Genomic DNA, 57671 nt, shown 5'->3' on the forward strand with positions numbered 1-57671 from the left:
GAACGGTTGGGGCTGCGCCGCCTCGCGGAGACCGTCGCCATCGCACAGGTCGATCCGGCGACGATGATCGGGGCGCTGCGCGATGCGGGGTTGTCCGCCATCGCCGAGGACCCGTTGGGCGCGGCGCTGGATCTGCGGCCCGAGCGGTTCCGGGTACCCGAGGCTCCGCGCCGCCCCGCCGCCCCGACGCGTGCCGACGACGGCCGGATCAGCCAGGCGCTGCAGTCCATCCAGGCCGGGGATCGTGCCGCCGACACCGGCGGAGGCACCCGCATCGACATGGACGACGATCCCGCCACGGGGGCGGCCGCCCAGGCGCTGCTCCACCGTGCCGCGCGGTCGGGCCTGGACGTGACCATCGGTTTCGTCGACCGCAACGGCCGCGCCGGTCGTCGCCGGGTCCGCCCGGTGACGGTGTCGGGCGGGCAGGTCGACGCCGTGGACCCGGCGACGGGACAGGTGCTGCGTTTTCTGCTGCACCGTGTGACGGAAGTCGTCCTCGACGCGTGACCCGAACGGGGTCATAATGGGGTTTTGGCGCGTTTCGGCCCGCGCGGCCGTCGGCGCGCACTCCGACCGAGCATCCCCCAACCGGAAGCAGTGGTGATTCCCCGTGTCCTTCGGCGACGGTCCCCTCATCGTCCAGTCCGATAAGACGGTCCTCCTCGAGATCGACCACGACGACGCCGATGCCGCCCGCGCGGCGCTGGCGCCCTTCGCCGAGTTGGAGCGGGCCCCGGAACACATCCACACCTACCGCATCACGCCGTTGGCGCTGTGGAACGCGCGTGCGGCGGGCCATGACGCGGAGCAGGTCGTCGATGTTCTGGAGAAGTATTCGCGGTTCCCGGTGCCGCAGGCGCTGCTCATCGACGTCGCGGAGACGATGGACCGCTACGGTCGTCTGACGTTGTCGAAGCACCCGGCCCATGGCCTGGTGCTGGAGTCGTCGGATCCGGCGGTGTTGGCGGAGATCACGCGCCACAAGAAGATCCGTCCGATGCTCGGCGTGGAGATCGACGCGGACACGTGGACGGTGCACCCCTCCGAGCGCGGCCGCATCAAGCAGGAGCTGCTCAAGGTCGGATGGCCGGCGGGCGACACGGCGGGCTACGTCGACGGCGAGGCCCACGACATCGAGTGGGTGGGCGAGCACGTGGACTGGGATCTGCGCGATTACCAGCGGCATGCGGCCGATTCCTTCCGTGAGGGCGGCTCGGGCGTCGTCGTGTTGCCGTGCGGTGCCGGCAAGACCATCGTCGGTGCGGCCGCGATGGTGGATGCCAAGCGCACGACGTTGATTCTGGTGACCAACACCGTCGCGGGGCGTCAGTGGCGCGATGAGCTGCTGCGCCGCACGTCGCTGACGGAGGATGAGATCGGCGAGTACTCGGGCGAGCGCAAGGAGATCCGCCCGGTGACGATCGCGACGTATCAGGTGGTCACCCGCAAGACGAAGGGCGAGTTCCGTGCCCTGGAATTGTTCGATTCGCGCGATTGGGGCCTGATCATCTACGACGAGGTGCATCTGTTGCCGGCGCCGGTGTTCCGCATGAGCGCGGATCTGCAGTCGCGCCGTCGCCTCGGGCTGACGGCGACGTTGGTCCGCGAGGACGGGCGCGAGGGCGACGTGTTCAGTTTGATCGGCCCGAAGCGTTACGACGCCCCGTGGAAGGACATCGAGGCCCAGGGGTGGATCGCGCCGGCGGAGTGCATCGAGGTCCGCGTGACCCTCACGGAGTCGGAGCGGATGGTGTACGCGACCGCGGAGGCGGCCGATCGTTACCGGCTGGCGGCCACCTCACCGACGAAGATTCCGGTCGTCGAGAAGCTGCTGGAAAGCCATCCCGGTGAGCCGGCCCTGGTCATCGGCGCCTACCTGGATCAGCTCGAGGAGTTGGGGCGGGCCCTCGACGCGCCGGTCATCGACGGCAAGACGTCGAACAAGCGGAGGGAGGAGCTTTTCGACGCTTTCCGCGCCGGGGAGCTGACCACCCTCGTCGTGTCGAAGGTGGCGAATTTCTCCATCGACCTGTCCGAGGCGGCCGTCGCCGTGCAGGTGTCGGGCACGTTCGGGTCGCGGCAGGAGGAGGCGCAGCGCCTGGGTCGTCTGTTGCGTCCGAAGTCCGATGGCGGCGGTGCGATCTTCTATTCCGTCGTCGCCCGCGACACCCTCGACACCGAGTACGCCGCCCACCGGCAGCGTTTCCTCGCCGAGCAGGGGTACGCCTACCGCATCGTCGACGCGGACGAACTGCTCGGCCCTTCCCTGCCCGGCGATACCCTGTAATCGACGTAGTCGTCGTAATCGTCGCGGCACCGGTTGCCGCGGCGGGCCCGAATATCCCGCCCCGAACCCCCGGAGAGGAACATCCGATGAGCTTCGACTTCACCGTCGACGAAGCCCACAACGCCGCCAACAACGAATACTTCCGCGACGGCAAGCGCCTGCGCCTGTCCGCCGCGATCATGGCCGTGCTGCTGTGGGTCGGCGGCGGGCTGGCGCTGTGGATGCTGGGCGCGTCCGGGGTCGGGCTGTTCCTGGGCATCCTGTCCATCACCTTCGGCACCATGTGCGCGTGGGTGGCGGTGACCCTGCCCGGCACGACCGGCACGCCGCAGGACCTGTACGATACGTGGCCGTTGGCCCCGGCCATGATCGCCGAAGTCGACCCGCGCACCATGACGCTCATGGCGCTGGTGGACACCGCCTCCGAGGAAGGCGCCGAGCCCCGCCGTGCCCTGGTGTTGCGCACCGTGTCGAAGGTGTCGGGCACTCCCCGCACCGTCGGAGCGCGCGTGCCCTCGGTGGCCGTGGGCGGCAAGCACCGCCGCGGCCGCGATCATTGGGACCAGATCACGCCGGTGCCCATCGCCTGGGCGACGCCGTCGTCGCGCATCCGACGCGACGCCGAACGTTCCATCCCCGAAGGCGACTGGCAGTTGTTGCGCGACAACCTCGACCGCGTCGCCGACGTCCGCGCCACCAAGTTCGACCTGCTGGTGCTCTGACCGCGGGACTCTGACCGCGGGACTTCGGAACTCGGCGCCCCTGGAGTTCAGCGGCGTCGGACCTCAGCGACGCCAGAATTCAGCGGCCCCAGGACTCCTCGTTGGCGCGGTCGACCGCATCCTTGTCGTATTCGCCCGCCGCATCCGCCGGCACCTCGCGCCGCGTACAGGTCGCGTCGAGAATGTGTCGGGCCAGATCCGTGATGCGCACCCGCTGCACCGACGGCTGCGCCACGGTGTGGGTGGCCAGATACTCGTCGAGCACCGCCGTCCCGCCTGCTTCCGTCACCTTCGCCACGAGTTCCGGGCCGCCGGCGACGGTCGTGTCCTCCGTGCCCGTCTGGACGTAGACGGTGTCCAGGAAGGACACGTCGCCCAGCGCCGGGGACACCGACGGATCGGTCGCGTCCTCGGTGCCGAAGACCGCGCGCAGCATCGTCGCGGCCCGGCCGCGCAGATCCAGGGACGGCGCCGTCAACGCCACCGACGACAGCGGCGGGCTCTGCTCCCCCGCCTTCCCGGCCCCCTCGGCGAGCATTCTCGCGGCGATGACGCAGGCGTGGGCCCCGGAGGACCGGCCCCACAGGACGATCTTCGACGCGTCGATCGGGACGTCGCAAAGCAATCGATCCCGCTGCCCCGCCGGTGCCGCAGCCTGCTCCGCCACCCACCGCACGACGGCGACGAGATCTTCCGCCGCAGCCGGCATCGGGTGTTCGGGGGCCAGACGCACGTCGACGTCGACGACCACCGCCCCGGAGCGCTGGGCCAGCGCCGCGCAATCAGGGCCGAAGACGCCGTCGCGGGCGCTGCCGTCGCCCATCCACCAGGCACCGCCGTGCGCCGCGACGACCACGGCGCCCGTCGGATTCTTCGGGACGAAAACGCGCACCGGGATCTCCGCGGCCTCCCCCGAGACGGCCAGATCGTCAAACGACGCGTCGGCGCCGCCGTAGGCCACAAACGGAAGCGTGTGGTCGACGCCGGCGCCGAGAACGAGCATCGATGCGTGGACGATGTGGTCCGGCAGCCGCGCGGCCCTGTCGTTCGCCGAGGCTCGAGCGGCGGCTACCTCGTCGGCGGAGCCCTCCCACGGAACGGTGGCCGTCGTCGAATAGGCGGGGACGTGCTCCTCCAGGTACTCCACCAACTGGCGGAGCTTGCCGGCGTCGGTGGTCACGGGCGTGAAGCCCTCGGCGGCGGCATCGTAGTCGGGCCGGGCATCGAAGCCGGAAATGGGTTCGCTCATGCCGCATATTGTGCCAGAGGACATGCGCGACGGGTGCGTCACCGTTTCCGCTTAACCGATTACCGGCCGGAACAAAGCTGAAACACTATTCTTGATAGAATATGTCCAACGAACTAAGAATATCAGCGAAAGACTCTTCAGTAGACACTACCCGCGCTTCTTCATGCAAGAACAAAGCTACCTTAAAATTATTCGCCATATCAAAACACAAGAGGTCACCCTCGTCTTCTGCAAAAGCGAACATCTTTAAGACATCATCCTCTTCGAGGACCAGACCACTATCGGCTCGCATCTGCCCGCCCCTCGCTTTGATGGCCTCCAAATAGGAACCAAGAACATTGAACCAAGGCCTTTCGCTCACACCTTGAATATCCACGCTCTTCGCAAGGAAATCAACCCCGGGAAAAGCCCAGTCGTCACGAGTGAGCACATCGCTTCTTGAGTCCAGTTCCGCCCGAACCCAACGATTGAAGCCACTCAGAAAACCGACATACTCTTCCGGAAGCTCCAACTGATACTCTTCCAGGATCTTTTCAACTTTACGCGCGTTATCCACGCTTCCACCTCCCCTCGACCGGTTGCCTTCGCATTTCGGCGCACATTAACAGGGTTACATGCCTCCAGAAACCCAGTCGGATTTGAGACGATGCAAGCACCAACCCGGCCCATAGGACCTAAGCGGAAAAGTAGCATAGCTTAGTCTTGATCGCAGCGGCGGGCAGCGAAGATCAGTCGCCCCCACACCAACCCCCCACAGGCAATCAGCCGGAACCGCGCCCCACACACAAAAAAGACGGGCCCCGCCGGCCCGCCCACACGCAAGCGCCCCCAGAAATGCGTGAAGCGTGGTCCCCGCCAACCCCCACACAGGGAATCAGCGGAAACCACGCTCCACGCAAACAAGTTATTGGCCGGCGGTGACCTACTCTCCCACACCCTCCCAGGTGCAGTACCATCGGCGCAGGTGGGCTTAGCTTCCGGGTTCGGAATGGGACCGGGCGTGACCCCACCGCTATAACCACCGACACGATCTACGGGAACACACCAACCACACACACCAACCACCACACACAGGTGGCCGGCAAGGGTCGGGGGTGCTGTCCCAGACGCTGGATAGTGGACGCGAACCAAAACTCTTGGTCCTTCTCGTTACGTAGAAAATGTCAACCGCACACCCCACAAAGAGATGCGTGTGTTGTTGTTTGGTCTATTAGTACCGGTCACCTCAACACGTCACCATGCTCACAGTTCCGGCCTATCAACCCCGTCATCTACAGGGGACCTCAAACGAAACCTGATCTTGGAACAGGCTTCCCGCTTAGATGCTTTCAGCGGTTATCCCTTCCGTACGTAGCCAACCAGCAATGCTCCTGGCGAAACAACTGGCACACCAGAGGTACGTCCGTCCCGGTCCTCTCGTACTAGGGACAGCCTTCCTCAAGTTTCTACGCGCGCGGCGGATAGAGACCGAACTGTCTCACGACGTTCTAAACCCAGCTCGCGTGCCGCTTTAATGGGCGAACAGCCCAACCCTTGGGACCTACTCCAGCCCCAGGATGCGACGAGCCGACATCGAGGTGCCAAACCATCCCGTCGATATGGACTCTTGGGGAAGATCAGCCTGTTATCCCCGGGGTACCTTTTATCCGTTGAGCGACACCGCTTCCACAAGCCGGTGCCGGATCACTAGTCCCTACTTTCGTACCTGCTCGACCTGTCAGTCTCACAGTCAAGCTCCCTTGTGCACTTACACTCAACACCTGATTGCCAACCAGGCTGAGGGAACCTTTGGGCGCCTCCGTTACTCTTTGGGAGGCAACCGCCCCAGTTAAACTACCCACCAGGCACTGTCCCCAACCCGGATCACGGGCCAAGGTTAGATATCCAATACGATCAGAGTGGTATTTCAACAACGACTCCACCCCAACTGGCGTTGAGGTTTCACAGTCTCCCACCTATCCTACACAAACCGAACCGAACACCAATACCAAGCTATAGTGAAGGTCCCGGGGTCTTTTCGTCCTGCCGCGCGTAACGAGCATCTTTACTCGTACTGCAATTTCGCCGGGTCTGTGGTTGAGACAGCAGGGAAGTCGTTACGCCATTCGTGCAGGTCGGAACTTACCCGACAAGGAATTTCGCTACCTTAGGATGGTTATAGTTACCACCGCCGTTTACTGGGGCTTAAATTCTCCGCTTCGACCCACAAAGGATCTAACAGGTCCTCTTAACCTTCCAGCACCGGGCAGGCGTCAGTCCGTATACATCGACTTACCCGTCTTCGCACGGACCTGTGTTTTTAGTAAACAGTCGCTTCCCTCTATTCTCTGCGGCCACGCAACGCCGTCCGCCGCAACGGGCATAGACATCACGCGGCCCCCCTTCTCCCGAAGTTACGGGGGCATTTTGCCGAGTTCCTTAACCACAGTTCACCCGATCGCCTTAGTATTCTCTACCTGACCACCTGTGTCGGTTTGGGGTACGGGCCGCACAACCACTCGCTAGAGGCTTTTCTCGGCAGCATAGGATCACCAACTTCCCCACAACGGGTACGCATCACGTCTCACCACCAACGCAGCCCGGATTTACCTGGACTGCCGGCTACACGCTTACACCACCATCCATCAGGTGGCACGGCTACCTTCCTGCGTCACCCCATCACTTGGCTACTACCAGATCAGGTCCCCTGCATCCACAACCAGACACCACCCGAAGGTGATGAAAGGACGCTTCAGGAGGGTTAGTATCACTGATTCACCATGGGCGCGATTGCGCGGGTACGGGAATATCAACCCGTTGTCCATCGACTACGCCTGTCGGCCTCGCCTTAGGTCCCGACTCACCCTGGGAGGATTAACCTGGCCCAGGAACCCTTGGTCATCCGGCGGAGGAGGTTTCCACTCCTCATTCGCTACTCATGCCTGCATTCTCACTCGCGTCCACTCCACCACAGGTCACCCCGCAGCTTCACAGCCGAACACGACGCTCCCCTACCCAGCAACACAAAGTCACTGCCGCGGCTTCGGCGGTATGCTTGAGCCCCACTACATTGTCGGCGCAGGACCACTCGACCAGTGAGCTATTACGCACTCTTTCAAGGATGGCTGCTTCTAAGCCAACCTCCTGGTTGTCTTCGCGATCCCACATCCTTTTCCACTTAGCATACCCTTAGGGGCCTTAGCCGGCGATCTGGGCTGTTTCCCTCTCGACTACGAAGCTTATCCCCCGCAGTCTCACTGCCGTGCTCTCACCTCACCGGCATTCGGAGTTTGGCTGATGTCGCTAAGATGATAGTCCCGCTAAACCAACCAGTAGCTCTACCTCCAGGAGGAAACACACGACGCTGCACCTAAATGCATTTCGGGGAGAACCAGCTATCACGGAGTTTGATTGGCCTTTCACCCCTACCCACAACTCATCCCCTCAGTTTTCAACCTAAGTGGGTTCGCGCCTCCACAGAGTCTTACCTCTGCTTCACACTGGCCATGGGTAGATCACCCCGCTTCGGGTCCAGGACACGCCACTGACAACACACTAGTTAGTATTCGCTTTCGCTACGGCTACCCCACACGGGTTAACCTCGCGACGTGCCGCTGACTCGCAGGCTCATTCTTCAAAAGGCACGCCATCACCCCACAAAAGGAGGCTCTGACGGATTGTAAGCACACGGTTTCAGGTACTATTTCACTCCCCTCCCGGGGTACTTTTCACCATTCCCTCACGGTACTATCCGCTATCGGTCACAGAAGGTATTCAGGCTTACCGGGTGGTCCCGGCAGATTCACAGCAGATTCCACGAGCCCGCTGCTACTCGGGGACAAACGCAACCAACAGACCATGGCTTTCACGTACCGGGCTCTCACCGTCTACGGCAGGCGATTCCACGCACTTTCCGCTAACCACAACCAATGCTGGCGCACAGCTGGCAGACCATGCACACGTAAACCCCACAACACCACACACGCAACCCCTGCCAGGTATCACACGCATGCGGTTTAGCCTCATCCGCGTTCGCTCGCCACTACTAACGGAATCACAATTGTTTTCTCTTCCTACGGGTACTGAGATGTTTCACTTCCCCGCGTAACCACCAACCAGACTATGAATTCATCTGACGGCGACCGCCCACAACGACGGCCAGGTTTCCCCATTCGGACACCCTCGGATCAACGCTTAGTTGGCAGCTCCCCGAGGCATTTCGCAGCCTCTCACGTCCTTCATCGGCCTCCTGATGCCAAGGCATCCACCGTGTGCCCTTACAACACAACACACAAACGACCAAACAGAATAAACTGTTATGGAACAAATCTACAGAAAAATCAAGATGCTCGCGTCCACTATCCAGTTCTCACACAACACCACCAGAAACCACACCAACCACACACCGTGGCCAGCAGGCAACCAGCGCCCAGAAGGAAAAACAAACCACCAACCCCACACACCAACCACCAGGTTGACGCACAAGGCAGCAGACGGTGTCTTCCCAGACACCCGACAGCGCACCGACATACCTGTAAACACTTCGTGTTAAAGACCGCACCATGCGGCCGGCAAGCGTCCACCCAAAAAATGCGGACCACCACCACCCCACAGGGGCACGCAGTGACCCGACTTGTTAAGAAAAAACTCCTTAGAAAGGAGGTGATCCAGCCGCACCTTCCGGTACGGCTACCTTGTTACGACTTCGTCCCAATCACCGATCCCACCTTCGACAGCTCCCCCCACAAAGGGTTGGGCCACTGGCTTCGGGTGTTACCGACTTTCATGACGTGACGGGCGGTGTGTACAAGGCCCGGGAACGTATTCACCGCAGCGTTGCTGATCTGCGATTACTAGCGACTCCGACTTCACGGGGTCGAGTTGCAGACCCCGATCCGAACTGAGACCGGCTTTAAGGGATTAGCTCCACCTCACGGTATCGCAACCCACTGTACCGACCATTGTAGCATGTGTGAAGCCCTGGACATAAGGGGCATGATGATTTGACGTCATCCCCACCTTCCTCCGAGTTGACCCCGGCAGTTTCTCACGAGTCCCCACCATCACGTGCTGGCAACATAAGACAAGGGTTGCGCTCGTTGCGGGACTTAACCCAACATCTCACGACACGAGCTGACGACAACCATGCACCACCTGTATACGAGCCACAAGGGAAACCACATCTCTGCGGCGATCCCGTATATGTCAAGCCCAGGTAAGGTTCTTCGCGTTGCATCGAATTAATCCACATGCTCCGCCGCTTGTGCGGGCCCCCGTCAATTCCTTTGAGTTTTAGCCTTGCGGCCGTACTCCCCAGGCGGGGCGCTTAATGCGTTAGCTACGGCACAGAAGTCGTGGAAGACCCCTACACCTAGCGCCCACCGTTTACGGCATGGACTACCAGGGTATCTAATCCTGTTCGCTACCCATGCTTTCGCTCCTCAGCGTCAGTTACTGCCCAGAGACCCGCCTTCGCCACCGGTGTTCCTCCTGATATCTGCGCATTTCACCGCTACACCAGGAATTCCAGTCTCCCCTACAGTACTCAAGTTATGCCCGTATCGCCTGCACGCCCGGAGTTAAGCCCCGGAATTTCACAGACGACGCGACAAACCACCTACGAGCTCTTTACGCCCAGTAATTCCGGACAACGCTCGCACCCTACGTATTACCGCGGCTGCTGGCACGTAGTTAGCCGGTGCTTCTTCTCCATCTACCGTCAGAAAACCTTCGTCGATGGTGAAAGGAGTTTACAACCCGAAGGCCGTCATCCCCCACGCGGCGTCGCTGCATCAGGCTTCCGCCCATTGTGCAATATTCCCCACTGCTGCCTCCCGTAGGAGTCTGGGCCGTGTCTCAGTCCCAATGTGGCCGTCCACCCTCTCAGGCCGGCTACCCGTCGCCGCCTTGGTAGGCCATTACCCCACCAACAAGCTGATAGGCCGCGGGCCCATCCCACACCGAAAAAACTTTCCACCACATCCTCACGATGCGGTCCTATCCGGTATTAGACCCAGTTTCCCAGGCTTATCCCGAAGTGCGGGGCAGGTCACCCACGTGTTACTCACCCGTTCGCCACTCGTGTACCCCAGCAAGCTGGGGCCTTACCGTTCGACTTGCATGTGTTAAGCACGCCGCCAGCGTTCGTCCTGAGCCAGGATCAAACTCTCCACAAAAGCTATTTCAGTGAAAAGCTCAAAACCGGCAAAAACAAACGACAAACCAACCACACTCGGCTGGCCTGGCATTCATATCCGAAAAAACAGTGCACCCACCCCGACAGGGTGAAGGAGCAGGCACACCAAACAGGTTGAAAAGAAAGAGCAACCAGAAACTCCTGGCACTCACCAAATCAACACAAAATAAAGTACATCGGCACACTATCGAGTTCTCAAAAAACACACGCACACCCACAACAACCAGGCACACCCAGCGCCGCAAGCAGCAAGAAGGAATCTTAAACCACCCGCCCCACCGAAGTCAAACTCGGCGCAACCAGAAGGTAAATTCCCCGCAAACACCCCGCCCGACCAGCACCCTTGCAGGCACCAACCCGGCGTCTCGCTTGCCCCGGTAACACTACACACGACCACCGCGGACACCAAAACCGCAGGCTAACCCCGCTATCCAGCTCATCACGGTCACGTGTTTACCGACCGTTCATCGCCGTCGTAAGCTCCTTGTGTGAGCACCTCCAACGTCGCGGCCAAGCCCGCAGTCCATCCAGTAGATCAGTATCCGGGGCATGCGAAAGCGCTGCTCCTCGGCTTCCAGCATGTACTCGCGGCGTACGCGGGCGCGGTCGCCGTGCCGCTTTTCGTCGGTTGGGCCCTCGTGGACGCCGGCAAGATGCAGCCGTCGGACATCCCGCACCTCATCGCCGCCGACCTTTTCGTCGCCGGCCTGGCCACCATCGTCCAGTCCGTGGGCATCTGGCGCTTCGGCGTGCGGCTGCCGTTGATTCAAGGGTGTACCTTCTCGGCGGCGATTCCGATGGTCACCATCGGTTCGCAGTACGGCGTGCCGGCCATCTACGGCTCGGTCATCGCCTCGGGCATCTTCATGATGCTCTTCGCCCCGCTCTTCGCATCTCTCCTCCGTTTCTTCCCTCCGCTGGTGACGGGCACGGTGCTCCTCATCATCGGTACGACGCTGATGCCGGTCGCGGCCGACTGGGTCGGCGGTGGCGCCGACCTCAAGGGCACGGACGCCTACGGCACTCCGCAGAATCTGGCCGTGGCCTTCGGCGTACTGGTGCTGATCATCTGCATCGACAGGTGGGGGCCTCCGTGGCTGTCGCGCATCGCGGTGTTGGTGGGCATGCTGGCGGGCCTCGTCGCGTGCATCCCGCTTGGCATGGTCGATTGGTCGACGACTGAGGATTCCCCGCTGTTCGGCTTGACGACGCCTTTCTACTTCGGTTTGCCCGAGTTCATTTTCGCGGCCATCTTCGCGATGTGCATCGTGTCCTTGGTGACCATGGTCGAAGCGACGGGCGACGTTCTCGCCATCGGTGAGATCACCGGCGTCAAGGTCGATGACCGACGCATCGCCGACACCTTGCGTGCCGACGGCGCCGCCACGGTCGTCGGCGGCATTTTCAATACGTTCCAATACACCGCGTTCGCACAGAACATCGGCGTCCTGTCGATCACCGGTGTCCGCTCCCGCTGGGTGACGGCCGTCGCCGGCGGCATGCTCGTCATCCTCGGTTTGATCCCGAAGACGGCCGCGCTCGTCGCCGCGATTCCCGCGCCCGTACTCGGTGGCGCGGGCATCGCACTGTTCGGCATGGTCGCCGCCTCCGGCGTCCGCACGTTGTCGAAGGTGAAGTTCACCGATACCAACGTCATCGTCGTCGGCGTGCCCCTGGCCCTGGCGTTGCTGCCGGCCGTCGCGCCGGATCTGTTCACGCAGCTTCCCGCATGGGCGCAGACGTTCATGGCCTCGGGCATCTGCATCGGCGCGGTCGCGGCGATCCTGCTGAACCTCGCGTTCAACACCGGTACGCGTGCACCGCACACCGCGAAGCCGAGCGCGCATGACTCGTTCCGCGGCGGCATCAACTCCGAGGACCACGACCATGACGGTTTCGGTGACGTCCCCGGAACCGGTGCAAATTCCTCCACGGGCAACGAGTAACCAGCGGTTCATGCCACGGGCCACGTCCAATGGACGTGGCCCGTTTTGTGGCTCTTCAGGATTTAGAGTGCGTTGATCTTGGTGTGCAGCTGTCCGGAGTGGATCAAGGATCGCAAGATGTAGTGCCCGAGGTTCTTGAACCCCAGAGCGATGCCGCGCAGATGCTCCAGGCGCCCGTTGATCGCCTCGACGGGCCCGTTGGACGCGCCGATATCGAAATACGCCAGCACGTCCTTCTGGCGCCGGTACAGCGTGTTTCCCAGCTGCTTAATCTCCTCTAACCCCTTCGGCATCGTCGATGAACGCAGCGTGCTGATCACCTTCTGCATCAGCTTCTTGCCCTCGGCTTTCTTCGGGTACTGATAGGCGGCGATGATCTGCTGATACACCGACCACGTCACCTCCAAAGCCACGTAGTCTTCGTCGGTGGCCCACAGTTGCTCGAGTCGCCGATGCTGTCGATCAGTGAGGAAGTCAATCCTGGTCAACAGGGTTTTCCGGTTCTTATACAACGGATCGTTTTTCTTGCCCCGCCGCCCGGTGGTCATCCGCTGCAGGCGCTGCCGGCACACGGTCAACTTGTCGGCGGCCAGGTGCACCACGTGAAAGGGATCCATCACCGCCTGCGCCCGCGGCAGGGCCTGTTTGGTGGCGGTGGCGTAGCCGGCAAACCCATCCATCGTGACAACCTCGACCCGGTCGCGAAAGCCCTGCCCACGCTGGCCGAGCCAATCGCTCAGTACCGCGGCGCTACGACCCGGGACCATGTCCAGCAACCGGGCCGGTCCGGCGCCGTCGATGACGGGGGTGATGTCGACGAGCACGGTGACGAACGAGTCCGGCTCACCGGCCCGGTGGGTGTGCTTCCACACGTGCTCGTCCACGCCCAGCACGCGTACCCCGGCAAGGTGGCCGGGGTCGTCATAGACCAGGTGCCGGCAGGCATCCAGGGCGAGGTCGTTGACCAGGTCCCAGCCCAAGCCCAGGGCTTTGGCGGTGGCGGAGATACTCATTTTGTCGATCGCCAACCGTTGCAGAATCCAGCGGGTCACCCGGCGAGTGACGGTGCGCCCGCGTTCGGCGCAGGCCAGTTCGCCCTGGTAGATCCGCTGGGTACAGGACTGATTCAGGCACAGGAACCGCGGCACGCGTACCTGCAACCTGGTGGGGAAGCCGACGACGGGAAGATCGGTCAGCCGGCGCACGACGTGATCACGCAGCCGGCCTGTGTGTCCGCAGCCCGGGCACTTGTCGCAGGAGTCGATGGGACGAGCACTGATGACCGTGAACTCGCCGGCATCCGCGGCATCGGTGATCGTTAATCCCAGCTCCGCGGTGCGGCAAATGGTGTCGGCGACGAGGTTGAACGTAGGCTGCATCGTAGGGTCCTGGTTCGGTCAGATGGTTGTGTGGTAACTCTCATCTTGTACCGGCCAGGGCCCCTACATGTTGTGCCACCCCGACATATCACTTCCCGCTAATTACGCACTCCAGATCCGGATGAGCCCGTTTTGTTGTCCCCTCCCGTGTGCTCCCCAGCGCTCGTCCGTGCGCCGGCACCAGTGTGTTCCCGTTGCCTCCTACGCAGCTGCTCTTTCCCTCAAGCAGCGCCTGCCCATCTCAAGCGCCGCCTGGGCTTCTGCACGATTCATGTGCGCGATTCATCCTCGCGGTCAATGCAGTTACATGCAGGTGAGCTAATCGTTACCCGGTACCGACAGCCGTCATGCGCGGACGCGGCGCCGCAGCATCGAGACGCCGGCGCCGGTCGCTCCCCGCTTGCCTCGGAGCCAGTCTGCAGTCAGCCTGAACGCCGCGCCGGCCCCACTCCTCGCCCCGGACACGGTGCGCATAGGACTCCGCAACGCCTCCCCCACACGCAAACGCCCTCTTGAGGCGCGTAAAGCGTGGTCCCCGCCAACCCCCAAAAAAGGACCGGCAGCAACCACACCCCACACAATAAAAAAAGAGGGAGTCTCCCCCGCCACCACCAACCCCACGGGGCAGGCGACAACGAAGGAAACTCCCTCACACAAGTTATTGGCCGGCAGTGACCTACTCTCCCACACCCTCCCAGGTGCAGTACCATCGGCGCAGGTGGGCTTAGCTTCCGGGTTCGGAATGGGACCGGGCGTGACCCCACCGCTATAACCACCGACACGATCTACGGGAACACACCAACCACACACACCAACCACCACACACAGGTGGCCGGCAAGGGTCGGGGGTGCTGTCCCAGACGCTGGATAGTGGACGCGAACCAAACCTGGTTCCTCATTACTCGCAGAATTGTCAACCGCACACCCCACAACAAAGGGGGGTGAGTGTGTTGTTGTTTGGTCTATTAGTACCGGTCACCTCAACACGTCACCATGCTTACAGTTCCGGCCTATCAACCCCGTCATCTACAGGGGACCTCAAACGAAACCTGATCTTGGAACAGGCTTCCCGCTTAGATGCTTTCAGCGGTTATCCCTTCCGTACGTAGCCAACCAGCAATGCTCCTGGCGAAACAACTGGCACACCAGAGGTACGTCCGTCCCGGTCCTCTCGTACTAGGGACAGCCTTCCTCAAGTTTCTACGCGCGCGGCGGATAGAGACCGAACTGTCTCACGACGTTCTAAACCCAGCTCGCGTGCCGCTTTAATGGGCGAACAGCCCAACCCTTGGGACCTACTCCAGCCCCAGGATGCGACGAGCCGACATCGAGGTGCCAAACCATCCCGTCGATATGGACTCTTGGGGAAGATCAGCCTGTTATCCCCGGGGTACCTTTTATCCGTTGAGCGACACCGCTTCCACAAGCCGGTGCCGGATCACTAGTCCCTACTTTCGTACCTGCTCGACCTGTCAGTCTCACAGTCAAGCTCCCTTGTGCACTTACACTCAACACCTGATTGCCAACCAGGCTGAGGGAACCTTTGGGCGCCTCCGTTACTCTTTGGGAGGCAACCGCCCCAGTTAAACTACCCACCAGGCACTGTCCCCAACCCGGATCACGGGCCAAGGTTAGATATCCAATACGATCAGAGTGGTATTTCAACAACGACTCCACCCCAACTGGCGTTGAGGTTTCACAGTCTCCCACCTATCCTACACAAACCGAACCGAACACCAATACCAAGCTATAGTGAAGGTCCCGGGGTCTTTTCGTCCTGCCGCGCGTAACGAGCATCTTTACTCGTACTGCAATTTCGCCGGGTCTGTGGTTGAGACAGCAGGGAAGTCGTTACGCCATTCGTGCAGGTCGGAACTTACCCGACAAGGAATTTCGCTACCTTAGGATGGTTATAGTTACCACCGCCGTTTACTGGGGCTTAAATTCTCCGCTTCGACCCACAAAGGATCTAACAGGTCCTCTTAACCTTCCAGCACCGGGCAGGCGTCAGTCCGTATACATCGACTTACCCGTCTTCGCACGGACCTGTGTTTTTAGTAAACAGTCGCTTCCCTCTATTCTCTGCGGCCACGCAACGCCGTCCGCCGCAACGGGCATAGACATCACGCGGCCCCCCTTCTCCCGAAGTTACGGGGGCATTTTGCCGAGTTCCTTAACCACAGTTCACCCGATCGCCTTAGTATTCTCTACCTGACCACCTGTGTCGGTTTGGGGTACGGGCCGCACAACCACTCGCTAGAGGCTTTTCTCGGCAGCATAGGATCACCAACTTCCCCACAACGGGTACGCATCACGTCTCACCACCAACGCAGCCCGGATTTACCTGGACTGCCGGCTACACGCTTACACCACCATCCATCAGGTGGCACGGCTACCTTCCTGCGTCACCCCATCACTTGGCTACTACCAGATCAGGTCCCCTGCATCCACAACCAGACACCACCCGAAGGTGATGAAAGGACGCTTCAGGAGGGTTAGTATCACTGATTCACCATGGGCGCGATTGCGCGGGTACGGGAATATCAACCCGTTGTCCATCGACTACGCCTGTCGGCCTCGCCTTAGGTCCCGACTCACCCTGGGAGGATTAACCTGGCCCAGGAACCCTTGGTCATCCGGCGGAGGAGGTTTCCACTCCTCATTCGCTACTCATGCCTGCATTCTCACTCGCGTCCACTCCACCACAGGTCACCCCGCAGCTTCACAGCCGAACACGACGCTCCCCTACCCAGCAACACAAAGTCACTGCCGCGGCTTCGGCGGTATGCTTGAGCCCCACTACATTGTCGGCGCAGGACCACTCGACCAGTGAGCTATTACGCACTCTTTCAAGGATGGCTGCTTCTAAGCCAACCTCCTGGTTGTCTTCGCGATCCCACATCCTTTTCCACTTAGCATACCCTTAGGGGCCTTAGCCGGCGATCTGGGCTGTTTCCCTCTCGACTACGAAGCTTATCCCCCGCAGTCTCACTGCCGTGCTCTCACCTCACCGGCATTCGGAGTTTGGCTGATGTCGCTAAGATGATAGTCCCGCTAAACCAACCAGTAGCTCTACCTCCAGGAGGAAACACACGACGCTGCACCTAAATGCATTTCGGGGAGAACCAGCTATCACGGAGTTTGATTGGCCTTTCACCCCTACCCACAACTCATCCCCTCAGTTTTCAACCTAAGTGGGTTCGCGCCTCCACAGAGTCTTACCTCTGCTTCACACTGGCCATGGGTAGATCACCCCGCTTCGGGTCCAGGACACGCCACTGACAACACACTAGTTAGTATTCGCTTTCGCTACGGCTACCCCACACGGGTTAACCTCGCGACGTGCCGCTGACTCGCAGGCTCATTCTTCAAAAGGCACGCCATCACCCCACAAAAGGAGGCTCTGACGGATTGTAAGCACACGGTTTCAGGTACTATTTCACTCCCCTCCCGGGGTACTTTTCACCATTCCCTCACGGTACTATCCGCTATCGGTCACAGAAGGTATTCAGGCTTACCGGGTGGTCCCGGCAGATTCACAGCAGATTCCACGAGCCCGCTGCTACTCGGGGACAAACGCAACCAACAGACCATGGCTTTCACGTACCGGGCTCTCACCGTCTACGGCAGGCGATTCCACGCACTTTCCGCTAACCACAACCAATGCTGGCGCACAGCTGGCAGACCATGCACACGTAAACCCCACAACACCACACACGCAACCCCTGCCAGGTATCACACGCATGCGGTTTAGCCTCATCCGCGTTCGCTCGCCACTACTAACGGAATCACAATTGTTTTCTCTTCCTACGGGTACTGAGATGTTTCACTTCCCCGCGTAACCACCAACCAGACTATGAATTCATCTGACGGCGACCGCCCACAACGACGGCCAGGTTTCCCCATTCGGACACCCTCGGATCAACGCTTAGTTGGCAGCTCCCCGAGGCATTTCGCAGCCTCTCACGTCCTTCATCGGCCTCCTGATGCCAAGGCATCCACCGTGTGCCCTTACAACACAACACACAAACGACCAAACAGAATAAACTGTTATGGAACAAATCTACAGAAAAATCAAGATGCTCGCGTCCACTATCCAGTTCTCACACAACACCACCAGAAACCCACACAACCACACAACTGCGGCCAGCAGGCAACCAGCGCCCCAAGGAAAACAAACCACCAACCCCACACACCAACCACCAGGTTGACGCACAAGGCAGCAGACGGTGTCTTCCCAGACACCCGACAGCGCACCGACATACCTTGCAAACACTTTGTGTCAAAGACGCACCATGCGGTACAAGCGTCCACCCAAAAACGCGACCCCACCAGCGTCCACAGGACAACCAGCACAAGGGCCGACTTAACAAAACAAACTCCTTAGAAAGGAGGTGATCCAGCCGCACCTTCCGGTACGGCTACCTTGTTACGACTTCGTCCCAATCACCGATCCCACCTTCGACAGCTCCCCCCACAAAGGGTTGGGCCACTGGCTTCGGGTGTTACCGACTTTCATGACGTGACGGGCGGTGTGTACAAGGCCCGGGAACGTATTCACCGCAGCGTTGCTGATCTGCGATTACTAGCGACTCCGACTTCACGGGGTCGAGTTGCAGACCCCGATCCGAACTGAGACCGGCTTTAAGGGATTAGCTCCACCTCACGGTATCGCAACCCACTGTACCGACCATTGTAGCATGTGTGAAGCCCTGGACATAAGGGGCATGATGATTTGACGTCATCCCCACCTTCCTCCGAGTTGACCCCGGCAGTTTCTCACGAGTCCCCACCATCACGTGCTGGCAACATAAGACAAGGGTTGCGCTCGTTGCGGGACTTAACCCAACATCTCACGACACGAGCTGACGACAACCATGCACCACCTGTATACGAGCCACAAGGGAAACCACATCTCTGCGGCGATCCCGTATATGTCAAGCCCAGGTAAGGTTCTTCGCGTTGCATCGAATTAATCCACATGCTCCGCCGCTTGTGCGGGCCCCCGTCAATTCCTTTGAGTTTTAGCCTTGCGGCCGTACTCCCCAGGCGGGGCGCTTAATGCGTTAGCTACGGCACAGAAGTCGTGGAAGACCCCTACACCTAGCGCCCACCGTTTACGGCATGGACTACCAGGGTATCTAATCCTGTTCGCTACCCATGCTTTCGCTCCTCAGCGTCAGTTACTGCCCAGAGACCCGCCTTCGCCACCGGTGTTCCTCCTGATATCTGCGCATTTCACCGCTACACCAGGAATTCCAGTCTCCCCTACAGTACTCAAGTTATGCCCGTATCGCCTGCACGCCCGGAGTTAAGCCCCGGAATTTCACAGACGACGCGACAAACCACCTACGAGCTCTTTACGCCCAGTAATTCCGGACAACGCTCGCACCCTACGTATTACCGCGGCTGCTGGCACGTAGTTAGCCGGTGCTTCTTCTCCATCTACCGTCAGAAAACCTTCGTCGATGGTGAAAGGAGTTTACAACCCGAAGGCCGTCATCCCCCACGCGGCGTCGCTGCATCAGGCTTCCGCCCATTGTGCAATATTCCCCACTGCTGCCTCCCGTAGGAGTCTGGGCCGTGTCTCAGTCCCAATGTGGCCGTCCACCCTCTCAGGCCGGCTACCCGTCGCCGCCTTGGTAGGCCATTACCCCACCAACAAGCTGATAGGCCGCGGGCCCATCCCACACCGAAAAAACTTTCCACCACATCCTCACGATGCGGTCCTATCCGGTATTAGACCCAGTTTCCCAGGCTTATCCCGAAGTGCGGGGCAGGTCACCCACGTGTTACTCACCCGTTCGCCACTCGTGTACCCCAGCAAGCTGGAGCCTTACCGTTCGACTTGCATGTGTTAAGCACGCCGCCAGCGTTCGTCCTGAGCCAGGATCAAACTCTCCACAAAAGCTATTTCAGTGAAAAGCTCAAAACCGGCAAAAACAAACGACAAACCAACCACACGGGCTGGCCTGGCATTCATATCCGAAAAAACAGTGCACCCACCCCGACAGGGTGAAGGAGCAGGCACACAAAAACAGGTTGAAAAGAAAGAGCAACCAGAAACTCCTGGCACTCACCAAATCAACACAAAATAAAGTACATCGGCACACTATCGAGTTCTCAAAAAACACACGCACACCCACAACAACCAGGCACACCCAGCGCCGCAAGCAGCAAGAGAAGAACTTACCACACCCGGAATCTGCCGCGCAAACGGCTCGAACCGGAATGTTTCTCGCTCTTCCCCCAGCCAGTGACCCGATCACCTTGCGGTGTCGGTCGCGCTGACCACCAGAACATTACACACGCCGCGCCGAACAAAGCAAAACGCCAGGTCACTCCGCAGTTCAGCGCTACCGCACGCGCTCGATGTCGGCGCCGAGCGAATTGAGCGTCTCCACGAACGTCGGGTAGCCGCGATCGATGTGATAGACGTCGTGGACCTCCGTGACGTCGCCGGGCTCGGTGCACAATCCCGCCAGCACCAATCCGGCGCCGGCGCGAATGTCCGACGACCACACGGGAGCCGAACTCAGACGCTCCTTGCCGCGGATCATCACGTGGTGGCCGTCGACGGTCGCGTCGGTGCCCAGGCGAATCATCTCGTCGACGAACCGGAAACGGGACTCGAAGACGTTCTCGGTGAGCACGCTGACGCCCTCGCTCACCGCCGCCAACGCAATGGCCATGGGCTGCAGGTCCGTGGGGAACCCCGGGAACGGCAGGGTCTGGTAATTCACGGCCTTCGCCCGGCCCTCCATGCGCACGCGGAATCCCGACCCGTAGGTCTCCACCTGCGCCCCGGCGTTCTTCAACTTCTCCAGGGCCAGATGCAGGTGAGCCGGGCTGATGCCGCCGACGGTGACGTCGCCGCCGGTCATCGCCGCCGCGTACGCCCACGTGCCGGCGACGATGCGGTCGCCGACGACCTCATGCTGCGTCGGGGTCAGCTTCTCCACCCCATCGACGGTGATGGTGTTCGAACCGGCGCCCTGGATGCGGGCGCCCATGGCCACGAGCATGTCGCACAGGTCGACGATCTCCGGCTCTCGCGCCGCGTTGTCCAGCACCGTGCGCCCCTTCGCGAGCACGGCGGCGGTGAGGATGTTCTCCGTGGCACCGACCGACGGGAAGTCCAACGAAATGTGCCCGCCGGTGAGCCCATCGGCCTCGGCCACGACGCACCCGTGGTTGATGTACGTCCGGGCGCCGAGCTTCTCCAGACCCGACTGATGCATGTCCAACGGCCGCGAACCGATGGCGTCACCGCCGGGCAGGGCGACGATGGCCTTGCGGCACCGCGCGGTCAGCGGGCCGAGCACGCACACAGACGCGCGGAACTGGCGCACCGCGTCGAAGTCCGCCTGCGGCGACAGCTCGGCTGGAGTGTCGATGCGCACGACGTCGCCCTCGCGCTCGACGGTGCACCCGAGCCCCTCGAGGACCTTCTGCATGAGCGGCACGTCGTCGATGGCCGGGCAGTTTGTCAGCACCGTGGTGCCCTCCGCCAACAGCGCCGCACCCATCAACTTGAGCACGGAGTTCTTCGCGCCGGACACGCGGACCTGTCCGCTCAGCCGCGCGCCGCCCTTGACCAGGAATCGTTCATTCGCCACGGCCCCCACGAAACCACACTTTCGCCGTCGCCGCCGCGACTTCCCCCGCGGCCGCCGCTCCTTCCCCCACCACCGCCGCAAGCGCCGCCTAGAGTGGGGCCATGTCCGTTCACCTGACCCGCATTTACACCCGCACGGGCGACGACGGCACCACGGGCCTGTCCGATTTCAGCCGCGTCCCCAAAGACGACCCGCGCCTGGAGGCGTACGCCGATTGCGACGAAGCCAACGCGGCCATCGGCCAGGTCCTGGCGCTCGGCGAACCGTCCGAGGACATCGCCGCGGTGCTGCGCCACATCCAAAACGACCTTTTCGACGCCGGCGCCGACTTGGCCACCCCGATCGAAGCCGACCCGGAGTACCCGCCGCTGCGCATCACGGAGGACTACGTCACCCAGCTGGAGCGGTGGTGCGATTCCTTCAACGAGGACCTGCCGTCGCTGAAGTCCTTCATCCTCCCGGGCGGCACGAAGGCCGGCGCGCTGCTGCATTCGGCGCGCGTCGTCGCCCGCCGGGCGGAGCGCAGGGCCTGGACCGCGGTGCGCGAATTCCCGGACACCACGTCGCCATGGCCGGCGAAATACCTCAACCGGCTGTCCGACCTGCTGTTTATCCTCTCCCGCGTCGCCAACGACGGCGATGACGTGCTGTGGGTGCCGGGCGGCGAACGCGGATCCGACTCCTCCACCCAAGGCAACGACGACGCGTGACGGCGGCCCGGCCCCCACGCCGACCCGTCGTCACGCGAAACACGCTGCGCGAAACCGCGCCCGCCGTCAGGGCAGGGCGCCGATGCGACGCGCGGCGTTGACGGCTTCATAGCGGGTGTGGGCGCCGAGCTTGCGCATCACCGACCGCAGGTAGGACTTCACGGTCTCGGCGCCGATGCCCATCTCCTCCGCCGCCTCGACGTTGGTGTGGCCCAACGCCACGCAGGCCAGGACGTCGAGCTCACGGGCCGACAGCTTCGTGGTCTGCTTCACCCGCACGGGCGTGACCATCTGGTCGCACAGTTCCTCGAGCTCCTGGCGCAGCTTCTCGTCGTCGACGCGGTTGGCCAGCATGCGCAGCTTCGAATGGGTGGAGCGCACCTGCTCCCACTCCGCGCCGTTCATGACGCGGCCGCCCTTGCCGCCGGAGGCTCGGTCCATGTTGCGGCACGCGTCGGCCACCGACAGATCCTGCTCCAGGCAGCGGGCGGTCATGGTGACCTCCTCGAGCACCTTGTCGCCCAGCCGCACCGACGAATGCACGCCCGCGTACAGCACGCCGCGCACCTGACGGGCCACGATGACCGGCACCGCGACGAGGGAATGCAGGCCCTCGTCCTTGATGTTCTGGTCGTACTCGTGGGTGATCACCTTCGCCCGGAGGTAGTCGCTGACGCCGACGGGCCGGCGGGTCGACATCACCCGGCCGCCGACGCCGGCACCGGATTCGACGATGAGGTTGTGCAACGCCGGGGTGCGCAGCCCCACCCAGTGGCTGATCTGCATCTTTCCGCCGTCGATCACGTCGGCGTACATGGTCACCGGGATCCCGGTCGCGTTCTTCAGGGTGACCAGAGACGACTTGACTACCTCGTCGTCGTCCAGAATTCGGTGGGGATCCATGAACGTGCCTCCTGCTGCCCTACCTGCCGCCCACCGCCAGGTGGCCCCGAGCGGGGGGCGCATTTCCGTACACCGGAAACTATACCCTCCAAAAGGGTGCCCCTGCATTGAGGCGATCCTCACAATTTTGGCGGATATCCCACCCCCGCGATACGGAAATATCTCCATTCGCGTTCCCGGGGTGACCGTCGCGGGCCCGTTTCCCACCCCCGGGGCATGCGGGGCGACCGGCGGAAACGGGGCGGGACCGGTCGTCGTCAAGCACATCCTGCTTGACGACGGCCGGCCCCGTACGACTTCGTCCCGGACTACCCGAGGCCGCCGATCAGCGCTCCCACTCGGGCTTGCGCTTGTCCGCGAAGGCGTTCATGCCCTCGTACTTGTCGGCGGTGGAGAACAGCGAGTAGAACACGCGGCGCTCGTAGTGGATGCCCTCGGTCAGCGTGGTCTCCAGCGCGCGGTCAACGGCGTCGGTGGCGATGTAGGACGCGGTCAGCGGCATGTTCGCCACCTTCTCCGCGATCTTCGCGACTTCCTCGGCGAAGCCCTCCAACGGCAGGATGCGCGACACCAGGCCCGAACGCTCGGCTTCCTCCGCGTCCATCATGCGGCCGGTGAGCACCAGATCCATGGCCTTGTACTTGCCCACGGCCTTGGTCAGGCGCTGCGAACCGCCCATGCCGGGGATGACGCCCAGGGTGATCTCCGGCTGACCGAACTTGGCGTTGTCCGCGGCCAGGATGATGTCGCCCATCATCGCCAGCTCGCAGCCGCCGCCCAGCGCGTAGCCGGACACCGCGGAAATGATCGGCGTGCGCACGCGGGACAGGCGATCCCAGCCGCCGAAAAGGTCGTCCAGGTAGACGTCCTTGTACGAAAGGTCCTTCATCTCCTTGATGTCGGCGCCGGCGGCGAAAGCCTTCTCGGAGCCGATGATCACGATGGCGCCGATGCCGTGGTCGCGGTCGAAGCCCTCCACCGCGTCGGCCAGCTCGTTCATCACCGTCGTGTTCAGCGCGTTGAGCGCCTTCGGGCGGTTCAGCGTGATCGTGGCCACGCGCCCCTCGACGGAGGTCAGGATGGTTTCGTAGGTGCCTTCGGACATTGGTTTTTCTAGTTCCTTTCGTCGGAGGCCGCGCCATCGGCCCGGGTCTGTTCAATGATGGCAGAAAAGTCCAGGCCGCCGTTGCCGTCCGCCAGGAATCGCGAGTAGAGCTCGCGGGCCAGCCGCCCCATCGGCGCCGAGGTGCCGGCGGTGTCCAGGGCGTGCTCGGCCAGGCCGAGGTCCTTGTCCATCAGGGCGGTGGCGAAGCCCGGCTTGAAACCGTTGTTCGCCGGCGACGTCGGCACCGGACCCGGAACCGGGCAGTTGACCGTCAACGCCCAGCAGGCGCCGGTGGAGTTGGAGACGACCTCGTGGAACGCCTCCGGGGTCAGGCCCAGCTTATCGCCGAGCAACATCGCCTCGCCGATGGCGATCTGTTCGACGGCCAGGACCATGTTGTTGCACACCTTCGCGGCCTGACCGGCGCCGGAGTCGCCGCAGTGCACGATGGAACGGCCCATGTGCTCGAGGACCGGGCGGGCGCGCTCGACGTCGGCCTCGTCGCCGCCGACCATGAAGGCCAACGTGCCCGCCGCCGCGCCCGAGATTCCCCCGGACACCGGGGCGTCGACGTGCCGGTGGCCGGCCGCCGCGACGCGGGCGGACAGCTCCCGGGCGTCGTCGACGGCGATCGTCGACGAATCGATGAACAGCGCCCCGGCCGGCGTGACCGGCAGCAGCTCGTCGTAGACGGCGCCGACGATCTTCCCGTTCGGCAGCATCGTCACCACGGCGTCGGCCGCCGCAACCGCGTCGACGGCGGATTCGTGGACGGTCACGCCTCCGTCGGCGGCGGTCTGGCGCGCCTCCGGCGACGGATCGGAGCCATGGACGTCAAGGCCCGCCTTGGCCAGGTTCACGGCCATCGGGCCGCCCATGTTGCCCAGGCCGATGACGGCCACGGTGCGGATGTCGGTGGTGCTCATCTGGATTCTCGCTCCTCGTGTGTGGGGGTGGGTCGTCGTCAAGCAATCGGTGCCGCAACGGAGCCGACCCGGACCGACCGGAGTCGGCGGGGCCGGCGGGGCCGGCGGGGCCGGAAGATCTGAAAGGTCTAGAAGGTCAGCGCGCCCTTGGCGGCGGCGCGACCGAGCATCATGCGCATGATTTCGTTGGTGCCCTCGAGGATCCGCATGACGCGCAGATCGCGGACGATGCGCTCGACGTCGTACTCCTCCAGGTAGCCGTAGCCGCCGTGCAACTGCAGGGCCTCGTCGGCGACGTGGAAACACGTCTCGGTGACGTGCAGCTTCGCCATCGCGCACGCCTCCGGGTACCCCGGGGCCTTCGTGTCCAGCGCATTGGCCGCATGCGACAGCATCAGACGCGACGACTGCAGGCCCGCTGCCATGTCGGCGATGCGGTGGCGCAGCGCATCATTGTCGATGAGCGTGCCGCCGAACGCCTTGCGGTCCCGCAGGTAGGACACCGCGCGGCCGAAGGCGAACTCCGCGCCGCCCAACGCACAGGCCGCGATGTTGATGCGGCCGCCGTTGAGACCCCGCATCGCCATGGTGAAGCCCTTGCCCAGGCCCCCCTCGCCGCCGATGAGGCGGTCGGCCGGGATGCGCACCCCGTCGAACATGACCTGCGCGGTCGGCTGATTGCGCCAGCCCATCTTCTTCTCGTTCGGGCCGAAGGACAGGCCCGGGGTGCCCTTGTCCACCAGGAACGCCGAGATGCCCTTCGCGCCCTCGGCGCCCGTGCGGGCCATGACCAGGTAGACGTCCGAGGCGCCGGCACCGGAGATGAACTGCTTCACGCCGTCGAGCACCCACTCGTCACCGTCCTTGACCGCGCGCGTCGACAGCGACGCCGCATCGGAACCGGCGTCGGGCTCGGTGAGGCAGTACGAACCCAAAACCTCCATCGACGCCAACCGCGGAACGAACTCCGCGCGCTGCTCCTCGGTGCCGAACTCGTCGACCATCCACGTCACCATGTTGTGGATCGACAGGAACGCCGACGTCACCGGGCAGCCGCGGGCGATGCGGTTGAACACCACCACGCCGTCGGAACGGGTCAGCCCCGTGCCTCCGTGGTCCTCGGAGCAGTAGAGGGCGCCGACGCCGAGCTCGGCCAGGCCGCGCATCTCGTCGACGGGGAAATGGTGGTTCGCGTCCCACTCGGCGGCGTACGGCGCAATGTGCTTGGCCACGTACGCGTCGATGGTGTCGGCGAGCATCTTCTGGTCTTCGGTGATCCAGGTCATGGGTGCCTTCCTGATCTTCCTTCGATTCCGGCGGGTGCCGTGATTCCGGCGGGTGCTTCGGTTCCTGCGGGCGGTTCCGGCGGTCAGGCGCCCAGGACCGGCATGTTGAAGGACGCGCCCTCGCGCGGGCCCTTCGGCCAGGTGGTGGTGATGGTCTTGGTGCGGGTGTAGAAGCGGAAGGCGTCCGGGCCGTGCTGGTTGAGGTCGCCGAATCCGGACCGCTTCCAGCCGCCGAAGGTGTGGAAGGCCACCGGGACCGGGATCGGGACGTTGACGCCGACCATGCCGACCTCGACGCGGGAGGCGAAGTCGCGGGCGGCGTCGCCGTCGCGGGTGAAGATGGCCACGCCGTTGCCGTACTCGTGCTCGTTCGGCAGGGCCAGGGCCTCCTCGTAGTCCTTGGCGCGGGCGATGCACAGCACGGGGCCGAAGATCTCCTCGTCGTAGCAGCGCATGCCGGGCTTGACGTTGTCGATGAGCGACGGGCCGATGAACAGGCCGTCGGCGAGCGACTCCCCCTCGAACTCGGCGTCGGTGGCGCCGGACTCGCGGCCGTCGATGACGACGGTGGCACCCTCGGACTCGGCGGAGCCGACGATGTCGCGGACGCGCTCGAGCGCCTGCGGGGTGATCAGCGGACCGTAGGAGGCGTCCGGGTCGAGGGAGTGGCCGACCTTGAGCTCCTTGATGCGCTCGACGAGGGCGTCGCGCAGGGCGTCGGCGACCTCGTCGCCGATCGGCACGGCGACGGAGATGGCCATGCACCGCTCGCCGGCGGAGCCGTACGCTGCGCCGATGAGCGCGTCGACGACGCGGTCGAGGTCGGCGTCCGGCATGATGATCATGTGGTTCTTCGCGCCGCCGAAGCACTGGGCGCGCTTGCCCAGCTTCGCGGATGTGACGTAGACGTGTTCGGCGACGGGGGTCGAGCCGACGAAGCCGATGGCCTTGACGTCGGGGTGCTCCAGCAGACCGTTGACGGCGTCGTGGGCGCCGTGGACGACGTTGAGCACGCCGGCCGGGCCGCCGGCCTCGAGGAAGAGCTTGGCCAGGGTGACCGGCACGGACGGGTCCTGCTCGGAGGGCTTGAGCACGAACGCGTTGCCGGCGGCGAGGGCGGGGCCGGCCTTCCACAGCGGGATCATGGCCGGGAAGTTGAACGGGGTGATGCCGGCGACCACGCCGAGGGGCTGGCGAACGGAATGGACGTCGACGCCGGTGCCGACGGATTCGGAGAACTCGCCCTTGAGCAGGTGCGGGGCGCCGAGGGAGAACTCGACGACCTCGAGGCCGCGCTGCAGGTCACCGTGGGCGTCGGCGAAGGTCTTGCCGTGCTCGAGCGAAAGGTCGCGGGCGATGTCGTCGGCGTTGGCGCGGATGAGGCGGATCCACTCGTTGAGGACGCGGGTGCGCTTCAGCGGGCTCCACGCGCCCCAGTCCTTCTGGGCCTCCTTGGCGTTGGCGACGGCGCGGTCGACGAGTGCGCGGTCGGCCAGTCCGACGGTGCCGCGGACGGCGCCGGTGGAGGGGATGGTGACGTCCATGGTGGCGCCGTCGGCGTGGACTTCTTCGCCACCGATGATGTGGGGGATGCGGATGGTCATGCCTGTTCTTCCCTTCGCCGCGGGCTTCCGCCCGTCATGTTTTGGTTAACGATCGCTAACCGAAAACGTATGTGACGCGGGTCACGAAATCTAGGAGGAGGTATGGCGCGACCACATTTGGGGGCACCGTGTTAATGTTGCGAATTGACTGTTAACTCTTCGCCTCCCTGCTTGGCGCCCGCTTTTACCCCGGCCAACCTTGCTTTACGACGACCACCTGGCAGACCTTCGCCACCCGAGTTTTCTTTTTGCGAATTTCGTCCTAAGGTGACCTGCGCAACTGGTTCCGCCCCCGCGGTTGTCGCGGGATGTCGGACGCAAGAGGGAATCCGGTGAGAATCCGGAGCTGTCCCGCAGCGGTATGCCGGAACGAAAGCCGTCAAAGGCACTGGGGTCGATGCCCCGGGAAGCGACGGCCGGTAGGCCCCGCCCACTTGGGCGCACGCCGGCGAGCCCGAATACCTGCCCGTTGTGCCGGCTCATCCGATCCGGCTCACCGAGGGCGCTCGTGGACTGGCGCGACGTGGCGTAAACCGACGGGCGAGTCTCCCCGTCGGTGGCTTCGGCGCAGGTTCAGGTGCGACCCCGGTCTTTCTTGACGAGGATCGAGGAGATCACCCCATGACCGCACGTTCGACCCGGGCGGGCCAACGCCCGCCGTTCACCGCGACGGTGCCGGGCTTCCCGCGCATCGGCGCCCACCGGGAGCTGAAGAAGGCCATCGAGGCCTATTGGCGCGACCCGGCCCTGGCACCGGAATTGGCCGACACCGCCGCCACGTTGATCGATCGCCGCCTCACGCGCGCGACCGCGACCGGCCTGGATTCGGTGCCCGTCGGCACGTTTTCCCACTATGACCAGATGCTCGACGTCGCCGCGATGGTGGGCGCCCTGCCCGCGCGCGTCGACGACATCGCCGACCATGAGCCCGGTTCCGGGTCCGACCCCGAACGTGACCCCTCCGCCGACGACCTGCTTCCGACGTGGCTGGACCGCTATTTCGCCGCCGCCCGCGGCGCGGAGGGGATTGCGCCGTTGGAGATGACCAAGTGGTTCGACACGAACTACCACCACCTGGTCCCCGAGCTCGATCCGGCCCGACCCTTCGCCGCCGACCCGTCGTTCCTGGTGGCGCAGTTGCGCCGGGCCCGCCGCCATCACGTTCCGGCGCGGGCGGTGCTCATCGGCCCCGTGACGTTCCTGGCCCTGTCGAAGATGGCCGACGGCACCGTCGGCGCGCCGTTGGACCGCCTGCCCGAACTCGTGGACGCGTACCGCGACATCGTCGATGCCGTCGCCGACGAGGGCGTGGAGTGGATCCAGTTCGACGAACCGGCCCTCAACACCGGGCATCTGCCGGCGGGCCGCGACGGCGAGGTGTCGGAGCAGTGGCGCCGCCTGGTCGTCCATGCCCACGTCCGGGGCGTGCGCGTGCTGGCGCAGACGTATTTCACCGACGCCCAGCGAACGGTGGACCTTCTCTCCGGCACCGGCGTCGACGCCGTCGGCGTGGATTACGTCGCGGGAGCCGCCCCGGATCTGTCCGCCCTGCCGACGTCGACGCTGGTCGTCGCGGGCGTCGTGGACGGCCGCAACGTGTGGCGCACGGATTGCGCCCGGGCCCTGGGCGCGCTCGCCGAGGTCGCGCAGTCGCACCCGGTCGCGGTGTCCACGTCCTGCTCGCTGCTGCACGTGCCGCATTCTCTGGCCGCCGAGCCGTCGCTGGCCGATGAACCGGAGTTGCGGGCCCGCCTGGCGTTCGGCGAGGAGAAGATCATCGAGGTCGTCTCACTCGCCCGCGCCCTGCACCATCCGAACTGCGAGCGCATCCGCCGCAACGGGATCCTCGCCGACGCGGAGACCGCCGCGAACGAGGAGCAGGCCGAGCAGACCGAGCAGACGGAACGGGCCGGGCAGCCCGATCCGGACGCGTCCGCGGCAGCCGTGGAGCACGAGGTTCCCCGACGCAAGGGCGGGGTCCACGACCGGGCGCCGTTCCCGGAACGCCGGGAGGCCCAGCGCCGGCGCCTGGACCTGCCGCCGCTGCCCACGTCGACGATCGGTTCCTTCCCGCAGACGCCGGAGGTCCGTGCGGCCCGGGCGGCGTTCGCACGGGGCGAGTCGTCGGCGCCCGCCTACGAGGCCGCGATGGTCCGCGAGATCCTGCACGTCATCGACGAGCAGGAGAAGCTGGGGTTGGACGTGCTCGTGCACGGCGAGCCGGAGCGCAACGACATGGTGCAGTACTTCGCCGAGCAGCTCGACGGGTTCCACTGCACGTCGAACGCGTGGGTGCAGTCCTACGGCACCCGATGCGTGCGTCCCCCGATCCTCCACGGCGACGTCTCGCGCCCCGAGCCGATGACGGTGCGTTGGTTCCGCGCGGCGCAGGACATGACGGAGCGGCCGGTCAAGGGCATGCTCACCGGCCCGGTGACCATGTTGGCCTGGTCCTTCGTCCGCGATGACCAGCCCCTGGCGGACACCGCGCATCAGGTGGCGCTGGCCATCCGCGCCGAGTGCGAGGACCTGGAGGCGGCGGGCGCGCGGGTGATCCAGGTCGACGAGGCCGCGATCCGCGAGCTGTTGCCCCTGCGCCCGGAGGACCGCGCCGCCTACGCGGAGTGGTCGGTGGAGGCGTTCCGCACCGCCACCGGCGGGTTGGCGGACCACGTCCAGCTGCACACGCACATGTGCTACTCGGATTTCGAGTCGATCCTCGATCTGATCCGGGACATGGACGCCGACGTCACCACGATCGAGGCGGCCCGCGCCGGCTTCGAGCTCGTCGACGCCATCGCCGCCTCCGATTTCGACCTGCCCGTGGGCCCCGGCGTGTGGGACATCCATTCGCCGCGCGTACCGGGCGTGGACGAGGTCACGGCGCGCATCGACCACGCCTCCCGCGCCCTCGGCCCCGACCGGGTGTGGGTGGTTCCCGACTGCGGGTTGAAGACCCGCGGTTGGCCCGAGACCAGGGCGTCGTTGGACGCTCTCGTGAAAGCCGCCCGGAAGGTCCGGGCGTCGCTGTAGCAGTCGGGTCGACGGGCCTCCTACCGTCGGCCGCATGCTGCGGCGATGAATGAAAGACCGCTCCCCCGCGCGCGTTCCGGCAGTCCGCGCGCGGGTGGAGCGGTTCTTTTCGCTTGACGACGCCCACCTGGGGCGTCATCGGCCCAGCAGGTCCTCCGGGCCGCGGATGGTGGCGGGGTCGCGCCCCAGCGCCCTGGCCACCACCGGCGCCCAGGGCAGGGACAGTCGCGCCCGCGTCACCAGATCGGCGTCGACGAGGACGTCGGCGGCGTCTCCGGTGACCACCGACCCGTCGACGAGGACGGCGGCGCGGGCGGCGAAGGCCCAGGCGACGTCGATGTCGTGGGTGGCCATCACCACGGCCACGCCCCGATCGTGGAGCGCGCCGAGGGTGTCCAGCAGAGTGCGCGTCGCCGCCGGGTCGAGTCCCGCGGTGGGCTCGTCGAGAAGCAGGACGTCGGGCCGCATGGCCAGCGCACCCGCCAACGCGACCCGCTTGCGCTGCCCGTAGGACAACTGGTGCGGCACACGGTCGGCGAGATCGGTGATCTCGGCGGCGGCCATGGCCTCGGCGACGCGCACGCGCACCTCGTCGTCCGGCAACCCCTGATTGACGGGGCCGTAGGAAACGTCGGCGGCGACGGAGGTGGCGAACAACTGATCGTCGGGATCCTGCAGCACCAGCTGGACCCGCTGCCGCAGATGATTGCGGCCGCGGCGGGAATAGGAAAACGGCGAACCGTCGAAGTCGAGCCGCCCTGCGGACGGCCGGATCGCACCGGCCAACAAGCGGAGCAACGTCGACTTGCCGGAACCGTTCGCCCCCAGCAGCGCCATGCGCTCCCCGGCGAGGATCTCCAGGTCGACGTCGTCAAGCACGCGCACACCGGGATGCCGGAACCCGACGCCGCGCGCGGCGAGAATGCTCACGGCAACCACCCCCGCACCGCGGCCGTGACCGCCGTGACGACGACGAGCACCACGACCGATGCGACCAGGAACCGGGCGTCGCGCGGGCGGTCGACGACCATGACCCCCGCGGCACCCGGCTCGGCGCGCAACTCCAGGCCCTCGCCGAGACGGCGGGCCCGCTCGAACGACAAGACGAACAGATTCGCCGACTGCGCCGCCACGCCCGTGAGCAACCCGCGCCGCGTGACGTGGCCCAGGCGCTGGGCCTGCGCCTCATGCATCATCTTCGCCGTGCCCGCCAACGAGCCGACCATCCGATAGATGAGCTCGGCCAAATACGTCAACGTGCGCGGAATGCCCGACCGATTCAACCAGGCGAGCACCTCCGACAACGGCGTGGTCACCGTGAACAACATCGTGCAGCCGATCGCCGCCGTCGCCCGCGCGACGACTTCCGCCGCGCGCTGCGGCCCCGTCGGCGACCAGACCAGTCCGTCCAGCGTGATGGTGAACAACAACGGCAGAATGCCCACCGCGACGAACGCGGCGGGAGCGGACCACAGGGTCAGGAACAACCCCGCCGGCACCCTCGCGATGACGGCCGCGACCGCCACCGCGACGATGATCAGCACGGCCGCCGGCCACGGGGGCAACGAAATGGCCAGCAACAGCAGGCCACCGCACAACAGGGCCTTCTCGCCGACGTTGCGCCGCGCCCACCGATTGCGGGCCGCGGCGGTTTCGAGGGCGTTCACGCTACGAGGACTCCCGCTCCTTGCTGCGGCCACGGTAGAAGCCCAGCGCGTAACCGAGCACGCCGCCGCCCAGGCCGGCCTGCAGCGCGAAGAGACCGGACTCGACCTCGCCCGGCAGCTCGTCGACGACCGGCTCGAACCACGGCTCGTAGTCCGGGTTGCTCTCCTCGATGAGCTCGGTGGCGGCACCGTCCGCGCCGCCGAAGGGCTCCTCCTCGGGGTCGCCCAGGTTGAAGAACATGGGGAACACCGCGATGACGACGGCCAGGACGATGAGGCCGATGGTCACCCCCGCACCGGAGCGCTTCGGGGGCGTGTGGGTCTGATTCGAGGCGGTCATCGCACGGTCTCCTTCTCGTCGGCGTCGGCGGGGGCGGTCAGGCGCTCGTCATGGGCGACCGCGTCGGCGATCGCGACGTCGGAAAGCTCGTTCTTCTTGAGCACGCCCAGGGAGAACAGCTCCTTCTCCGCGACGGTGCGCAGGGCCTTGACCACCAGCACCGTCAGCAGCGCCTCGATGACGGCCAGCGGGATCTGGGTGACGGCGAACAGCGACAGGAACGTCGCCAGCGCACCGCCGAACCCGCCCGGATCCGCCGGGTGCGCCAACGCCAGCTGCGTGGCCGTGACCACGTAGGTGGACAGATCCGCCAGGAACGCCGCGACGAACACCGAGGGCAGCAAACCGCCGCCCAAACGCCTGGTCAGGACGTACCCGCCCCACGCGACCCACGGGCCGACGATGCCCATGGAGAACACGTTCGCGCCGAGCGTGGTGATGCCGCCGTGGGCCAGCAGCAACGACTGGAAGAGAAGAACGATGGAGGCCAATACGGCCATGATGGGCGGCCTGAACATCACCGTGCCCAGGCCCGTGCCCGTGGGGTGCGACGTCGAGCCGGTCACCGACGGGATCTTCAGGGCCGACAGCACGAACGTGAACGCGCCGGCGGCGCCGAGGAGCAAACCGGTGCCCGGCTTCTCCTTGAGCAGCTTGTTGACTCGCCACGCACCGTGGACGACGAACGGCGCCGCGGCCACCGTCCACCCCACCGCATGGCCGACGGGCAAAAAGCCCTCTGCGATATGCATGTGAATTTATCCTCACGCGCCCCCGTCACCTCGCGGGTGGCGCACCGATCCACCCGGCGCCCATCGACGCCGGGGCCGATCCACGGCCGGTCTCCTGGCTGACGGGGCTGCCCCGCGGGACGTGCCGCGAAACATCCGCTCCGGCGCCTTCCCGCGCCCCGCCGGTCCTTTGCCATCGGCCGTGCGGAGCCCGGTGGCATGTGCCGGACCGGGGTCACCCCGATCACAGTGGCGAGGGCCGCCGCCCACTTGCAGGGCGTTCCCGTCCACCGCGAATCTGCCTCCCATCCTATGCCCCGCAGCCGACGGCGATGCGGCGCGGGCGGCGACTCTCCCCCTGGTCGCGGGCTTGCAGGTGCCCCCACCCCAAAACTAGACGTACCTGTCTGTACAAAGAGGGCATCGCGGCGTACACTCGCCCACCGACGAAGGAAACGAGAAAGGAACCGACTGGATGACCATCCACGACAACATCACCGACCTGATCGGCGGCACCCCGCTGGTCAAGCTCAACCGCCTCACCGAGGGCCTGCCCGGCACGGTCGTCGCCAAGCTGGAGTTCTACAACCCGGCCAACAGCGTCAAGGACCGCATCGGCAAGGCCATCATCGACGCCGCGGAGGCCTCCGGCGAGCTGAAGCCGGGCGGCACCATCGTCGAGGGCACCTCGGGCAACACGGGCATCGCCCTGGCGCTGGTCGGCGCCGCCCGCGGCTACAAGGTCATCCTCACCATGCCGGACACCATGAGCCAGGAGCGCCGAGTCGTGCTGCGCGCATTCGGCGCCGAGCTGGTGCTGACCCCGGGCGCCGAGGGCATGAAGGGCGCGGTGAACAAGGCCAAGGAGATCGTCGAGAACACCGACAACGCCATCCTGGCCTCCCAGTTCGCCAACCAGGCCAACCCCGAGGTTCACGCCGCCACCACCGGCGAGGAGATCTGGGCCGACACCGACGGCAAGGTCGATTACTTCGTCGCCGGCATCGGCACCGGCGGCACCATCACCGGCGCCGGCCGCACGCTTAAGAAGCACAACCCGGACGTCAAGCTCGTCGCCGTCGAGCCGGCGGATTCCCCGCTGCTCACCGAGGGCAAGGCCGGCCCGCACAAGATCCAGGGCCTGGGCGCCAACTTCGTCCCGGAGATCCTCGACCGGGACCTGCTCGACGAGGTCCTCACCTCCACCAACGAAGATGCCATCGCCACCTCCCGCGAGCTGGCGAAGCAGGAGGGCATCCTCGGCGGCATCTCGGCCGGCGCCAACGTCAAGGCCGCCCTCGAGATCGCCGCCCGCCCCGAGGCCGAGGGCAAGACCATCGTGGTCATCATCCCGGACTTCGGCGAGCGCTACGTCTCCTCCATCCTGTACCAGGACCTGCGCGACTAAACCCGGACTGCGCCCCCTCCCGCATCCGCCGCCGACGCTCCCTCATACCGGGGCGTCGGCGGTGCGCTATGTAAAGTTGGTCACCATGAATTCGTTCCTGAGGATCCTCAAGGAGGACCTGGACAACGCCCGCGCGCACGACCCCGCCGCCCGCGGTGACGTGGAAAACGCCCTGGTCTATTCGGGCCTGCACGCCATTTGGGCGCACCGAGCCGCCCACGCGCTGTGGCAGAAGGGGGGCGCGGCGAAGGGCCTGGCGCGAATCCTGGCCCAGTTCACCCGGTTCCTCACGGGCATCGAGATCCACCCGGGCGCGAAGATCGGCCGCCGGTTCTTCATCGACCACGGCATGGGCGTGGTCATCGGCGAAACCGCCGAGATCGGCGACGGCGTGATGCTGTACCACGGCGTCACCCTGGGCGGCCGCAGCCTGGCGAAGGTCAAGCGGCACCCGACGTTGGAGGACAACGTGACGGTCGGCGCCGGCGCGAAGGTGCTGGGCCCTGTCGTCATCGGCGCCGGTTCGGCCATCGGCGCCAACGCGGTGGTCACGCGGGACTGCCCGCCCGATTCCATCGTGGTGGGCATTCCGGGCAAGGCCCGCCCCCGTCAGCCGGAGGAACACCGGCCGCTGCTGGACCCGGCGGAGTACGTCCAGGGCGACGGCGACGGGATCTAGCTGCGGCATCCGACTGCAATTCCGCCGTCGAACCACGAACGGCGCCGACCGGGCGACGACAAAGGGCCGACCCCGCACACCACGGGGTCGGCCCCTTTTTCGGGCTAAACCACGGGGTCGCCACTGCCCCCGTGGTTTGGGCCCCGTGGTGTGGATTGGGTGCGTGGCGGTTACGCGACCAGGTCGGCGTAATCGGGGTTCTTCGCGATGAACCGCTCCACGGCCGAGCACGACGGGATGACGGATCCACCGGTTCGGCGGACGTCGTCAAGCGCGGCCTGGATCAGGGGCTTGGACAGGCCCTGCCCCTGGAACCGCTCGTAGACGACGGTGTGATTGAAATTCAACGCACCTTCGGCGGGCTCGTAGGCCGCGAAACCGGCCTCTTCGCCGTCGACGATGATGACGTAACGACGTCCGGACTCGTCGTGATCGATGGTGTGCGCCATGGTGATTCTCCCTCGGTCGATGATGTTTCCCACCAGGGTACGCACGCCCGGCGGACACCATCGCGCAATCGACGGACGGAACCGTCAGACGGCGCCGTGGTCGACCGCGGCCGGCGGAGTGCCGGGCTGCTCGTCGGCGCGACCGACGGCCACACGACAGGGCACCGACCCCGTGCCATGGGCCCGTTCGGCGGCGACGCCGGAACGCCAGCCGGGACTCACCAGGTCCGCGAGCGATCCCGACAGATCCGCCAGCTCCGCGTGCGACAGACCGGGGACGACGACGGTGATGCGGTGACGCGCCCGCTCCCCCACGTCGGCACCGGGGTTGGCTTCGCGCCACTCGTCCAACATGGACGAACCCTGGGCACCGTCGGGCATGACGTCCTCGTACACACGCGCGCCGGAGCCGGGGACGAACTCCTCGAGCGCTCCGCGAATCGTGTCGGCTGCGGCCACCCGGCCGGGCTCGTCGGTGAAGAGGAAGATGCGGATGACCGACGGCAGCGACTCATCGCCGGACATCGTTCCCGCCGATGCGAATTCGGTACTCATGGACATTGATTTTACCGACGTCGTCCCACGGCCGAATCGATGAGGGCGGGGTAAGTTCCGCGCCGAAAAAGGCCCGGCGGGGACGACGAAAAACCGGAAGCCCGCCTTTCGGCGGACTCCCGGCCATTCGATTGTGGCCAGAAGCGGGATCGAACCGCTGACCTTCCACTTTTCAGGCGGACGCTCTACCAACTGAGCTATCTGGCCGAACAAACCCTCTGGGGGAATGTCGGCGACCCTGACGGGACTTGAACCCGCGACCTCCGCCGTGACAGGGCGGCGCGCTAACCAACTGCGCCACAGGGCCTTATGCCGCACACGAACTCCGTCCGTGCACGAGTTGATACTCTACACAGCCGTTCATCGGGGGCACAAATCTGCAGCTCACGGCGAAATTCCGCTCATTCCCCGCACCCGTCGCCACGCCTCCCCCGCCACGCCGCTCCCTTGCCGCGCGATAAAAAGGAAAGGGGCGAACGTCGCAAAGCAATACCCGCCACCGACGAACACGAAAGGCGGCCACCCACCTGAAATGGATGACCGCCTTCGCCAGAAAAATGGCGACCCTGACGGGACTTGAACCCGCGACCTCCGCCGTGACAGGGCGGCGCGCTAACCAACTGCGCCACAGGGCCTTGTTCTGTTGTGCTCCCATTCGGGGAGTGGTACTCCCTACGGGATTCGAACCCGCGCCGCCGCCTTGAAAGGGCGGTGTCCTAGGCCGCTAGACGAAGGGAGCTCGTCTTCGCGTTGGGCGCGGGGGAACGAACCCCCGCGGCAACGTATGAAACACTAGCCTACGGCACACCACCCGACAAAATCGCAGGTTCGCGCTGCTTTTCGACGGTCCGGCGGCGAGCCCTCGAGCGGCCGATGAGCACGAGATCGAGCAGCAGGAAGCCGATCATCGACATGCCGAGGAGCGGCAGGAACGCGCCGACCGTCGCGGCGAAGACGACCACCCCGGCGACGATGCGCCACGACGGCACATCCGGCAGGCCGGGAACCGACGTGCCGCGCACGGTGGGACGACGCAGCCACCACATGCGGTAACCCAGCACGATGATCGCCGCGATGCCCAGGCCGGCGGCGATGACGCGATCGGCCTGGGCGGGTGAGGCCGGCCCACCGGCGCCCGGCGATTCCGGCGGCAGCGTGGCGTCGACCTTCGGCGCCTTCCAGTCCAGCGCGGAAACGACGGCGTCGACGTTCGCGCCGGCCCTCTGCGACCACGTGATGCGGGTGGCGGCCAGGCCGAGCATCGCGACGATCAGCCACACGCCGAGAACGGCGTGGAGATTGAGCGACCGTCGACGGCGGCCCGCGTCGCCCGTCGGGGCGGGGGCGGCGCGCCACAGGCGGGTTCGGGTGCCGGGATCACGACGTCGGGCGGCCGACACGCGGCGCCACCACAGGTACAGCCCGCCCAGTGCGAGCACCCACAACCACGAAGCGGCCAGCTCGGCGTAGAGTTCGCCGGGTTCGCCCAGGTGGAGTTGCTGATGCAGACCGGACAGCCACCGGCGCACCGGCAGCTCGCCGAGCCCGGAATAGGTCCGCTCCTCGCCGACGACGGCGGCGGTCGCCGGGTCGACGGTGAGCAGGTCGGCGTAGACGACCTTCTCGATCGTCGGCGCCAGCGCGTAGAACGCACCGGAAATGGCCGCGATCAGCAGGAATGGGCCGACCATCAAACCCGCGTAGAAGTGCAGGCGATGGAGGAAACGCGCGGGCCGGTCGCGGTTGACGCGACGGGCCGCGGGGGTTTCGGACATGGGGTCAAAACTCCTCGGGAAAGACTCGGGGGTGCGACTGGAAGCGTTCGGCCGAACGCTGATTAGTCGAATCCATTCCCCGAGAGTTCCCGGCGATTTATCCCCTCAGGTCAGACCGCGTCCGCGGGCTCCGACTCCGGCGCGGACTCAGACTCCGGCGCGGGCTCCGACTCCGGAGCCGGTGCGCGCAGCCAGCCCTTCCGATCGAACCACACGGAAGCGATCAGGCCGATGGTCACCGCGACGGCCACGGAAATGCCGGCGTAGATCAGCGCGTTGCCGACGCCCGACTCCCACGTGCCGCCGAGGTAGAGCATCGACCGCGAGCCGAGGTAGATCTGGTGCATCGGCGAGATCAGGCCCAGCACCCGGAAGAACTCCGGCACGGCCTCCAGCGGCAGCGTGCCGCCGGCCGACGGCAGCCCCAGGACGATGAACAAGATGAGGTTGACCACCAGACCCGGGTTGCCCAGCAGCGCGTTGATGGCGTGGCTGACCCAGCCGACGGCGAGGATCATCGCGGCGGTGAACCCCCACAGGGCGAACGGTTTGTGCAGGGGCATGCCGACCATCGAGCCGATGACGACGTACAGCGCCGCGACGAGGGCGGCCTGGGTGGCGGACATGCCGAACTTCACCACGAGGGTCGCCAGCCGCGACACGCGATGGTGGTCGTGCCGCACGAATACCGGCCCCCACTCCAGCGAGTGGATGCCCAGGCGGTTGTCGACGATCTGGCCGGTCACCATCGCACCGGTGAAGCCGGCGAGCACGATGAGCAGCGTCCAGTAGAACGCGGACAGGCCGTTGCCGGTGCCGTCGGGAAGCGGGTGGAATTCCTCGAATTTGAAGTCGACCGGGTGCGCCGCGGCGGCCAGGGCGGTGCCGGTCGGCCCCTGCCCTTCCGGTGCGTCCGCGGCTGCGGCTTCGACCTTTTCCAGCAGTTGCTTGCCGACGGCTTCGTCGACCTCCGTGCGAACTTGGAAGCCGACCTCCTTGACGATGGTCGATGCACCCAAGCCGGCCGCGGGGTTGGAGACGATGCGGATGTCCGGGGCGACGACCTCGTTGTCGACCATGGTGCCGATGCCCCAGGCGTTGAGGCGGGAACTGAAGTTCTCGGGGATGACGATCGCGCCGTACAGTTCACCCCGCGACATCTGGTCGATGGCTTCCTGGCCGCTGAGCTGACGCAGGTCGAACTGCTCTTCGTCGATGCCGTCGACGAGGCCTTCGACGACCTGGTCGCCCGCCCTCAACTCGGTGCCGTCGAGGGTGCCGGCGCCGCGGTCGGCGTTGACGATGGCGATCGGGAATTCATGGAGGTTTTTCTTGGGATTGACGTTGCCGGTGAGGTAGGCGCCGCCGAAGAAGATCGTCAGCAGGGCGACGGCGAGGGTCGGAGCCAACCAGAACGCCAGTGTCCGGCGGGGATCGCGGGTGCTCATCGCGCCACCCCCAATCCGCCGTCGACGCCCCGGACGAGCAGGACCCCGAGGTCGGAGACGAGCTCGTCGAGGGGGCCGCGGTCGTCGTCGCCCGCCCACTGCGCCGCGGTCCACGCGATGGAGGCGGCGATGGCGCGGGCGGCGGTTTCCGGCGCCAGCGGTCCGGCGGCGAGGCTGCCGCCGAGGGTCGGGGCGGCGAGGATCCGGCCCGCCAAGTAGTCGATGGACTGATGGAGGACTTCCTGGCCGCCCGGGCCGGCGAGGACGCGATGCATGAAGTCGACGTGCGGCTCGAGCTTTTCGACGGCGATGCCGATGACCTCGAGGATACGGTCGATGTCGCCGGAGTCGAAGCCGTCGGAGGCCGGATCGATGTCCGCGAACGCCTCGTCCAGGCGGAGAACGGCGGCGTCGGCCCATGCCTCGGCCAGGTCGCCGTAGACGGCGTAGAAGGTGGGCCGGCTGACGCCGGCTTCGTTGACCAGGTCGGTGATCGTGATGTCGACCGGCGCCCGTTCATCCAAGAGCGCGACGGCCGCGGTGCGGAGCTTGTCGCGGGACCGGGACGCCGGTCGCGGTGGATTCTGGATTTTACGCATGTAAGTTTTTTACACCTGTAAACAGCCGCAGTGCAACCACTCCCGACCAAAAATCCCGAAATAATCTACGGCGCACATGAAAAATCCCCCTAACCTGCACGAACAGGAAAGGGGGAAAAGTGGGCCCCGTGGGGCTCGAACCCACGACCTACGGATTAAAAGTCCGCAGCTCTACCAACTGAGCTAGAGGCCCATGCCCGGAAAATCCTACCGCCCCCTCCCCCGCGAGAGGAAAACCGGGTCCCGTGTCGTGCCCACACCCCACGCGACCGCCCCGTACTCCACGCAACGGTTGCGAAGCCCCGGCGACACGCACGGTCACCCCCGGTTCTCACTCGACGGACCGTCGTCAAGCAGTGGTCTTACGCATTTCGATTACCCCCACCCCCATCGCCGCCGGGAACCAACCGAGGCAGCGGGACGACTGTTGCAGTGAGAGGCTCATCGCCCTCCGGGACTTCGCGCGCCCTTTTCCGCTGCCCGCTTTTCGCCGAGGAGAGTTCATGGACGTCGTGGACGTGTCACGGTGGCAATTCGGCATCACCACCGTCTACCACTTCATATTCGTGCCGCTGACCATCGGTTTGGCGCCGATGGTCGCGTTGATGCAGACGATGTGGCAGGTGACGGGGAAGGCCCACTGGTACCGGGCGACGCGGTTCTTCGGCACCGTCTTCCTGATCAACTTCGCCATGGGCGTCGCCACGGGCATCGTGCAGGAGTTCCAGTTCGGCATGAACTGGTCGGAGTACTCGCGGATGGTCGGCGACGTCTTCGGCGGGCCGCTGGCGCTGGAGGGACTGATCGCGTTCTTCCTGGAGTCGACGTTCCTGGGCTTGTGGATCTTCGGTTGGGGGCGCATCCCCGGCTGGCTGCACACCGCATCGATTTGGCTGGTCGCGATCGCCGTGAACCTGTCGGCGTATTTCATCATCGTGGCCAATTCGTTCATGCAGCACCCCGTGGGTGCGGTGTACAACCCGGAGACGGGCCGCGCGGAGCTCACCGACTTCGTCGCGCTGCTGACCAACCCGACCGCGCTGGCGGCGTTCCCGCATGCGGTGGCCGGTTCCTTCCTCACGGCCGGCACGTTCGTGCTGGGCGTGACGGGTTGGTGGATGGTCAAGGCCGCGCGACTGGAGCGGGCCGCGGCGGCGGAGGGTCGGGAGCTTGACGACGCACAGCGCCACGACGCGCACCGTCCCGCCCACCGTTTGGGGTGGTGGACCGTGGTGTTGTCCTCCATCGCCGTGGCATGGACGGGTGACATCCAGGCCAAGCTGATGTTCGTGCAGCAGCCGATGAAGATGGCGTCGGCCGAGTCGCTGTGCGTGACCGAAACCGATCCGCGCTTCTCCGTTCTGTCGATCGGCACGCACAACAATTGCGAGTCCGTCGTCCACGTGCTGGATCTGCCGTGGGTGCTGCCCTTCCTGGCGGAGGGCAAGTTCAGCGGGGTCACGCTGGAGGGCGTGCTCGACCTGCAGCAGCGCTACGAGATGATGTTCGGCCCCGGCAATTACCAGCCGAACCTGTTCGTCACGTACTGGTCCTTCCGCGCGATGATCGGCCTCATGGTCGGCTCGCTGGCGATCGCGTTTTTCAGCTGGCTGTTCACCCGCGGCGGCCGTCTGCCGCAGGGCAAGTGGGCGACGTGGTTCGCGTGGGGTTCGTTGGCGGCGATTCCGTTCCCGTTCCTGGCCAACTCCGCCGGATGGGTGTTCACCGAGATGGGCCGTCAACCGTGGGTGGTCCACCCGAACCCGGAGTCCTTCGGTGACCCCAGGACGGAGCTGATCCGGATGACCGTCGACATGGGCGTGTCGGATCATGCGACGTGGACGGTCGTGGTCACGCTGGTCGGGTTCACGCTCATCTACGCGATCCTCGCGGTGGTGTGGTTCATGCTCATTCGGCGGGTGGTGGTCAGCGGCCCGCCGGTCGAGTCCGGCCCATCCGTCGACGGCGGGGAGGGGCCGGCGGCCATCGTCGGAGCCGGCGCCCCCGTCCGCTTCGCCGCCGACGCCGCGACCGAACCCGACGCCGCCACCACGACCACCACCGAAAAGGACGCGTGATCATCATGTTCGGACTGGATCTGCCGGTTTTGTGGTTCATCCTGGTGGCGTTCCTGTTCGCCGGGTATTTCCTGCTGGAGGGCTTCGACTTCGGCGTCGGCATCCTGTTGCCGATCCTCGGGCGCGACGAGGCCCGCCGAAACGCGATGCTGCGCACCATCGGCCCGGTGTGGGACGGCAACGAGGTGTGGTTGATCACCGCAGGCGGCGCCCTGTTCGCGGCGTTTCCGGAGTGGTACGCAACCATGTTCTCCGGTTTCTATCTGCCGCTGTTCCTGATCCTGCTGGCGCTCATCGTCCGCATCGTGGGCCTGGAGTGGCGGAAGAAGATCGACGATCCGACGTGGCGCCGTCGTTGCGACGCCGCGATCATCGTCGGTTCGTGGTTGCCGCCGGTGCTGTGGGGCGTGGCCGTGGCCAACCTGGTCCGCGGCGTTCCGCTCGACGCCGATCACGGCATGTCCAGCGGCCTCGACGTCCTGGTCGGCCTGCTCAACCCGTATGCGCTGCTCGGCGGCGCGGCGCTGACGGCGGTGTTCATCCTCCACGGGCTGACGTTCCTGCGGCTGAAGACCGCCGGCCGGCTGCGCGAGGAGGCCCACGGCGTGCTCGTGCCCGTCGCCGGTGCGGCGGTCGTGCTCGGCGCGGCCTTCGTCCTGTGGACGCAGATCGCCCACGGCAAGCCGTGGACCTGGGCCGTGACGGTCCTGGCGCTCGTCGGGGTCCTCGGCGGGGTGGCCATGGTCCTGCGTGATCGCGACGGCATCGCGTTCACGGCGACGTCGGTGGCCGTCGTCGCGGTGACCGTGCTCATCTTCGGGTCGATGTACCCGTGGCTGATGCCGACCACGCTGGCCGACGGCGCGGGCCTGGACGTGTGGAACGCGGCGTCGAACCCGTACACGCTGAAGATCATGACGTGGGCGGCGTTGTTCATCACCCCGTTGGTCATCGCGTATCAGGCGTGGACGTACTGGGTGTTCCGGAAGCGGATCACCGCAGAGCCCGTCGCCGCCGAACCCGTCACCGCATGACCAGCCGGGGCCCGGTCGATCCCCGGCTGGCCCGGCTGTCCGCCCCGGCCCGGAGGTGGATCGTCGCGGCCGCGCTGCTGGCGGCGCTGCGGGTCGTCGGCGTCCTGGCCTTCGGAGTCCTCGTGGGCACCATCGCGGCCGGGATCATCACCGGGGAGCGGACGATCGCCGATAGTTCCGGGCTGCTCGCCGCGCTGGTCGGCGTGGCCGTGGCCCGCGCGGCGGTGGCGTGGGCGGAGGCGCGTTTCGGGCGTCGCGCGGGGGCGGAGGTCGTCGCGGATCTGCGTGCCCGCACCCTGGCCCGCCTGGCCGTCGCCGATCCCCGCCATGTGGATCGCGCGAAGTGGCGGACGCTGCTCGGCGAGGGCATCGAGGGCGTCGGCCCCTACGTGGCGGGGTATCTTCCGGCGCTGGCGTCGACGGTGATCGCCACGCCCGCGGCGTTGGCTGCGGTGTGGTGGCTCGATGCGGGGTCGGCGCTCATCGCGGCGGTGACGCTTCCGCTCATTCCGGTCTTCATGTGGTTGGTCGGCACCCTCACCGCCGGTCGGACGGCCCGTCGTCTGCGTGACCTGGGCCTGTTGTCGGATCAGATGCTCGATCTCGTGGCGGGTCTGCCGACGCTGCGCGCCTTCGGCCGCCACCGCGCGCCCGCCGACGAGATCCGCCGTCTGTCGGAGGCGCACCGGGCGTCGACGATGTCGGTGCTGCGCATCGCGTTCCTGTCGGGTTTCGTCCTCGAGTTCCTGGCCACGCTGTCGGTGGCGTTGGTGGCCGTCGGCATCGGTTTCCGCCTGCTCGACGGCGGCATGACGTTGGCGGCGGGGCTGACGGTGCTCATCATCGTCCCGGAGGTCTACGGCCCCGTCCGCGAGGTCGGCGTCCGCTTCCACGACGCCCAGGACGGGTTGGCCGCCATCGACGACGTCTTTTCGCTTGACGACGGCCCCTCCCCCACGCCGGCCGTCGCAAAGCAGGATGACGCCGGGGAGCATCGCCCGGACGCGGGCATCCGGGTGATCTTCGACCACCTCACCGCCTCGGGGCGCGACGGCGACCGACCCGGCGACCTGTGCGGGACCGCGGAGCCCGGCGCGATCACCGTGCTGGCCGGCGACAACGGTTCGGGCAAGTCGACGGCGCTGCTGGCGCTGCTGGGCATCGTCGCCGAGGGAGTGACCGGGTCCGCGACGGCCGTGGGCCCGAATGGTGCGCTGACCGGCGACGATCTGTGGGCGCGCACCTCCTACGTGCCGCAGCGGCCGGTGCTCGACGCGGCGTTGGTCGGCGATGCGGCAGGTTTATCCCTCGGCGAGAAGCAGCGCGTCGCCGTCGCCGCGGAACTGATGCGCGACCGCGAGCTGATCATCCTCGACGAGCCGACCGCACACCTCGACGAGGACAACGCCGCCGAGATGATGTCCCTGCTGCGAGAGCGGGCCGCGGCGGGCGCGACGGTGCTGGTGGCGTCCCATGATCCGCTGGTGCTGGCGGCCGCGGACGTCGTCGTGGAGGTGGCCCGATGAGCCTTTCCGCCGACCTGCGCGCCCTGCGCTCCGCCCGTCCGCTGACCGGGCTGCGGTGGCGCGAACTCGTCGCCCCCGTCGTCGCCGGTTCCGTGACGTTGATCTCGGCGTTGGCGCTGACCATCGTGTCGGCGTGGCTGATCACGAAGGCGTGGCAGCAGCCGAGCGTCATGGACCTCACCGTCGCCGTGACCGCCGTCCGCGCGCTGGGCATTTCGAGGGCCGTGTTCCGGTACGTCGACCGGGTCGTCTCGCATGATCTGGCCCTGAGGTGCGCCGCACGGACCCGCGTGTCGGCGTATCGGGCGCTTGCCGACGACCCGTCGTCGCGCGTCCTGCGCCTGGGTCGCGGCGCCCTGCTCACCAGGCTCGGAGACGACGTCGACCTCGTGTCCGACGTGGTGGTGCGCGCGCTCGTGCCGGCGGGCCTGGCGGTGACGACGTCGGCGGCGGCCGTCGGGTTCACGGCGCTGCTGTCCCCCGCCGCCGCGGCCGTGCTGGCGATCGGGCTGATCATCGCGGGCACCTGCGCACCGTGGGCGGCGGCGCGCGCGGCCCGGATTGCCGCAGCCGAGCGGGCCGCGGCGATGGAGAACCACGTCGCCGCCGTCGACCGGGTGCTCGTCGACTCCCCCGCCCTGCGCGTGCGCGGCGAGATCGACGGCGCCCTGGCCGACGCCGACCGCGCCGCCCGCCGGCTCGCCCACGCCGAAGAATCCGCCGCACCCGCCGACGCCGCGGGAAACGCGATCTCCGTCCTGTCCTCCGCCCTGACGGTCATCGCAGTGCTCGTCGTCGCGGGCATGGCGGCACCCGATCATTCTCCCCAGTGGATGGGCGTGCTCGCGCTGCTGCCCCTGGCCGCCTTCGAATCCGTCGCCGCCCTGCCCGGCGCGGCCGTCGCCGTGACCGGAGCCGCCGGTGCGGCGAGGAGGCTCGCCGAATTGACCGACGCGGGCGGCTCTGGCGAACCCGGCGAACCGGGCGCCACGCAGGCGTCGTCACGCGAAACGTCCCCGAACACGGCCCCGGAGGCACCCCGCGTGCACGCGCGGAACCTCGTCTACGGCCACGACCGCGACGTGGGCAGGCGCGATCTGGACCTGCCCTTCGGGGCGAGGGCAACCATCGTCGAACCATCCGGGTCCGGCAAGACGACGCTGCTGATGACGCTCGCCGGCCTGCTGCCCGCCCGCGGCGGGGAATGGTCGGCAGACGGTGCGCTGTTCGTCGCCGAAGACGGACACGTGTTCGCCACCACCGTCCGCGATAACCTGGCGGTCGGCGCACCGCACGCCACCGACGACATGATGAACGCCACCCTGCGCGCCGTCGGCCTCGGCGACTGGGTGGCGGGACTGCCCGACGGCCTGGGCACCGTGCTCGCCGCCGGCGCCGACGACATGTCCGGCGGCCAGCGGCGCCGCCTGCTCCTGGCCCGCGCCCTGCTCACCGACGCGCCGATCCTGCTTCTCGACGAACCCTTCGAACACCTCGACGACGCCGGAGCCGCGGAACTGCGCGCGATCCTCGACTCGCCCGTCCTGCCCGGCGCGCGCCCCGAGCGGACCATCATCGTCGTGGAGCACCCCCGCACGGGCGGTCGGGGCTGAACGGAAGAGGCGGAAAAGGCGAAACGGGGCGGCAGCCGTCGCTGATCCGCCCCGTCGCGCAGGCCTCGTCGGCCTACTCCGGTACCCCGATTGCCACGATTGCCGCGATTACCGCGCGACCAGGTCCGGCAGCGGGATGTTCGGCAGAGGCACCTCCGGCAGCGGCAGTTCCGGGATCTCCGGGATCTCGGGGATCTCCGGGAGGGACGAACCCGGGGCCTGCTCCTCGGCCTCCTCCGGCTCGTTCTCGGCGATCCAGGCCTCGTCGGACGCGGCGTCCTCGCCGATGGTGCGGAACTCGCTGTGCGGCTCGGTGGAGTCGGCCACCCGGAAGTGATCGTTGACCGTGCCGTCCTCGATGCCGTACGCATCCTCCAGCGCCTGGTCGACCGGCTGGTAACGCGACACCGGGCCCACGGCCATGGAGTTGACGCCGATGACCTGGTTGGTGTGCGGGTTGTAGGCGTTTCCGCCCGAGTCGCCGTGATCCAGGTGCGAGATCGCCCAAACGCCGTTGCGGACGCGGAAGATCTGCACGCCGCAGTTGCGGCCGGTGCGGGAACCGTCGGAGCAGATCGGCTGGCCGAAGTTGTCCACCGACACCTCGCCGGGCTGCAGCTCGGAGTAATCGACGATTCCGGTCATGACGGCGCCCTCGCCATGGTTGTCGCCGTGCTCGTCGACGGAGTAGCTCACCGCGGTGGAGTCGATGTCGTCGTCGAGCTCGATGAAGGCGTAGTCCGAGCCGTTGAACAGGGAGTCGAGGAAGTTCGGGTTCTCCTCGATGTCATCTTCGTCGGGGATGAAGAAACCGGCCGGGCCGACCTCGCCGATGCGCACGTCGCCCTCGGCCGTCGGCGCGTAGATGATGCCCGAGGACTGGGGCATCTGCTCGTGGCCTTCCTTGTTCACGCAGTGGCCGGCGGTGAGCAGGACGCGCTGCTGGTTGCCCTCGGCGTCGGTGACGGTGCCGGCGACGCCGGTGGAGCACATGCCGGTGCGGACGTGGCGGCCGTCCTCGACGACCGCGTCCTTTTCGGGCATGCGGATCGGGGAGCCCGGTCCGACGGTGAGGGCGCTTGCGGCGGGGGCGGCGAAGGTCGCCCCGACGGTGACCATCGCGGCGATGATCGACGTGCTCCGGTTCAGTTTCATGCGGTTCCCCTGAGTGTCTCGGGCCGGGGCGCTGTTCGCTCTCCGGCGGATCCGGAGCCACCGTAACCGTGACATTCCGGCACCGCCCGTCAATTGGGCGGCATGTCGCGGATCACTTTTTCCCATCCTTCCCAGTCGTTTACGGCATACACTCGAGTCACTTTCGCACCACGAAAGCATGTGTGCAGCCACCCGAAGGAGGGGCGGCGGCAAAGCAAGGCGCGGAAGGGGAAATGGTGGACGGGAGATGAAGGAGCGAGGGCGAGTGCGAGAGCGAGGGGCACCGCCGAAAAGCGCCGCCCGCCTACTCCGCGAGCCGGGAGATGATGTTCAGCTCGCGGGCCCGGCGATACAGGTCCTCGCGATGGTCCGGGTGGGCGACCTCGATGAGTCGGCGTGCGCGCGTCGAATAGTCGGTGCCGCGCAGCCGGGCGATGCCGTGCTCCGTGACCACGTTGTCGATGTAATTCTTGTGCGTGGTCACCGGGGAATTCGTACCGAGCTCCACCTTGATCCGGCTCGCACCGTCGCGGGTGACCGACGGGCACACGATGTAGCCGCGACCCCCCTCCGAGCGACGGGCGCCGATGGCGAAGTCAAGCTGCCCGCCGGCACCGGAATAGAAGCGCCCCGCGATGGTCTCGGACGCCGCCTGCCCGAGCAGGTCGACCTCCGTGGTGGCGTTGACGCTGACCATGTTGGGCTCCTGCCCGATGAGGAACGGATCGTTGGTCCTGTCGACCGCGTCGAGGTACACGACGGGATTGCGGTCGACCCAGTCGTAGAGCTTGCGGGTTCCCATGATGAACGTCGCCACGCACTGGCGCGGGTGCGACCTCTTGAACCGGCCCGTCACCGCACCGCATTCGACCAGGTCCATGACCCCGTCGGACATCAGCTCGGTGTGCACGCCCAAATCCTCGCGGTCCTTCAGCATGGCCAGGATCGCGTTGGGCAGCTTGCCGATGCCCAACTGCAGGCAATCGCGATCCTCGATCTCCGGCGCGATGAGCTCGGCGATCCGATGCTCGGCCGACCCCTCCGCCGGCAGCAGCGGCGGCACCTCGAGCACCGGCGCATCGGACCGCGTGGCACCGACCATCTGGCGGGCATGGATCTGGTTCTGGCCGAAGGAGTGGGGCACCTTCGCGTTGATCTCGCCGAAGATCGGCAGGTTTCCGATGAACTGCACCGAATAATCCGCGCCGAGCCCGATGGACATGTACCCGTGCTCGTCCGGCTCGGACACCGAGGCGATGAGGATGTCCGGCTTGATGTGGTCGCGCACCAGCTCGGGAATCATGGAGAAGTTGACCGGATACAACTCCGCGGTGCCGTTGGAATGCCCCTTGCGCGATCCGCCGCCGAGGAAGAACTCGTGATGAGTGAGCTTTCCGGGGTACTCCCCCATTTGATACGGCCGCAGGGATTCGGTGCACATCTGGTAGACGTGCACGTCCTCGAGTTGGTCGGCGTGCGCGTCGAGCATGTCCAGCAGCGTCGGCGGCTCGCAGCCCGCCACGGGAACGAGGATTTTCATGCCCGGCCGAATGTGCTCCAGCAATGCCTCCGGCGCCAGATCAAGATGCTCGTACACGGCCGCGTCCTTTCGTTCAGTTAATGACCCTTCACGCAATGTACATTGCATTCCAAGACAAACCACCCCCGGGTGAACCCCCGCCGACGGCGCCGAGCGATTTCGCCCCGCCCCCTCCCGGTGCGACAATGCGACCGTGACAGACCTTCGCATCGGCCCCCACCAGCTCGCCTCCCCCGTCGTGCTCGCCCCCATGGCGGGCGTGACCAACGTGGCGTTCCGTACGCTGTGCCGCGAGCAGGAACGCGAGCGCATGGGCACCGTCGCCGGTCTCTACGTCTGCGAGATGGTCACCGCCCGCGCGCTGGTCGAACGCAACGACAAGACCATGCACATGACCACCTTCGCCGACGACGAGGACCCGCGGAGCCTGCAGCTCTACACCACCGACCCGGAGTGGACGTACCGGGCGGCGAAGATGATCGTCGACGAAAACCTCGCCGACCACATCGACATGAACTTCGGCTGCCCCGTGCCCAAGGTCACCCGCCGCGGCGGCGGTTCCGCCCTGCCGTACAAGCGCCGCCTTTTCGGCAACATCGTCGACGCCGCCGTCCGCGCCACCGAAGGCACCGACATCCCCGTCACCGTGAAGTTCCGCGTCGGCATCGACGACGACCACCACACGCACCTCGACGCCGGCCGCATCGCCGCCGACAACGGCGCCGTCGCCGTCGCCCTGCACGCGCGCACCGCCGCCCAGCGCTACTCGGGAACGGCCGACTGGTCGCAGATCGCCCGCCTGAAGGAGCACATGGTCGACTCCGGTCACGACACCGTGCCCGTTCTGGGCAACGGCGACATCTTCGCCGCCGGCGACGCCCGCCGCATGATGGACGACACCGGCTGCGACGGGGTCGTCGTCGGCCGCGGCTGCCTGGGCCGGCCGTGGCTGTTCGCGCAATTGTCCGCCGAGCTGCGCGGCCTGCCCGTCCCGCCTGCCCCGACCTTCGCCGAGGTCGCCGGCATCCTCCGCCGCCACGCCGAACTCCTCGTCGAGCACGAGGGCGAGCGCAAGGGCTGCCGCGATCTGCGCAAGCACATCGGCTGGTACCTCCGCGGCTACCCCGCCGGTTCGGAGGTCCGCACCGCCCTGACGCGGGTGACCACCCTCGCCGAACTCGACGAAGTTCTCGCGCCGCTTTACGACGGCCCCCACGCCGGTGCCCTCCCCGACGACGCCGACGGTGCCCGCGGGCGCCAGGGATCGCCCGGAAAGGTCATTCTCCCGGAGGGTTGGCTCGACGACCCGGAGGATGAAACCGTGCCCGACGGCGCGGATTTGATGCATTCCGGCGGTTAGCTTCCCCTATTCGGGGTCAATGTCGGCGAGTTTGCCGGGGGCGATGGTTCCAACAGGCGAAAGGGTGGGCGAGGCCTTACCATTGGTGGCCATGCGCACCGTTTACCGCGAACAGATGGACAACCTCGCCCACGGCCTGATCGTGATGTGCGACCACGTCCATGGAATGCACCGCGCCGCCGCCAAGGCGCTTTTCGACGCCGACCTCGAGGCCGCCGAGTCGGTCCTCACTTCCCTCGACAAGCTCGACGAATTCCGCATCGCCGCAGAGGACCGGGCTTTCGAGCTGCTCGCCCGCGAAGCTCCCGTGGCGCGCGACCTGCGCCAGGTGGTCTCCGGCATCTACATCGTCGAGGACATGGCCCGCATGGGCGCCCTGTCCGTGCACATCGCCAACACCGCCCGCCGTCGCCACCCCGGGAAGGCCCTGCCCGAGCAGGTCGAGGGCTACTTCCGCGAGATGGCCTCCGTCGCCGACACGATCACCCACGACACCCGTCAGGTCCTCATCGACTACGACGTCGCCAGCGCCCTGCAGGTCAGCGACGACGATGACGCCATCGACGACATCCACAGCCACCTGTTCACCCTCACCACCGCCGACGACTGGCCGCACACGTCGGCCGAGACCGTCGACGTGACCCTGCTGAGCCGCTACTTCGAGCGTTACGCCGACCACGCCGTGGCCGTCGCCGCCCGCATCGTCTACCTGGCCACCGGCTACAAGCAGGAGGACTACCTGCGCGAGTTGGACTCCGAGGAGCGTCGCGCCGCGATCTCCAAGCGCTTGAGCGACATGGCTCGCCACTTCCACTCCTGAGTCGCCTCCCGCGCGAACGCTGCCGAACCAGACGCAGCCGAACCCGCCCCACGCCATTCCGGCATGGGCGGGTTCTTCGCTTTTCCCCGTTCAATGCCGCATGCGGGGTCGGACTCCCACACGAAAAACCCCGCTCCCCCACCTTGCGGGCGGGAGCGGGGTTCGTCGTGAAGCGAAAAAAGGCGGCTTAGCCAAAGCGACCGGAGATGTAGTCCTCGGTCTCCTTCTTGTCCGGGTTCTCGAAGATCTTCTTCGTCGCGCCGACCTCGACGAGCTGGCCGGGCTTGCCGGTCGCCTCGAGCGAGAAGAACGCGGTCTGGTCGGACACGCGGGCGGCCTGCTGCATGTTGTGCGTCACGATGACGATGGTGAAGTCTTCCTTCAGCTCGTGGATCAGGTCCTCGATCGCCAGGGTGGAGATCGGGTCCAGGGCCGAGCAGGGCTCGTCCATGAGCAGAACCTCCGGCTCGACCGCGATGGCGCGGGCGATGCACAGACGCTGCTGCTGACCACCGGAGAGGCCGCCGCCCGGCTTGTCCAGACGGTCCTTGACCTCGTCCCAGAGGTTCGCCGAACGCAGGGACTTCTCGGCGACCTCGCGGAGCTTCTTCTTGTTCTTCTCGCCGGACAGCTTCAGGCCGGCGACGACGTTGTCCTCGATGGACATGGTCGGGAACGGGTTGGGGCGCTGGAACACCATGCCGATGGTGTTGCGGACCGACACCGGGTCGATCTTCGGACCGTAGATGTTCTCGCCGTCCAGCAGAACCTCACCGGTGACGTACGCACCGGGGATCACCTCGTGCATGCGGTTGAGCGAACGCAGCACGGTGGACTTGCCGCAACCGGACGGGCCGATGAAGGCGGTCACGGAACGCGGCGGGACGTGGAGGTTGACGTCCTTCACGGCGTGGAAGTCGCCGTAGTAGATGTCGACGTTGTTGAGATCGAGGCGCTTGGCCATGATTCGTGGTCTCTTTCCTGTGTTGGGCCGGCGGCCGCTACTGCTTGACGGAGAACTTGGCGGAGATGACGCGGGCGATGACGTTGATGACTGCGATGATGAGCACCAGCGTCAGGGCGGCGCCCCACATCTTGTCGAACGCGGCGCCCGTGTTGCCGGCCTTGTACATGTCGAGCATGAACAGCGGCAGCGAGGACTGCGACTGACCGAACGGGTTCCAGGTGATGATTCGCGACGTCGCGACCAGGATCAGCATCGGGGCCGACTCGCCCATGACGCGGGCGATGGACAGCATGATGCCGGTGACGATGCCGGACAGGGCGGTCGGCAGGACGATCTTGGCGATCGTCTTCCACTTGGGCACGCCCAGGGCGTACGACGCCTCGCGCAGGTCGTTGGGCACGACGCGCAGCATTTCCTCGGTGTTGCGGACGACGATCGGCAGCATCAGAAGCACCAGGGCCAGCGACACCGCGAAGCCCGAGCGCGACATGCCGAACATGACGACCCACATCGAGTAGATGAACAGCGACGCGACGATGGACGGCACGCCGGAGAGGATGTCGACCATGAAGGTCGTGATCTTGCCCAGGCGGGAGTTGCCCGCGTACTCGACCAGGTAGATGGCCACGAAGATGCCGAACGGCACCGTGATGATGGAGGTGACCAGCGCCTGCACGAGGGTGCCGATGATGGCGTGGGCGACGCCGCCCGACTCGGAGCCGACGGTGACGCCGAGCTGCGAGGTGGTCCACCACGAGGCGGACGTGATCATGGGGAAACCGCGGGTGATGACCTCGTAGAGGACCCAGCCCAGCGGGATGAGCGCCAACGCCATGGAGGCGTAGATGATGACGGTGGCGAACTTGTCGCCGACCTTGCGCGAGTTCTTGATCGGGGTGAACGCCGAATCGGAGGTCGAGACCTTGGCGGCCGGGTCCTGATCGATGACGGCCTGATTGTCGATTGCCATTGTCTGCTCCCTACTTCTTGGCGATGATTCGGGCGGCGGAGTTGACCACGAAGGTCAGGAAGAACAGGACCAGGCCGGCGGACATGTAGGCGCCCGCCTTGAGGTCGTCGTTGAACTCCGGGGCGGCGTTGGCGATCGCGGTGGCGAACGTCGTGCCGCCCTCGAAGAACGAGCCGCGGAACGCGTTGGACGGGGAGATGACCATGTACAGCGCCATGGTCTCGCCGAGCGCGCGTCCGAGGCCGAGCATCGAACCCGAGATGTAGCCCGACTTGCCGAAGGGCAGGACCGCCATGCGCACGGTCTCCCAGCGGGTGGCGCCCAGGGCGAGCGAAGCCTCGATGTGGCCGCGCGGCGTCTGGACGAAGACCTCGCGGGTGGTGGCCGCGATGACCGGCAGGATCATGATCGCCAGCACCACGCCACCGGTGAACAGGTTGCGGCCGGTTTCGAAGGCCGGCGAGTTCGGGTAGGTGGTGAACAGGAAGATGCCGCCGAGGTTGGACGCGGCCCAGTTGTAGAACCCGCCCAGCGCCGGACCGAGGGCCATGAAACCCCACAGGCCGTAGACGATCGACGGCACGGCGGCCAGCAGGTCGACGAGGTAGCCCAGGGGCTTGACGGCCTTCTTGGGCGCGTAGCTGGTCAGGAAGATGGCGATGCCGAGCGCGACCGGCATGGCGAACAGCAGCGCGAGCACCGACACCGCGACGGTGACCAGGAACAGGTTCGGGATGCCGAAGTACATCGCCGCCGTGTCGTTCAGGTTCCAGCGGTCGGAGTACGTGAAGAAGTTCGCCTCGTTGTTGCGCATCGAGGGAACCGCGCGGAGGAGAAGGAAGATGGCGATCGCGATGATCGACACGGTGACGAGGGAGGCGGCGCCGACGGACAGGAAGTTGAAGATCCTGTCACCCGGGCGGACGACGCCCTTGGCCACTACCGGCTCGCCGCCGGCGGGTTCTTCTCCGGAGCCATTGCGCGGCGCGTCGAGGGCGGACGCGGCGGCCCGATCCTTTTCGGCCATCGCCGGTTCTCCCGAGGCGGAAGTGGAAGAGGTCATTGAGTTTCCTTAGCTGGTGAGCTGTGAAGACGGTGATGTTCCCCAAACGTGCCACCGGCCGATCGACCCTCGGCCTCCCCTCCCGGGAGGATTCGGGCCAATCGGCCGCGGTGTCGCTGTGGGGGTGCGGTCACCGGCGCATCGGCCGGTCACCGCGGTCGAAGCGTCCTACTGGATGGCGTCGACGGCGTCGACGAGCTTCTGCTTGAAGTCACCCTGAACCGGGATGTAGCCCAGGTCCTCGAGCTCCTCGGACTGGCCCTCCTCCAGGACGATCTTGAAGAAGTTCTTGACCAGGTCACGGGTGGTCTCGTCGTAGCCCGCGGAGCAGACGATCTCGTACGTGGTCAGGACGAGCGGGTAGGCGCCCTCTTCGTCCATGGCGAACAGGGCTTCGGCGTCGACGACCATGTCGTTGCCCTCGCCCTTGAACGCGACCTTGTCCAGGGCGGCGCCCACGGAGTCGGCGTTGAGCTCGACCGGGCCGTGACCGAAGTCCATCTTGGCGATGCCCAGGTCCTTGTCCTTGGCGAAGCCCGCCTCGACGTAGGTGATGGCGCCCGGGATCTGGGCGACCTGGTCGACGACGCCGGCGGAGCCGTTGGCGCCCGCGCCGGTGGCGGTCGGGAAGGACTTGGAGGCCTCGTGCTCCCAGTCCTCCGGGGCGGCCGAGGTCAGGAACTTCATGAAGTTGTCGGTGGTGCCCGACTCCTCCGAGCGGTACACGACGGAGATGTCGGTGTCCGGCAGGTCGACGCCCTCGTTGAGCTCGGCGATGGCCGGGTCGTTCCACTTGGTGATCTTGCCGTCGAAGATCTGGGCGGTCACGGACGGGGACAGGGCCACGTCGACGCCCTCGAGGTTGTAGGCGATGGCGACCGGGCCGATGACCATCGGCAGGTGCCAGGCGTCGTTGCCCTCGCAGCGGTTCTTGGCTTCCTCGATCTGCTCGTCCTTCAGCGGCGAGTCGGAGCCGGCGAACGCGACGGTGTTGGCGATGAACTGCGACTGGCCCGAGCCGGAGCCGGTGGCGTTGTAGGACAGGGTCGAACCCGGCGAGTTGGACTCGAACAGGGTCGCGAACAGGTCCATCGCGCGCTGCTGCGAGGTGGCGCCCTCGCCCTGCAGCTCGCCGGTGGTCTCGGTGAGGCCCTCGACCTGAGACTCGGCGTTGGAGCCGCCCTCGGAGCAGGCGGACAGGGTCAGGCCGGCGACGGCGGTGAGGCCGAGGATGGCGGCGCGGCGGTTGTTCTTCAGCACGGGGGTTCCTCCGGGAAAAATCTCGGTTTCGGGCAAGGGCCCGACAGGGCTGTCGTTTCGATCCGTCGATGCGCGCCGAAAAACGGCGCACCTCACACGGATGTCGAAGTCCGGTCGGACTCCGCTGTCTGAGAAAGGTATAGGCCGATGGTTGCCGGATCACATGCAGAAGATGAACGATGAGTGAACTAGGCAAGTAATTCCGCCCCACGGGCGGAGACTTCACTCACATTCCGTACATGACGTCGCGTCGGGCCACCTCGAAACCCGTTCGCTCGTACGTCCGCACCGCCGGTTCGTTGTCGCCTTCCACGTACAGGATCACCCGATCGTCGCCCCGATCCCGCAGGTGGCGCATCCCCGCGCGCGTCAGCCAACCGCCGATGCCGCGGCCGCGCGCCGCATCGGCGAGCCCGATGACGTACACCTCGCCGACTCCCCCGCCATGCTGCTTGGTCCAGTGGAAGCCGAGGATCTCCCCCGTGTCCTCGTCGACGGCGAACAGCACGCCGGCCGGGTCGAACCACTCGACGGAACGTCCGCGCCGCAGCCGCTCCAGGTCCCACCCGCCCTGTTCGGGGTGCCAGTCGAAGGCTTCGTTGTTGACGGCCAGCCACGCCTCGTCGACCGCGTCCTCCCCCATCCGGGCGGTGGCCGCGGGCAGGTCCTCGAGCCGGATCCCGGCCGGCGGTTCCTCCTCGCCGAGCCCCGACACGGCCTGCCCGGGGGCGGTCATCTGCAGCAGTTCGCGCACCACGCGCCGCCCGGACGACGCCGCCAGTTCCGCGGCCCCCGGCACGTCTCCATGGGCCCACACGGGAAGGGGCTTTCCGACGAGTTCGTCGACGGCCCGCAGCAGCGCGGTGCCCGCCCCACGGCGGCGGTGCTCCACCGCGACGGCCAATTCGGCGGAATCGTCGGCGACGGCGGCCAACCCGACCAGCGAACCGTCGTCAAGCACCCGCAGGTGCCGATGACCGGCGGAAGGATCCGACAGTCCCAGAACGAACGCCTCTCCGAAGGGCTCGACCCCGTCGGCCGCCTCGATGGCGGACAACAGGGCCCGGGCCTCGGCGAGATCGGGCGCGCCTTCTTCGATGCGGAACGTCACGGCTGGTCCTCCTCGGGCTCGACTGCCTTGTAGCCGACGTTGCGGACGGTGGCGATGAGCCCCTCGTGACGATGGCCGAGCTTGGCCCGCAAACGCCGGACGTGAACGTCCACCGTACGCGTGCCGCCGTAGTAGTCGTAGCCCCACACGTCCTGCAGCAACTGCTCGCGCGTGTAGACGCGACCGGCGTTGCGGGTGAGGAACCGCAGGAGCTCGAACTCCTTGAACGTCAGGTTCATCGGCTCACCGTTGAGGCGCGCGGTGTACGTGTGCTCGTCGACGACCAGATCGCCGAGCGTGAGCACCGGGCTCTCCTCCGGCTCCGTCACCGGCACCGGGTGGCGCGACAACAGCAGCCGCAGGCGCGCGTCGATCTCCGCCGGCGTCGCCGACGGCAACAGGAAATCATCGACCGCCCACGAACCGTCGATGGCGATCAACGCCGTGTCCGCCGCGAGCACCGCCACCGGCAGATCCGGGTTCGCCCCCGCGATGTGCCGGCACAGCCCGCGCGCGGCCACCAGATCCGGGCCGGTGGCGTCGATGATCGCGACGGTGACGTCCTCCAGCAGAGTC

40 protein-coding genes, 5 tRNA genes, 6 rRNA genes and 2 riboswitches (2 of these 53 cut by a window edge) are annotated in these 57671 nt (G+C 66.0%); of the genes, 14 read left to right on the forward strand and 37 right to left on the reverse strand.

What is annotated here, in order from left to right; translation table 11 throughout:
• The 3 genes from CFREN_RS10785 to CFREN_RS10795 form a co-directional block, all read left to right on the forward strand.
• Positions 1-510, forward strand: the 3' end of a protein-coding gene (locus CFREN_RS10785; protein WP_209652004.1) for a helicase-associated domain-containing protein. Its footprint begins 1896 nt before the window's first position; 510 of the gene's 2406 nt are visible here — the last part of the coding sequence; the start codon falls outside the window, past its left edge; the stop codon is at positions 508-510.
• Positions 511-613: 103 nt separating this feature from the next.
• Positions 614-2290, forward strand: coding sequence for a DNA repair helicase XPB (locus CFREN_RS10790; protein WP_209652002.1), 1677 nt, complete (start codon positions 614-616; stop codon positions 2288-2290).
• A gap of 86 nt (positions 2291-2376) precedes the next feature.
• Positions 2377-3012 carry a DUF3239 domain-containing protein gene (locus CFREN_RS10795; protein ID WP_035123790.1) on the forward strand — a complete coding sequence of 212 codons (636 nt, stop codon included), beginning with the start codon at positions 2377-2379 and terminating at the stop codon, positions 3010-3012.
• A 79-nt stretch (positions 3013-3091) separates the two neighbouring features.
• On the opposite strand, the gene CFREN_RS10800 is transcribed toward CFREN_RS10795, so the two are convergent.
• From CFREN_RS10800 to CFREN_RS10820, 5 genes are all read right to left on the reverse strand, one after another.
• Positions 3092-4261, reverse strand: coding sequence for an alpha/beta hydrolase (locus CFREN_RS10800; RefSeq protein ID WP_209652000.1), 1170 nt, complete (start codon positions 4259-4261; stop codon positions 3092-3094).
• An 85-nt stretch (positions 4262-4346) separates the two neighbouring features.
• A complete protein-coding gene (locus CFREN_RS10805) occupies positions 4347-4817 on the reverse strand; it encodes a hypothetical protein (RefSeq protein ID WP_209651998.1) in 471 nt (156 codons plus the stop codon).
• Between the two features lie 353 nt (positions 4818-5170).
• A 5S ribosomal RNA gene (gene rrf / locus CFREN_RS10810) occupies positions 5171-5287 on the reverse strand.
• A 163-nt stretch (positions 5288-5450) separates the two neighbouring features.
• Positions 5451-8532, reverse strand: a 23S ribosomal RNA gene (locus CFREN_RS10815).
• Between the two features lie 363 nt (positions 8533-8895).
• Positions 8896-10416, reverse strand: a 16S ribosomal RNA gene (locus tag CFREN_RS10820).
• The 16S, 23S and 5S rRNA genes sit together here, the layout of an rRNA operon.
• A gap of 508 nt (positions 10417-10924) precedes the next feature.
• On the opposite strand from CFREN_RS10820, the gene CFREN_RS10825 reads away from it, so the two are divergent.
• Complete coding sequence (locus tag CFREN_RS10825) at positions 10925-12382, forward strand: nucleobase:cation symporter-2 family protein (RefSeq protein WP_209651997.1); 1458 nt, start codon at positions 10925-10927, stop codon at positions 12380-12382.
• A gap of 62 nt (positions 12383-12444) precedes the next feature.
• On the opposite strand, the gene CFREN_RS10830 is transcribed toward CFREN_RS10825, so the two are convergent.
• From CFREN_RS10830 to murA, 5 genes are all read right to left on the reverse strand, one after another.
• Positions 12445-13761, reverse strand: a complete 1317-nt coding sequence (locus tag CFREN_RS10830) for an ISL3 family transposase (protein WP_209651995.1) — start codon at positions 13759-13761, stop codon at positions 12445-12447.
• A 663-nt stretch (positions 13762-14424) separates the two neighbouring features.
• Positions 14425-14541: ribosomal RNA gene (gene rrf / locus CFREN_RS10835) — 5S ribosomal RNA — on the reverse strand.
• Positions 14542-14705: 164 nt separating this feature from the next.
• A 23S ribosomal RNA gene (locus CFREN_RS10840) occupies positions 14706-17787 on the reverse strand.
• A gap of 361 nt (positions 17788-18148) precedes the next feature.
• Positions 18149-19669: ribosomal RNA gene (locus CFREN_RS10845) — 16S ribosomal RNA — on the reverse strand.
• A gap of 448 nt (positions 19670-20117) precedes the next feature.
• The gene (murA, locus tag CFREN_RS10850; protein ID WP_209651994.1) at positions 20118-21380 is read right to left on the reverse strand and encodes a UDP-N-acetylglucosamine 1-carboxyvinyltransferase; all 1263 of its coding nucleotides are present in this window, start codon (positions 21378-21380) and stop codon (positions 20118-20120) included.
• A gap of 101 nt (positions 21381-21481) precedes the next feature.
• On the opposite strand from murA, the gene CFREN_RS10855 reads away from it, so the two are divergent.
• Positions 21482-22090, forward strand: a complete 609-nt coding sequence (locus tag CFREN_RS10855) for a cob(I)yrinic acid a,c-diamide adenosyltransferase (protein ID WP_070523038.1) — start codon at positions 21482-21484, stop codon at positions 22088-22090.
• Positions 22091-22156: 66 nt separating this feature from the next.
• On the opposite strand, the gene ramA is transcribed toward CFREN_RS10855, so the two are convergent.
• The 5 genes from ramA to CFREN_RS10880 form a co-directional block, all read right to left on the reverse strand.
• The gene (gene ramA / locus CFREN_RS10860; RefSeq protein ID WP_035122738.1) at positions 22157-22993 is read right to left on the reverse strand and encodes an acetate metabolism transcriptional regulator RamA; all 837 of its coding nucleotides are present in this window, start codon (positions 22991-22993) and stop codon (positions 22157-22159) included.
• A gap of 325 nt (positions 22994-23318) precedes the next feature.
• Complete coding sequence (locus CFREN_RS10865) at positions 23319-24098, reverse strand: enoyl-CoA hydratase (protein ID WP_070523041.1); 780 nt, start codon at positions 24096-24098, stop codon at positions 23319-23321.
• An 8-nt stretch (positions 24099-24106) separates the two neighbouring features.
• Positions 24107-25024 (reverse strand): 3-hydroxyisobutyrate dehydrogenase, encoded by a 918-nt coding sequence (gene mmsB, locus CFREN_RS10870; protein WP_141743070.1) that lies wholly within the window; start codon positions 25022-25024, stop codon positions 24107-24109.
• 128 nt (positions 25025-25152) lie between these two features.
• Entirely contained in the window at positions 25153-26310 is a 1158-nt protein-coding gene (locus tag CFREN_RS10875) for an acyl-CoA dehydrogenase family protein (protein ID WP_070523048.1), read from the reverse strand.
• 83 nt (positions 26311-26393) lie between these two features.
• Positions 26394-27914, reverse strand: coding sequence for a CoA-acylating methylmalonate-semialdehyde dehydrogenase (locus CFREN_RS10880; protein ID WP_035122742.1), 1521 nt, complete (start codon positions 27912-27914; stop codon positions 26394-26396).
• Positions 27915-28178: 264 nt separating this feature from the next.
• Positions 28179-28398: riboswitch (cobalamin riboswitch) on the forward strand.
• Positions 28399-28535: 137 nt separating this feature from the next.
• Between CFREN_RS10880 and metE the strand changes: the two genes are divergently transcribed.
• Positions 28536-30947 carry a 5-methyltetrahydropteroyltriglutamate--homocysteine S-methyltransferase gene (metE, locus tag CFREN_RS10885; RefSeq protein ID WP_209651993.1) on the forward strand — a complete coding sequence of 804 codons (2412 nt, stop codon included), beginning with the start codon at positions 28536-28538 and terminating at the stop codon, positions 30945-30947.
• 135 nt (positions 30948-31082) lie between these two features.
• Here the strand turns inward: metE and CFREN_RS10890 are convergent, their stop codons facing one another.
• From CFREN_RS10890 to CFREN_RS10905, 4 genes are read right to left on the reverse strand one after another with little or no spacing between them, the layout of a single operon-like run.
• Positions 31083-31877, reverse strand: coding sequence for an energy-coupling factor ABC transporter ATP-binding protein (locus CFREN_RS10890; protein ID WP_246580136.1), 795 nt, complete (start codon positions 31875-31877; stop codon positions 31083-31085).
• On the reverse strand, positions 31874-32614 hold the full coding sequence (locus CFREN_RS10895) for an energy-coupling factor transporter transmembrane component T (RefSeq protein WP_070523057.1): 741 nt from the start codon (positions 32612-32614) through the stop codon (positions 31874-31876). Before CFREN_RS10895 ends, CFREN_RS10890 begins: the two co-directional genes overlap by 4 nt.
• Before the next feature lies 1 nt (position 32615).
• The gene (locus tag CFREN_RS10900) at positions 32616-32954 is read right to left on the reverse strand and encodes an energy-coupling factor ABC transporter substrate-binding protein (protein ID WP_070523060.1); all 339 of its coding nucleotides are present in this window, start codon (positions 32952-32954) and stop codon (positions 32616-32618) included.
• Positions 32951-33706 carry an energy-coupling factor ABC transporter permease gene (locus tag CFREN_RS10905; protein ID WP_083291612.1) on the reverse strand — a complete coding sequence of 252 codons (756 nt, stop codon included), beginning with the start codon at positions 33704-33706 and terminating at the stop codon, positions 32951-32953. Before CFREN_RS10905 ends, CFREN_RS10900 begins: the two co-directional genes overlap by 4 nt.
• Before the next feature lie 67 nt (positions 33707-33773).
• Positions 33774-33995, reverse strand: a riboswitch (cobalamin riboswitch).
• Positions 33996-34160: 165 nt separating this feature from the next.
• On the opposite strand from CFREN_RS10905, the gene cysK reads away from it, so the two are divergent.
• Both cysK and epsC read left to right on the forward strand, forming a co-directional pair.
• Positions 34161-35093: a cysteine synthase A gene (gene cysK / locus CFREN_RS10910; RefSeq protein ID WP_070523062.1), complete on the forward strand. Its 933-nt coding sequence runs from the start codon at positions 34161-34163 to the stop codon at positions 35091-35093.
• Between the two features lie 85 nt (positions 35094-35178).
• The gene (gene epsC / locus CFREN_RS10915; protein WP_070523065.1) at positions 35179-35772 is read left to right on the forward strand and encodes a serine O-acetyltransferase EpsC; all 594 of its coding nucleotides are present in this window, start codon (positions 35179-35181) and stop codon (positions 35770-35772) included.
• A gap of 170 nt (positions 35773-35942) precedes the next feature.
• Here the strand turns inward: epsC and CFREN_RS10920 are convergent, their stop codons facing one another.
• The 10 genes from CFREN_RS10920 to CFREN_RS10965 form a co-directional block, all read right to left on the reverse strand.
• Positions 35943-36221: a GNAT family N-acetyltransferase gene (locus CFREN_RS10920; protein WP_070523068.1), complete on the reverse strand. Its 279-nt coding sequence runs from the start codon at positions 36219-36221 to the stop codon at positions 35943-35945.
• 84 nt (positions 36222-36305) lie between these two features.
• A complete protein-coding gene (locus CFREN_RS10925; RefSeq protein WP_070523129.1) occupies positions 36306-36776 on the reverse strand; it encodes a hypothetical protein in 471 nt (156 codons plus the stop codon).
• 134 nt (positions 36777-36910) lie between these two features.
• Positions 36911-36983, reverse strand: a tRNA-Phe gene (locus CFREN_RS10930).
• Between the two features lie 26 nt (positions 36984-37009).
• Positions 37010-37083, reverse strand: a tRNA-Asp gene (locus CFREN_RS10935).
• A gap of 251 nt (positions 37084-37334) precedes the next feature.
• Positions 37335-37411 (reverse strand) — tRNA-Asp (locus tag CFREN_RS10940).
• Positions 37412-37439: 28 nt separating this feature from the next.
• A tRNA-Glu gene (locus CFREN_RS10945) sits at positions 37440-37515 on the reverse strand.
• Between the two features lie 58 nt (positions 37516-37573).
• Positions 37574-38551, reverse strand: coding sequence for a PepSY-associated TM helix domain-containing protein (locus tag CFREN_RS10950; RefSeq protein ID WP_209651991.1), 978 nt, complete (start codon positions 38549-38551; stop codon positions 37574-37576).
• A gap of 110 nt (positions 38552-38661) precedes the next feature.
• A complete protein-coding gene (locus tag CFREN_RS10955; protein ID WP_070523072.1) occupies positions 38662-39999 on the reverse strand; it encodes a YhgE/Pip domain-containing protein in 1338 nt (445 codons plus the stop codon).
• Positions 39996-40598, reverse strand: a complete 603-nt coding sequence (locus CFREN_RS10960; protein ID WP_070523074.1) for a TetR/AcrR family transcriptional regulator — start codon at positions 40596-40598, stop codon at positions 39996-39998. Before CFREN_RS10960 ends, CFREN_RS10955 begins: the two co-directional genes overlap by 4 nt.
• A gap of 120 nt (positions 40599-40718) precedes the next feature.
• A tRNA-Lys gene (locus tag CFREN_RS10965) sits at positions 40719-40791 on the reverse strand.
• Positions 40792-41101: 310 nt separating this feature from the next.
• Here CFREN_RS10965 and CFREN_RS10970 point away from each other — a divergent pair.
• Genes CFREN_RS10970 through cydC form a run of 4 tightly spaced genes read left to right on the forward strand, consistent with a single transcriptional unit; the run spans position 41102 to position 46849 of the window.
• A complete protein-coding gene (locus CFREN_RS10970) occupies positions 41102-42676 on the forward strand; it encodes a cytochrome ubiquinol oxidase subunit I (RefSeq protein WP_070523076.1) in 1575 nt (524 codons plus the stop codon).
• A gap of 14 nt (positions 42677-42690) precedes the next feature.
• On the forward strand, positions 42691-43710 hold the full coding sequence (gene cydB, locus CFREN_RS10975) for a cytochrome d ubiquinol oxidase subunit II (protein WP_070523130.1): 1020 nt from the start codon (positions 42691-42693) through the stop codon (positions 43708-43710).
• Positions 43707-45236: an ABC transporter ATP-binding protein/permease gene (locus CFREN_RS10980; RefSeq protein WP_209651990.1), complete on the forward strand. Its 1530-nt coding sequence runs from the start codon at positions 43707-43709 to the stop codon at positions 45234-45236. The genes cydB and CFREN_RS10980 overlap by 4 nt, the downstream gene beginning before the upstream one ends.
• The gene (gene cydC / locus CFREN_RS10985; protein ID WP_209651989.1) at positions 45233-46849 is read left to right on the forward strand and encodes a thiol reductant ABC exporter subunit CydC; all 1617 of its coding nucleotides are present in this window, start codon (positions 45233-45235) and stop codon (positions 46847-46849) included. Before CFREN_RS10980 ends, cydC begins: the two co-directional genes overlap by 4 nt.
• 108 nt (positions 46850-46957) lie before the next feature.
• Here the strand turns inward: cydC and CFREN_RS10990 are convergent, their stop codons facing one another.
• Complete coding sequence (locus tag CFREN_RS10990) at positions 46958-48004, reverse strand: chymotrypsin family serine protease (protein WP_209651988.1); 1047 nt, start codon at positions 48002-48004, stop codon at positions 46958-46960.
• A gap of 304 nt (positions 48005-48308) precedes the next feature.
• Complete coding sequence (locus tag CFREN_RS10995; protein ID WP_246580137.1) at positions 48309-49601, reverse strand: acetyl-CoA hydrolase/transferase family protein; 1293 nt, start codon at positions 49599-49601, stop codon at positions 48309-48311.
• Between the two features lie 193 nt (positions 49602-49794).
• On the opposite strand from CFREN_RS10995, the gene dusB reads away from it, so the two are divergent.
• Both dusB and phoU read left to right on the forward strand, forming a co-directional pair.
• Positions 49795-50904 carry a tRNA dihydrouridine synthase DusB gene (gene dusB / locus CFREN_RS11000; RefSeq protein WP_070523137.1) on the forward strand — a complete coding sequence of 370 codons (1110 nt, stop codon included), beginning with the start codon at positions 49795-49797 and terminating at the stop codon, positions 50902-50904.
• A 91-nt stretch (positions 50905-50995) separates the two neighbouring features.
• Positions 50996-51724, forward strand: coding sequence for a phosphate signaling complex protein PhoU (gene phoU, locus CFREN_RS11005; RefSeq protein ID WP_070523089.1), 729 nt, complete (start codon positions 50996-50998; stop codon positions 51722-51724).
• A 187-nt stretch (positions 51725-51911) separates the two neighbouring features.
• On the opposite strand, the gene pstB is transcribed toward phoU, so the two are convergent.
• The 6 genes from pstB to CFREN_RS11035 all read right to left on the reverse strand — a co-directional run.
• Entirely contained in the window at positions 51912-52688 is a 777-nt protein-coding gene (gene pstB / locus CFREN_RS11010; RefSeq protein WP_070523092.1) for a phosphate ABC transporter ATP-binding protein PstB, read from the reverse strand.
• A 37-nt stretch (positions 52689-52725) separates the two neighbouring features.
• On the reverse strand, positions 52726-53661 hold the full coding sequence (pstA, locus tag CFREN_RS11015) for a phosphate ABC transporter permease PstA (protein WP_209651986.1): 936 nt from the start codon (positions 53659-53661) through the stop codon (positions 52726-52728).
• A 10-nt stretch (positions 53662-53671) separates the two neighbouring features.
• Positions 53672-54724 carry a phosphate ABC transporter permease subunit PstC gene (gene pstC, locus CFREN_RS11020; RefSeq protein WP_070523100.1) on the reverse strand — a complete coding sequence of 351 codons (1053 nt, stop codon included), beginning with the start codon at positions 54722-54724 and terminating at the stop codon, positions 53672-53674.
• 168 nt (positions 54725-54892) lie between these two features.
• The gene (gene pstS, locus CFREN_RS11025; RefSeq protein ID WP_209651985.1) at positions 54893-55984 is read right to left on the reverse strand and encodes a phosphate ABC transporter substrate-binding protein PstS; all 1092 of its coding nucleotides are present in this window, start codon (positions 55982-55984) and stop codon (positions 54893-54895) included.
• A 226-nt stretch (positions 55985-56210) separates the two neighbouring features.
• Positions 56211-57095, reverse strand: a complete 885-nt coding sequence (gene mshD, locus CFREN_RS11030) for a mycothiol synthase (protein ID WP_035122763.1) — start codon at positions 57093-57095, stop codon at positions 56211-56213.
• A protein-coding gene (locus CFREN_RS11035; protein WP_070523111.1) for a winged helix-turn-helix transcriptional regulator crosses the window boundary here: on the reverse strand, positions 57092-57671 show its 3' portion. It continues 107 nt past the right edge of the window; the window shows 580 of its 687 coding nt (coding positions 108-687); its start codon lies off the right edge, out of view; it ends in the stop codon at positions 57092-57094. Before CFREN_RS11035 ends, mshD begins: the two co-directional genes overlap by 4 nt.

Origin of the sequence: Corynebacterium freneyi (genome assembly GCF_030408835.1) — a bacterium.
GTDB lineage: Bacteria > Actinomycetota > Actinomycetes > Mycobacteriales > Mycobacteriaceae > Corynebacterium > Corynebacterium freneyi.

Excerpts from the sequence above, each read along its gene's own strand:
- CFREN_RS10795 (WP_035123790.1), top strand. The coding sequence starts at position 2,377 with ATGAGCTTCGACTTCACCGTCGACGAAGCCCACAACGCCGCCAACAAC.
- CFREN_RS10800 (WP_209652000.1), bottom strand. The coding sequence starts at position 4,261 with ATGAGCGAACCCATTTCCGGCTTCGATGCCCGGCCCGACTACGATGCC.
- CFREN_RS10830 (WP_209651995.1), bottom strand. The coding sequence starts at position 13,761 with ATGCAGCCTACGTTCAACCTCGTCGCCGACACCATTTGCCGCACCGCG.
- CFREN_RS10855 (WP_070523038.1), top strand. The coding sequence starts at position 21,482 with ATGTCCGTTCACCTGACCCGCATTTACACCCGCACGGGCGACGACGGC.
- ramA (WP_035122738.1), bottom strand. The coding sequence starts at position 22,993 with ATGGATCCCCACCGAATTCTGGACGACGACGAGGTAGTCAAGTCGTCT.
- CFREN_RS10865 (WP_070523041.1), bottom strand. The coding sequence starts at position 24,098 with ATGTCCGAAGGCACCTACGAAACCATCCTGACCTCCGTCGAGGGGCGC.
- mmsB (WP_141743070.1), bottom strand. The coding sequence starts at position 25,024 with ATGAGCACCACCGACATCCGCACCGTGGCCGTCATCGGCCTGGGCAAC.
- CFREN_RS10875 (WP_070523048.1), bottom strand. The coding sequence starts at position 26,310 with ATGACCTGGATCACCGAAGACCAGAAGATGCTCGCCGACACCATCGAC.
- CFREN_RS10880 (WP_035122742.1), bottom strand. The coding sequence starts at position 27,914 with ATGACCATCCGCATCCCCCACATCATCGGTGGCGAAGAAGTCCACGCC.
- metE (WP_209651993.1), top strand. The coding sequence starts at position 28,536 with ATGACCGCACGTTCGACCCGGGCGGGCCAACGCCCGCCGTTCACCGCG.
- CFREN_RS10900 (WP_070523060.1), bottom strand. The coding sequence starts at position 32,954 with ATGACCGCCTCGAATCAGACCCACACGCCCCCGAAGCGCTCCGGTGCG.
- CFREN_RS10905 (WP_083291612.1), bottom strand. The coding sequence starts at position 33,706 with ATGCATATCGCAGAGGGCTTTTTGCCCGTCGGCCATGCGGTGGGGTGG.
- cysK (WP_070523062.1), top strand. The coding sequence starts at position 34,161 with ATGACCATCCACGACAACATCACCGACCTGATCGGCGGCACCCCGCTG.
- epsC (WP_070523065.1), top strand. The coding sequence starts at position 35,179 with ATGAATTCGTTCCTGAGGATCCTCAAGGAGGACCTGGACAACGCCCGC.
- CFREN_RS10920 (WP_070523068.1), bottom strand. The coding sequence starts at position 36,221 with ATGGCGCACACCATCGATCACGACGAGTCCGGACGTCGTTACGTCATC.
- CFREN_RS10925 (WP_070523129.1), bottom strand. The coding sequence starts at position 36,776 with ATGAGTACCGAATTCGCATCGGCGGGAACGATGTCCGGCGATGAGTCG.
- CFREN_RS10950 (WP_209651991.1), bottom strand. The coding sequence starts at position 38,551 with ATGTCCGAAACCCCCGCGGCCCGTCGCGTCAACCGCGACCGGCCCGCG.
- CFREN_RS10955 (WP_070523072.1), bottom strand. The coding sequence starts at position 39,999 with ATGAGCACCCGCGATCCCCGCCGGACACTGGCGTTCTGGTTGGCTCCG.
- CFREN_RS10960 (WP_070523074.1), bottom strand. The coding sequence starts at position 40,598 with ATGCGTAAAATCCAGAATCCACCGCGACCGGCGTCCCGGTCCCGCGAC.
- CFREN_RS10970 (WP_070523076.1), top strand. The coding sequence starts at position 41,102 with ATGGACGTCGTGGACGTGTCACGGTGGCAATTCGGCATCACCACCGTC.
- CFREN_RS10980 (WP_209651990.1), top strand. The coding sequence starts at position 43,707 with ATGACCAGCCGGGGCCCGGTCGATCCCCGGCTGGCCCGGCTGTCCGCC.
- cydC (WP_209651989.1), top strand. The coding sequence starts at position 45,233 with ATGAGCCTTTCCGCCGACCTGCGCGCCCTGCGCTCCGCCCGTCCGCTG.
- CFREN_RS10990 (WP_209651988.1), bottom strand. The coding sequence starts at position 48,004 with ATGAAACTGAACCGGAGCACGTCGATCATCGCCGCGATGGTCACCGTC.
- dusB (WP_070523137.1), top strand. The coding sequence starts at position 49,795 with ATGGCGGGCGTGACCAACGTGGCGTTCCGTACGCTGTGCCGCGAGCAG.
- phoU (WP_070523089.1), top strand. The coding sequence starts at position 50,996 with ATGCGCACCGTTTACCGCGAACAGATGGACAACCTCGCCCACGGCCTG.
- pstB (WP_070523092.1), bottom strand. The coding sequence starts at position 52,688 with ATGGCCAAGCGCCTCGATCTCAACAACGTCGACATCTACTACGGCGAC.
- pstA (WP_209651986.1), bottom strand. The coding sequence starts at position 53,661 with ATGGCAATCGACAATCAGGCCGTCATCGATCAGGACCCGGCCGCCAAG.
- pstC (WP_070523100.1), bottom strand. The coding sequence starts at position 54,724 with ATGACCTCTTCCACTTCCGCCTCGGGAGAACCGGCGATGGCCGAAAAG.